The organism is Janthinobacterium sp. NKUCC08_JDC, assembly GCF_019345575.1.
Taxonomy (GTDB): domain Bacteria; phylum Pseudomonadota; class Gammaproteobacteria; order Burkholderiales; family Burkholderiaceae_D; genus Janthinobacterium; species Janthinobacterium aestuarii.
The window spans coordinates 914,075-971,136 of sequence record NZ_JAHKQW010000001.1 but is presented as its reverse complement, the minus strand read 5'-3'; the positions used below and the strand labels follow the sequence as shown (position 1 = coordinate 971,136).

The following is a 57,062-nucleotide window of genomic DNA, read 5'->3' as shown; positions in this document are numbered from 1 at the left end:
CCAGTCGTTGTTGATGCTGACGTGGCCCAGGTTGCCTTTCCAGCTGATTTTCGGCCCGCCTGCCTTGGCCGCGGCCTTTTTACTTTTCCCTTCCTTGCCGTCCGCGTCGCCATCGCGCTGCGTATCGACCAGCAGCACCTTGCCGCTGAACTTCTTCGCCAGGGTACGGACCTGCTTGCGCGGTCCGGCAAAGCCATCCTGTTTTGAGCTGAAGCTGGGCAGCAGCGAATTGTCTTCTTCGTCCAGCACGCCCATGTCGCCGTCGGAAAACAGCACGATACCGTCGAGTTTCTTGCGCTGCGCCATGGCGAACAGGCGCTGCAGCCAGGAACGGTTGGCGACCAGACGGTCTTCGAATTCGCTGTTGCGTCCCGCTTCCGGCAGGAAGTGGTTGTTATTCGCGGGCAGGTTGATGGTGGCAAACAGCACGCCGCCGTATTCCCAGTGGGCGTTTTCCGCATAGCTGCGGAACTTCGCCGTCGATGACAGCCGCGACAGGGTCAGCTTGCGCTGGCCCAGGCTCTGGTCGTCGGCGAAATACACGTCGCGCAAGCGGTTCAGGCGTTCGATGGCATTGACCCTGCCGCGCGAGTTGCGGCAGTTGGCCCAATCGCTGGCCGACAGCGAGACGATCAGCGGCGGGCCGCTGGCGTCGAGCAAGTCCTTGCGCTGGCTGTACAGCTTGTCGCTGCACGATTCGCTGGCCGCCTTGATGCCGGTGGCCACGACGAACGATGCATTGAAGGCGCTCGTGTCGGCGATGGCTTTTTTCAGGGGGCCATCGTCGGGTCCGGCGTTGAAGGAATGGCCCAGCACGGCAAATTCGAAGCCGGCCTGGTCGCTCTGGGCGGCCAGCGCCGCTTGCCATGGCAGGCTGGCAGCCAGCAAGCCGGCGGCCAGCAGGTGGATCGTGCCGCGCCGGAGGGTCATGCGGCGGCCAGCCGTTTCAACTGATACAGCTGCTCGAGCGCATCGCGCGGCGTGAGCGCATCGGGATCGAGGTCGGCGATGGCGTCGAGCAAGGCTTGCTGCGCCGCGTTCAGCGCGGCCAGCGGCGCCGATGCTTCCTCTTCTTCCTCCTGCGCATACGGATCGGCTGTCGGGGCGGCGAACAGGTCGCGCTGCGGCGTGGCGTCGAGCGCTTGCGCTTCCAGGCGTGCCAGGTGTTTGCGCGCGGCCTTGATCACGGGCTGCGGCACGCCCGCCAGTTGCGCCACCTGCAAGCCGTAGCTTTGCGAGGCAGGGCCCGGCTGCACGGCGTGCAGGAAGACGATGCTGTCCTTGTGTTCAACGGCCGACAGATGCACGTTGGCGGCGCTCGGGTGGCTGTCCGGCAATTGCGTCAGCTCAAAGTAATGCGTGGCGAACAGCGTGAAGCTGCGGCTGGTGTCGATCAGATGGCGCGCGATGGCCCATGCCAGCGCCAAGCCGTCGAAGGTCGAGGTGCCGCGGCCGACTTCATCCATCAGCACCAGCGAGTGCTCGGTGGCGCCGTTCAAAATGGCCGCCGATTCCGTCATTTCCACCATGAAGGTCGAGCGTCCGCCCGCCAGGTCGTCGGTGGCGCCGATACGCGTGAAGATGCGGTCGATGGGGCCGATGGTGGCGGACGCGGCCGGCACGTAGCTGCCCACGTAGGCCAGCAGGGTAATCAGGGCCACCTGGCGCATGAAGGTCGATTTACCGCCCATGTTCGGACCGGTAATCAAGAGCAGGCGGCGTTCGTTGACGAAGCGGCAGTCGTTGGCGATGAAGCGTTCGATCTGCTTTTCCACGACGGGGTGGCGGCCTTCGACGATGTTGATGCACGGCTCGTCGACCAGTTGCGGCGCGGCCCAGTTGTGCTGCTGCGCATGTTCCGTCAGCGCGTTCAGGGTGTCGAGCTGGGCCAGGCCCTGCGAGATCGTCTGCAAGGTGCCGATGTGCGGCGCCAGGTCGGCCAGCAGCAGGTCGTACAGCATCTTTTCGCGCACGAGGGCCTTGTCTTGCGCCGACAGGGCCTTGTCTTCGAACACCTTCAATTCCGGCGTGATATAGCGTTCGGCGTTTTTCAGGGTCTGGCGGCGGCGGTAGTCGTCCGGCACCTTGTCTGTCTGGCCGTGCGTGACTTCAATATAGAAGCCGTGCACCTTGTTGTATTCCACGCGCAGGTTGGCGATGCCCGTGCGGGCCCGTTCGCGCGTTTCCAGGTCGAGCAGGAACTGGCCCGCGTTTTCCGACAGCGCGCGCAATTCGTCGAGTTCGGCATCGAAACCGGTGGCAAACACGCCGCCGTCGCGCACCATCGCGGCCGGTTCCTGCGCCACGGCGCGCACCAGCAAGTCCAGGCAGGCGGTCGGTGTCGCCAAGGCCGTGTGGATGGCGGCCAGCAAGCCGGTTTCGCCGCCCTGGCCAGGACCATAGCAACGCACGACGTCGCCGCGCAGGGCCGGCAGTTGCAGCAGGCCGTCGCGCAGGGCGGCCAGGTCGCGCGGACGCGCCGACAGCAGCGCGATACGCGTGGTGATGCGTTCGATATCGGGCACTTGCGCCAGGGTGGCGGCGAGCGGACCGGCCGCTTCGCTTTGCGCCAGCGCGGCGATCGCCTCATGGCGCGCGCGCGCCACCTTCTGGTCGCGCCGCGCATGGTGCAGCCAGTGGCGCAGCATGCGCGAACCCATGGCGGTGCGGCAATGATCGAGCAGGGAGAACAAGGTCGGCGATTCCTGGCCGCGGATGGTTTCCGTCAATTCGAGGTTGCGCCGCGTGGCCGCATCCAGGCCGATGAATTCACTTTCCGTTTCCGTGATCAAAGAGCGCACGTGCTGCAGACCGCGTCCCTGCGTCGATTGCGCATAGCGCAGCAGCGCACCGGCCGCCCCGAACGCGGCGCCGAGGCCATCGGCGCCGAAGCCCGTCAAGGTCGCCACGCCCAATTGATCGAGCAGGGCCTTGTGGCCGCCCACCACGTCGAAATGCCAGTCCGGCACCCGGTTGATGTGCGTGCCCGCATAGTCGTCGAACAGGCTGCCATTGTCGCCACTGAGAATTTCGGCAGGCACGATGCGTTCGAGTTCCTGCTGCAATCGCACGGCCACAGTGGCGCTGTCGCCGGAAAACTCCATCAGTTTCAAGGCACCGCTGGCCAGCGACAGCCAGGCCAGGCCCGTGGTCACCGTCTTGCGCTGCGTGATGCTGCACATGGCCAGCAGCGGGCGCTCGGCCTTCTCTGGCAGCAAGTCCGCATCCGTCAAGGTGCCGGGCGTGACGACGCGCATGACCTTGCGTTCGACGGGGCCCTTGCTGGTAGCCGGGTCGCCGATCTGTTCGCAAATGGCCACCGACTCGCCCAGCTTGACCAGCTTGGCCAGATAGCCGTCCAGCGAATGAAACGGCACGCCGCACATCTTGATTGGATTGCCGCTGGCCACGCCGCGCGCCGTCAGGGTAATCCCCAGCAGGCGCGAGGCTTTTTCCGCGTCCTCGAAAAACAGCTCGTAGAAATCGCCCATGCGGTAGAAGACCAACATCGTCGGGTGGTTCTCCTTGATGCCTAAATATTGCTGCATCATGGGTGTGAGTTTGCTTTTCTGGATTTTTGCAAGCTCTTGATTTGACTGCATATTCATCTGTAAGTCTTTGATTTATTTCGTTGTTCTTGCGAATTCGTTTTCGCTCTATTGCATCAATACACATCACCGCATATCATCACACTTCATGTTTTGGCGTAGCTAAATTGCTGACTTTGTAGAAGTTACGCCAAAAAACCGACTTCAGGTTCGTGTGCTGGGTAAAAGCTACGCCGGACCTACGCTTAATGGGGTGAGTATGCAATTCGATGCAAGAGCGGCAAAGCTGCTCGCGGCTGGCCAACACTTTACCATTTCCGACTGCCCAGGGCTGCGACTTGAGGCTACAAAGTCGAAGAGATCGTGGATATATCGCTATAAAAGCCCGCTTGATGGGCGCATGCGGCAAACCAAGATTGGCGAGTGGCCAGCGATCTCGCTAGCGGCGGCGACGGTTGAGTGGGAGCGCTTGCGTGGCGCGCGCAGTGCCGGCGTCGACCTTGCCGTCGATAAACGCGAGGTGCGAGCGCAGTCGCGCCAAGCCACGGAAGCAGAACGTGAACGCAAGGCAAAAGCGTTGCTGACGGTGCGGCGCGTAGCGGACATGTACGTGGCTGGCCACCTGTCGCGCAATCGTGGCGAAAAGGGCGTCAAGGAAGTGACGCGCATGTTTGAAACAATGCTGGGCGAATTTGGTGACATGCCCGCCGCAGAGGTTTCTCGTTCGGATGCCTTCGACCTTATCGAGAGTTTTGCGCATATTCCCGTCCAGGCTGCCAAGCTCCGAGCGGAGCTGGGATCGGCATGGGATTATGTCCATGACGCAGGCCGCCTGCCCGATACCGTGCCGAACTGGTGGCGCCTGATCATGCGTGGCAAGTTGCGAAGCAAGGGGAGGGTGGTGCAGGGCGTCCAGGCCGGGCCAGTCAAGCGTGTGTTGAGCGCCGAAGAACTAGGCACTTTGATCAAGTGGCTTCCAAATTTTTCCAAGGCGGTGTGTGATGCATTGACACTGTACTTGTGGACTTGCACTCGTGGGTCGGAAATTATGGCCATGGAAGTGACCGAAATCAGCGAGGAGGCTGACGGACTCTGGTGGACGATTCCAAAAGCGAAGACAAAGAATTCATGGCGCGAGCATGCTACAGATCTTCGCGTTCCGCTGGTTGGCCGGGCGGAGGTTGTGGTACGTCGTCGCATGAAGGTAGTAAAAGGAAAGTACCTTTTTGAGTCGTACGGAAAGGTGGGTTATATGGAGCAAAAATCGGTGGGTTGTGCGGTTTGGGTTTCTATGCCGTACAGCGCAACGAAGCCGGACGACCTTAGGCCGCGCCTGCCTGTCACGAATTGGGCTCCGCATGATCTGAGGCGCAGTTGCCGCACGCAGCTAGCAATACTGGGATGTCCGGAAGAGATCGCAGAGGCAGTGCTGGGGCACATGAAGAAAGGTGTGGTTGGTGTTTATAACAGGCACGCTTACGACCAAGAACGTCGTGACTGGCTTTGCCGACTCTCTTCCCATCTGGAAGAGCTTGCACAGAATTAACGGTCAGCATCGCTTGCAGAGTGGCCTGCGCGCTGTTCAGTCAGAATCAAAATCGAGCGCAGTGAAGACAATGTGTTTGAGATAGGATTGGTTGGCTCCTTTACAGACTGCGTATAATTGATGTATGTAATTATAAAACGTATCAAGATGGAGGTCAGGACTATGGCTAACAAGGAATATTTTTCGATGAAGTTGGTCGCGCAGGTTGGACGGGACATGTCTCGCTCTGGTCGTACTATGGGTAGTACTTCTGGTCGAATAGTTGGAAGTGAGAGCTTAGTCTCGCGGCCGGTTTCCGCGTCGACGAAGTCGACTGTTGAGATTCGGAACGCATTCAAAAATGCATCTATTAAATTGAAGGCGGGTTGACCCGAGTGGCGGCTGGTAACTATAACTTTATCTATCGGCAGCTCGTCGATGATGACAATGATATCCTAGGTATCATTGCTTACTCTCTGTACAAACGGCAAAAGATTGAATTCATAGAGAATTTCAAGAAGAAGTACGGCCAGGAGCCGCAAGAGGCTGACTTCAAAAGCTTTAACGAGTTTAGCTCAAGTGACTTGCAACTGAACAGTTACATCAATGAGGCTAGTGCCCTTGCAAAAACTTTCTTGGACTCATCGTTGGCGGAAGAGGCTGCAGTACTTGACAAGCAGTATTCAGATGAGTCAACGGCTAAGATAAAAGCTGCGAAGCCGAGCTTTTGGTTCGGGGTCTGGCAGGGTGTCGTTGCCTCTTTTATTTTCGTCATCCTCGTCGGTATCCTTGTATTCTTTACCTGGAGCTTGAAGCAAGGCCCCCGACAGGCAATCGAAAGTATTTTCGCAGTTACGATTACTGACACGGAAATCGCAGCGGCCAAGTGAGCAACGTACTATGCAGCTTGCAAACTTAGAGCGCTGCCTTTGCCATGTATTACTTACGTCTTCCAGAGTTGCGTGGAGGAAGTATTTCCGATGCAGGCCGTTCTTCCGCCCACTCTTCAACTTCACGTAACAACCATGCTACACGGTTGGCCGAGAGCTGGCGTGGTTTCGGGAACACGCCTTCTCGCACCATCCGTTGGATGGTCGCTGTGGCCAAGGTCACCAAGCTGGCAACGCTGGGCAGATCAACGTAAATCGGTTTCATGATTCTTCTCATTGATAGGGATACCACCAGTACAAGCTGGCCAACGCGCTGACCAGTGATGCTAACGCGGCAGCGATATGCGGTCGGTAGGGCATCGGCTCGGCGTGGCCCTGTCGCTGTTTTGATGGCTTGCCAAGCGATGCATTCACCACTGCCATGTGCGCCGCGATTGCTTTGCCTTCTCGCTGCTCTACCTGGTCGGCGAGGTGCTTCTCCAATCCAAGAAGGCGGCGGCGAAACGCTGCCGACCTGAGTTGCCATTTTTCTTGCATGGTTAGGGCTGGCGGTAACGCCGGGGTATTCGTGCTGGTCTCTTCGATCAGTGCGCCGACGATCTCGGCCGGGCTGTTGGCCCATTTGAATGCCGGCCGATAGGCGGCAATCTCTTGCAGCAACTGGTTGCCAATATTGGCCATGGCCGCCACCTGGTGCTCTTCGCTTGCTTTGAAATTGAGTGCGCCTGCGTTGACCATCAGCCAGGTGTCGCAGTAAGCGGCGGCTGGAGCGTTTGGCCAGGACAGGCGTTCCTGGACTTCGACTGCGTCAATACGTTCCTGGGCGGGCGTGGCCGCGATGTTCTCGCTGTTCATTGTGCTTCCTTCGCGGTAGTTGGTGACGCGGTTGCGGATGTTGCCCAGGGCCATGCTGCAGGCTTCGTTGGGCTTTTGGGCTTCCGTGTGCGTTGTGCTGGCTTCTTGGCTTCTGGTTCTGGCGGCTCGACCGCAACCCCTGCCGGCGGCTCGATTACGGCTACGTCGTCCTGCTGCGCCAAGTTGATTTGATTTGCGAGGTCGTCGGCATCTTCATCGTTGGATTGCTCCGGCGCCACGTGGGCCGCGCCAGGTGCGCTTGTTTCGTCGGCGCGCAGCCAGACTTGACCCGGTGCGTACTGCCAGCCATTTTCATTGGCGGCCCGTTCGAGGGCGTAGAGCAGGTGAGGCCGTTCGGCGATGACGAACTTGGTGAGATCATTCAGGCGCCATGATGCGTGGGAAATGATGGCACTTAGCTGGTGTTCCTGGATGTCCTCAAGCGCTATCGATTCCATTTCCAGCTGCAGGCGTACGGCATCAGGGTCGATGCCCTCATGCCTGGCCATAGCATCTATTGCGGCTTGCTGGTTATCGAAAGCTTCGTCATCCCAGCCATTTGTAATCAGGCTGTCGCCCAGCAGCAGGTCGACCAACAGCAGTTGCACATCGGGCAGGCCTGTCTGATCGATATAGGCGTGGATGCTCTCGGTGCTGGAGGTATCAAACGTATATATGCCTGCGAGAGCCTCGTCTGGAAGATCGCGGTCAATTAGCACCAGTTTGGTAAATTCGCGCAGCGAGGCCAGTGAAAATCCGTTGGCGCCGCGTGCGCGCAGGCGCTTGTAAAGCTCGATGCGGTAGGCTTCTTCCTGCTCGGCTTTTGCCTCATCCGCGCGTGCGATTTCCCGTTGCTTTTCGGCGGCCGCTTGCTTTTCCGGTGTATTGGCAGCGGCCTCCTTTTTTGCTTCTGCGGCGCGGAGTGTCGACATGCGCGCGTCATAGACTTCTTTTGTTTCGCACGCGCCGGCATCTTCCAGGAGTTTCTGGATAGTCGCCTTATCGTAAAAGGGGGTCAACAGACCCTTCTCGTCCTTCACGTACCACGCTGGCTCGGGCAGCAGGCCGCTTTCAAGGAATTTCTCTGTATTGCCTTCATTTTTTGTGCTGGGCGCGTTGCGTTCGAAGACCCACAACGGCGACGCCAGCGCTACAAACTGGCTGCTGCTTCTATATTCATTCTGACGTCTCCTTGTCGCCCCATCCTCGCCTTCGTACACGGGCACGCCGCCTTGTGATGCTGCTGCGATGGCTAATGCATCGTGCGCCTGGCGCTTTTCGGTGTAGCACGCCGGATCTGTGCAGACGTCTGCACTTTTGATGTCGGTGAATACGTCCGGCTGGTTGCCTGTTTTCTTGGGACACTTGGTGCAGGCGCCGGCCAGCGTCACTAGGCTGGCGTCGTTAAGCTTAAACAGCGCGCGGGTCAGGTCGACCATATAGCGGGTCTGGATATGCTGTAACGCCGCGCGGTAGGACATCGGCTCGCCAGTGCGCTGGTCCGGCGCGCTGATCTCGGCCAGCGCCTTGATCTGCAGAGCAGGGACGGGTACGCGTGCGATCAGCAGGGCTGTCGAGGCCGAGATAACGTCATCGAGGAACTTCTCGCGCACTTCGGTCGTCAGCGCGCAAAGTTTCAGGCGGCCATAGATGTAGGAGCGAGATTTTTTGAGCTTGTCGATCAGGCGTTCGGCCGTGTAGCCAGCATTGAGCATCAGCTCCTGGAACCCCTCTGCCTCCTCCATGGGATGCGGGTCTTCTCGCTGCAGGTTCTCCAGCAGCTGGATCTCGCGCGCCTGCAGGTCCGTCAGCTTGCGGATTATGGTCGGCCCGCGTTGCAGCTGGGCGATGTTGCCGGCGCGCCAGCGGCGTTCGCCGGCGACGATCTCGAAATGCTGAGGCGCGTCAGCGGTTGGCGTGACAGGGCGAATTAGGATGGGCTGGACAATTCCGACTTCCTTGATGTTGGCGGCCAGTTGCTCCAGCGCGGTCTGGTTGAACCGTTTGCGGTTGGTGTAGCTCGGGCGGATGTCGGCCCAGTCGGTGATTGCGAGTGCCTGATCGTCGACCAGTTCGTCGACGATGATGCGTTTCTCGCTGCGGGACGGGGCTTTCTTCATGCCTCCGATGGTGGGTATTACGAGGTCGCTACTCATGTGCGGCTCCTGGTTGTGGGCGGGTACGGCCCAGTTAGCGTTTAATGAAATCGAAAGGAGTGCTGCGGCCGACGGCCAGCAGCTCATGGCCGTCGGCCAACTGCGCCACCAGGGCGGCCTTGACCTGGCGTGGAGTCATGGCGCGGCCGTCCGGGTGGGTGAAGCCGCGTAGCTCGTGGAGTGGCCTGGCCAGCACGCTGCGCACATCGATTGCCAGGTGGACGAGAGGGGCGGTCATGCTGGCACCCGTGGCAGTGGCACGCCCAGCCTGAGGCCGACGCCTGTCGGCACGACGATGTTGATCAACCAGATGGTGTGCAGCGGGTTGGGCTGCGCGGTGGCCATGACGGGCGGATCGATGCGGTAGCCTCGTGCACGCATGACGTCGAGCAGGCGCAGCATGTCGATACTGCGGCCGCCGTCGGACGACAGGTCTTTCGGAGCGCATCGAACGGACTTGGCCAGGTGCTGCAGACGCGCCAGTGCGGCGGACGCGGCCAGTGCCTGGCTCAGATGCTGGTCGTGTGCCAGCGGCTTGGTGGCGGTCTTCATTGCGCTGCCTTGAGCGGCTGAACGGATACCAAGCAAGGACCGAAAAGGTCGATCATGTTCATGATCGCGGAGGCAGCGTCTGCAGCGATAGCGGAAAGTGGAAGTCCATCGCAAGGCAGCTGACCAGGCATACGAACCGTGACAGTAAAGGCGTTTGAGTTTTCCATCGGCATCACCCCATCGTTGTGGTTGCTGTTTTTGATGGAGTGGAGTATTACACAGGATGTGTATTCAATCAAACAAAATGTGTATTGTTTGCGTGGTTGTGTATCCGAGCTACTTTATTGCAACCGGCCGACGAGGATAAGTTGCCAAAGTGTAGGCATAAAAAAAACCCGCAATATGCGGGTTTTTGATGAGTAGTTGGTCTAGGTAGTGCTGCTTACTAGATGTGATCGCTTTCCTTGCGGACGACGCGCCCAATTATGATGCAATCACCGCCCCTGCATAATTTTCGGTGGTACTTGCGCTGATCTGGATTGTCTGAGGTGAGCCACCATTCCCCCGCATCCCGAGATAAGCGTTTTACAACTGCTTGGCCTTCATAGTTGAACGCGTACACCGCGCCATCTACCATTTGCGTGTCGGCAGTATTAAGGATCACTAAATCGTCTTCATAGAGGGTGGGCTCCATGCTTTCCCCTTTTACTTTGATCGCAATCAGTCGATCAGTGGCGAAGCCATGGCGCGCAAGCCATCGAGGATCAAGGGCGACGGTACCGCCACTATCGAACTCGGGATCTGCTTGAAAGCCCGTGACCCCGGCAGACAGTCGTAGCTTTACTTTTTTGATATGTGCGTAGGCCGGATCGCCTCGCTCGACTGCCTGGACGCGCGAGGCGCCTGAGGGGATGTCCGCACTATCCAACCCCAAGAGTTGGTCTGTGGTGAGATCAAGGATCTTAGCGACGGACACAGCTTTTCCGCTGGGAACTCCGCGAGTCTTCCAGTTTGTAACCACGCTTGGCGAGAGCTGCAGGGCTTCGCGCAACCATTGCTGATCTTTCCCCAACTGAGCTAGTCGATTTTCTACGACTCCCCAAGGGATATTGGCCTTTTTATTCATAGACACAGAATAGTCAACACTTCACAAGGCGTGTTACACAAATTGTTTGTTGTGAATACACAAAACGTGTATTATCCGTTTCCATGAACCCATTAGATAAAGCAGTTCAGCTGTGTGGCGGCCCATCCGCTCTTGCCAAGGCAATTGGCGTTAGTCCTTCGCGGCTAGGAAATTGGCGCGCACGCGGCGTGCCAATTGAGTGCTGCTTCTCAATTGAAAGGGCAACGGGTGGCCGGGTATCGCGCAAGGATCTGCGCCCATTGGATTGGCAGAGTATCTGGCCGGAACTTGCCCCGATGGAGGCAGGGCACGGAGGCCGTCAGCTGCCATCGCCAACAAACATTCTTGACACCGTACCGGAGCATTCCGTTGTCGGTGTCGATCCGCGAAGCAGGGTGTGAGCAGGATCAATTTTCATATCGCAAGCGTAGCTTGACCGCGTAACAAGAACAACCACCAAGAAGAAGGAAATGTTGTGAAAATTAAAAAATCGTACCTTGCCATGATCAAGGCATTTCCTGGCGGTTGGGATGCAATTGCAGCCGCCTTGGGCATGAGCCGCAACGGACTGGAAAACCGCGTCTATGAACGCAAGGGCCAAGGCGTCGCTGTTGATACGGCCCTGCAGTTGCAGGCATTCTCAAGCACGACTCTGTTTGCCGAAGCTGTAGCGGCATCGAGTGGTGGCACCTTCGTTAAATTACCAGCGGATCTGTCGGACAGTAACGAAGTCATCGCCAAGAAGTTCCGCGAGGTCTATATCCGCCTGGGGCGCTTCGCCGAGCGTTTCGAGGCTGCCATCGATGGCGACGATGAAATCGATGAGAAGGAACGCGCGGAACTCGACGCCATCATGGATGGCATCCATAAATCGCTGTCCGAAATGATGGCGATGAGCATTCGCGTGTATTGCAAGCCGGATGCCGGCCAGGAAGGTGCTGCATGAGTGCGCATTTTGGCCCGCGCGCTGGAACGCGCCCTGATCTTGCCTTTCGTAAGCTGGTCCAGCTGGGCGGCCGTACCGGCTTACAGGGCTGGATGAACGCTATGATGTGGACGCGCCCCATTACCACGTTTGAGCGTGAAATCATCAACTCGTTGATGCGTTGTCATGTGGTGTGCCGTGAGGCTGGTGATTACGTGGTGACGCAAAAAGGCTGGGATTTTGTTGGCCGCTCGACTCAAGCCAAGGTAGCACCGGCAGGCCAAGTCGCAGGGCCGCGCTACGTGCCATCCAAGGCGCCATTGTCCGCCCGCCATATGGCGCGTGCTGGCCTGGTGCGCGAAGGTGCTCTGGACTACGCGCAGATTCCATCCCGCTACGGTAGCCAGCGCGTTGCGCATAAGGCGAAGGTGCGTACCGCGTGACTCTCGACGATTTTGCCGCAGTCAACAGCGCGGCCATTCTTTCCATTGAATCGCTGCTGAACTCCTGGTTCCCGAACGGCGTGCGTGAAGGTATCGAGTTCTGTATTGGTTCTTCCTCCGGCGAAGCCGGCAAATCAATGCGTATCCGGCTCGAAGGCGATAAAGCTGGCGTATGGGCTGATTTTTCCGACGACGGCGTAGCCGGCGCTGATCTCATCTCCCTCTATGCGCATATCCACGGCGTGAAGCAGGGCAAGGCGTGCGCCGATCTGGCCGCGCAGCTGGGCATCACGCTGACGCCATCCGATTTTTCCTCCCCTGGCGCAACGCGCCTTATCGTTTCGGCCAGGCCGAAAAACACCCCCAGTCGCGCGCCCGCGCAAGCGGACAAAGGGGTACAGGCAGTTTCCGAGGCGAAAATAAAGACGCCCTGGACGCCGATTTTGCCCGTCCCGGCCGATGCAGGGCCGTATCCGAAGGCGCACGTGGTGCGCGGCAAGCCCGATACATCTTGGGAATACTGTGACCAGGGCGGCCAGCTGCTGGGCGTGATCTATCGTTTCACCACCTCGGACGGCGGCAAGGAAGTGCTGCCGTGCGTCTTCGCGCAGCACCCTGTCACGAATCACCGTGAGTGGCGATGGATGTCGTTTCCGGTTCCTCGTCCTCTGTACCTGCGCGGCCCGATGCGGCCCGACCTGCCGGTACTGGTGATTGAAGGCGAGAAATGTACCGACCGAGCGCACGACATGCTTGCCGCCGAGCTGGACGCGGTGTCCTGGGTTGGCGGCAGCAAGGCAGTGGACAAAATCGACTGGACGCCGCTGGCCGGCCGCACGGTCATTCTGTGGGCCGATGCCGACGCCAAGCGGTACAAGGAAAAGCACAAGAGGGCCGGCGAGCTGATGCCGGAAGCGGACCAGCCCGGCATGGCGGCGATGATCAAGGTCGCCGGCATCCTGCGCGGCTTGGGCTGCACGGTGTTTTTCGTCGACATTCCCGCACCTGGTGAAGTGGTCGATGGCTGGGACGTGGCTGACCTGATCGATGGCGGCGCTGGCGTCGACGAGGTGATGTCCTGGGTGACGAAGCTGCGCGGCGAAGATGCCGAGCCAGAGCCTGTGGCCGAGCCAGTCGCGGCGCCGGCCAAGGCCGAGGATGACGTGCCTGATTGGATCGACGAGCAAATGGATTCCTTGCCTGCCGATGGATCTACCCCTTTGCCAGCTGGCGCGGGCATGTCGCCTAAGCAGCTGCGGGCGCAATTGATCCAGACGGCAAACGGCGGGGTCAAGGGCTGCAGGGAGAATGTGTACATGGTCATGCAGGGCGATCCGCGCCTGATCGGCCTGGTGGGTCTGGACCTGTTTTCCGGCCTGCAGGTGAAGCGGCGGCCAACGCCATGGCGCAGCGAACCGGGCGAATGGACTGAGGGCGACGATTTCCACCTCGGCGTGTACCTGTCGCAGCACCATAGCCTGCTGCTGGCCGCCATCGGCGACATCGAGCGCGGTGTCGCCCAAGCCGCGCGCGAGCATGCGTTCAACCCTGTCACCGACTACATGGACCGCTGCGGCGCCATGTGGGATGGCGTGCCGCGCGTGGCTTCGGCCTTGTCGCAATACTGGGGCTGCGTCGACAGCGAATACCTGCGCCTGGTGGCTACCATGTTTTTTGTGGGAGTGGTGGTGCGTGCGTATCGCCCAGGGGTGAAGCACGACCATGCGCCCGTTTTCGAGGGTGGCCAGGGCGAGGGCAAATCGACCGCGCTGAAGGTATTGGGCGGCGACTGGTTTGCCGACACGCCTTTCCGCATGGGCGAAAAGGACGGCTACCTGTCGATCCAGGGCGTGCTGCTGTACGAGGTGGCCGAGCTGGAGCAGTTCAACAGGTCAGAGGTCACCGCCATCAAGGCGTTCATGTCGTCGACCGTCGATAGGTTCCGCGAGCCGTACGGCCGCCGCATGAAGAACATGCCGCGCCGCTGCGCCTTCGCGGCGACGACCAACGAGGGCGAGTATTTCAAGGACACGACCGGCAACCGGCGCTTCTGGCCGGTGGCCACCGGCCGCATCGATATGGACGCCTTGATCACGGATCGCGACCAGCTGTTCGGCGAGGCGGTGTCAATGATGAATGCCGGCGTGCTGTGGTATCCCACGCGCGACCAGCAGGACCGTCTGATCTCGCCAGAGCAGGAAAACCGCGAGATACCCGACCCGTGGCATGGCCATATCTATCGCTACCTGGAAGGCCTGGATGCCGAGGGCATACCAAAGTTGAACGGCCGTATTGATCGCGTGACCGTACTGGACTTGCTGACGCGTGGGCTGCACTTCGAGATATCGAAGCTGGGCCCAGCCAAGCTGGAGACCATGCGTATCGGCGCGATCATGCGCAAGCTGGGCTGGAAGAAGGACCGGGAAACATCAGGGGCGCGTGAGCGCTTCTATTCGCGGCCAGTGGTGCCCGCAACGGACGCAACCGGAGTAGCACAGGAGGACGCTGATGCGCTTCCTATTTAACGTCATGGGCGATGTAGCAGCAATCGTCTGCCAGGGATCGTGGGCGCAGCGTGCGCAGGCGGAAAAGGCGGAATTGCAGGCGACACGTTCGGACATTTCGGCCAGGCTGGACCATCCGTCCAACCTCGCTAATTTTAGGTTGGACGGCTGGAACCCGCATGGAATGCGGCACCGCCAACCTCCCAACCTCGCCAACCCGGACGCGCAAGCGCACATGCGTACGCACGCACGTATACGTGCGCGTGTGTGGCCTTTTTCCATAAACCCCTTTCCAGTCAAACCGAGAAATAGGTTGGGTAGGTTGGGAGGTTGGCAAAGCAAGCAAACGTGCGGGTTTCAGCCGTCCAACCTTTTGGCCAACCTTTTTGAGGTCGGACGAAACAGCAGGAGAGCGATATGAGTAAGGGAAGCATGAGGGAGCAGATGCCCATTTCAGCGGCATGGGTCGATGAACTGCGCCGTGTATTTGGGCGTGACCACATTGACCAGCAGATCAGGAGGGGATTGAAGGAGCCAGGGGTGTTTTACGCAGCGGAGGATGGGCATGAGCTTGGATATGCGCCGGGACGCCGGGTTCGGATCGGCAAGGACGCTCGTGGTAATAGCGTCAACCGGGATGACCCGGATGCGCTGCCGGAACCGTATTTGAGGAGGATGGGAGAAGTGGCATGGCAGGCAGCATTGGATCAGCAGGCGATTGAAAACGAGAAAAGGGGCTAGGCGATGGAAGTGAAAGCGGAAGAGGCGGTATTTGAAAACGTGGGGCAGGCGGTGCATGTGTCGTTCCTGATCATGGCCCAGGAGGCAAAGCAAGATGCACCGTTACGGGCAGCACTGATCAAGGCGATGCAGTCGGTGCAGTTGAACGGCCGGCAGCGTTCCTGGCTGGAGCAGCTGCGCGGTGCGGCATCGGGAACAATTAACTTCGGCGGACTGGATGGCAACGAGGTGCGCGCCCAGTGTGCCATGGTGCTGCAGGCGGTAAAGCATCGGCTGCCGAAGACGGAAATGTGGGTGCTGCAGGCGAAGTACGGGCAGACGGACTTTGAGGATGTGGATGGCCGGCGTCGCTTTGCCTTCTCGGTCGAGCGCATCGAGGCCATCAAGGGATTGGCGGATTGGTTCCGGCCAATGTTTCCTGGGCTGAACCCGCATGCAGTCGACTGCATGCTGGGGCGATTGTTCGCCAACCATAAGCAGCTGGATATCACGGTGCGAGACCTGGCCAAGTCATTCGGCGCAAGCCACATGACCTACCAGCGGGCCTCGACAAAGATGCACGGGCATGTGCGGGAGCTTGAGCAGATGGCTTATAGCCGCCTCGCGCCAAGCTTTGTTGCCGATGGCGTGGTCGAGGAGTTTTTGCAATAGCTTGACGTGGCTGTTACAGCGGGTGTATATTTCGGTTATTCTCGCAGCAGTAACGCCTAAAGCCCGCATAAGCGGGCTTTTTTGCGTTTAACGAGACGATTTCTCAACAGCGGAAGAGGTGATCTATCTCGATCCGCTCCATAGCGGGGGATACATTCGTTTCTGGTGCTTGCCCACTTCGGTGGGCTTTTTTATTTGTGTTGATGATAGTGCCCTAGGGCGCACGCATCAACCACAGGGCGGGCGCGTTTCTGGTGGGCGTTTTGTGCAGACGTTTGCACATCGACGCCTCCAGGGTAGCAGCATGCAACGCCTCCATTTCATGAGGTTTCGATGCCAACGATTGAATTGCAAGGTCTATCCCAGTTGATGGCGAGGCTGGACGATGCGGGCAAGCGGCAGATGCCGTTCGCCGTTGCCAAGGCACTGACCCAAACTGCGCGACAAACAGCAGCGGCCGAGTCTGCGCACATCAAGGCGATCTTCGACAGGCCGACGCCTTTCACTCAGCGCGCGGTCGGCGTGACCGCGGCAACCAAGGCAACGCTCAGCACGCGCATCTTCGTGAAAGATATACAGGCGAAGTACCTGATGGAGGAGGCAACTGGCGGGCGGCGTGCCTTCAAGACATTTGAGGAGAAGTTTGCTGATAGCGGTACGCCTCAGATCGCGCTGCCTGGCGCGGGCATGCAGCTCAATCAGTACGGGAACATGAGCAAGGCCAAGATCATGCGAATTGCTAAGGATCTGAATACGAATGCATCGAGCAAGCGATTCTTCAAAGGTACGCCCAAGGGGCAGAAGCTGCCAGCAGGGATCTATGCCCGGACCAACGACAACCGGCACATCACGCCGTTGATCAGATTTGCCACCGATGCGGTGTATAAGAAGCGGTTCGAGTTCAGCGCCATCGCCATGGAAACTATCACGGCGAACCTGGAGGCGAACCTGATCAGCGCATGGGAAGCAGCACTGCGAAGCTGATGCCGCTACCGGCCGGTCTGGTCGCCACGTAGTAGGGCCGTCGAGGCCGAACCGCCCGACGCGGCTCGAAATGCCCCAATCGAGGGGGCGGAGGATTTTCCAGGGTCCTTCCCCGAGCCTACCGCGCATGGGTAAATTCGCGCTCGGTTTGTCCGGCGTCGGAGAATTTTTAAAAGGGTAGTCACACAGGGTAGTCACTCTGGTAGTCACTGCCGCAGTCACTGAGGTAGTCACTATGCTGATGGGATATCGAGAGTACGCCCGTCATCGCGGCGTGAGCCTGGGCGCCGTACAAAAAGCACTGCGTGCTGGCCGAATCAATGCGAACGCGGACAAGAAGATTGATGCCGCTGTTGCGGATCGTGAGTGGGATGTCAACACGGATGCGTCGCGCATTGCGGTCAGCGCCGTTGAAGCCGCCACACCCCTGGCTCAAAAAGAAATTTCTTTTGCTGTGCCGGCGGGGGAAGAGACCGACAAGCCGGTGGCCGAAGAGTTAACCGGCAGCGACAAGAGCGCCAGTGAATACCGCGAGAACAGGTCAAAGCGTGAGTACTATGTGGCGGCCAAGCACCAGCTGGAGTACGAACAGCTGCTCGGGCAATTGATCAACGTCGACGATGCCAAGCGCATCGCCTTCACTTCGTTTCGCGCCATCCGCGATTCCGTACTGAACGTGGCGGCGCGTATCAAGGACCAGCTGGCTGCCGAGACCGATCCGCATGTTTGCGAGGAATTGCTGGACCGCGAACTGTCCGCTGCGCTGGCCAGCGTTGACGTCGGCCAGCTGGTGGCCGAGTCGGAGGATTAGATGGGGGCAACGGACGAATTCCTGCGTGCCATCGGTGAAGCAATTCTGCCCGATAGCAAACAGTCGATCAGCGACTGGGCGCAAGACAACCGCATCCTTCCGCCAGACAGCCCGGAGCCGGGCGCCTGGCGCAACAGCCGCACGCCGTATCTGGTGGGCATCATGGATGCGCTGTCGCCCAGCAGCAAGTACCGCGAGGTGTATCTCAAGAAGGGCCACCAGTTGGGCGGCTCTGCTCTGGGTGAAAATTTCATAGGCCACAGCATCACCAGTGCGGCCGGCAATATCCTCGCCGTGTTCGCCACGGTGGAGGACGCGGAAAAGTGGGAGTTGTCGCGCTTCGAGCCGATGCGCGAATCGACGAAGGCGCTGCGCAGGCGGGTGCTCGATGCTGGCATCAAGGGCGCGGATAACACCAAGCGCCGAAAGAAGTTTCCGGGTGGCTTCATCCAGCTGATCGGTGCAAACCGGCCTGGTGGTTTGAAGTCGTCGACCATGCGCTATGTGCTGCTCGAAGAGATGGACGAGTATGCCGGCGATATCGGCAACCAGGGTAGCCCCGAAGAGCTGGCGCGCAAGCGCACCAGTAACTTTGGCAGGAAGGCACGCATCTTCGGCAACAGCACGCCGACGATCAAGGGCGCCTCGGCGATCGACCGGAACTACGAGCGGGGCGATAAACAGCACTACATGGTGCATTGCCCGGATTGCCGCGCGCCACAGTTTTTCAAGTGGCCGAACATGAAGTGGCCCAAGGGCCAGCCGGGGAAAGTGGCGTACGCCTGCGAGTGCTGCGGCGTCCTGAATACCGAATCGGTCTGGAAGACGAAGGGCTACATCAACGCCCACTGGTTGCCGACTGCGGTGGGCGAACCCGGCGTGGCCAGCTTTCATCTGCCGAGTATGTACGCGCCGCTTGGATGGCGTGCGTGGGACGTGCTTGCCGGTGAATTCGAGGCTGCGGCAAACGACCCTGTCGCCTTGAAGGTGTTCGTCAACAACGAGCTGGCCGAGTGCTGGGAGGATTTGAGTGGGCAGATCAAGGGTGCCGAGATCGCCAAGCGGCGCGAAAACTACGAATTGCGTACCATCCCCGTCGGCTGTCTCGCCCTGGTGATGTCCGTCGACGTGCAAGGCAACCGGCTGGAGTACAAGATACTGGGCTTCGGCAGGGGCAAGCATCATTGGGTGATCGATTACAACATCATCGATGGCGATCCGGCGAAGGACGATGTATGGACGCGTTTGACGGTGATACGCGAACGGCCGATAGAAAACAGCTTCGGCGTCTCGATGCGGGTTCAGGCCTGCGCCATCGACTCCGGTGGTCACCATACGCATGAGGTGTATCACTACGCCAGGCTATACCGGCATGCCGGCGTATTTGCCGTAAAAGGCGCATCGGTCAGCGGCAAGCCGGTGATTGGCCGTCCGTCGATACAAGATGTCAACCACAAGGGCAGGACGATCAAGGGCGGGGTGCAGCTATGGCTGGTGGGTAGCGATACCGCCAAGTCACTGCTGTTCAACTACTTGGCCTCGGACGAAGAGGCCGCGCCGGAAGAACGGTTTATCCATTTTCCGCTGGGTTTGTCGGACGAGTATTTCGAGCAGTTGACTGCCGAGGTGTATGACTCGACCAAGAGGGCCTACCGCAAACTGGGGGGGCGGCGCAATGAGGTTATCGACTTGTTTGTGTATGCCTTCGCGGCGGCGTTTCATCCGCTGCTACGCCTGGACACCATGCGCGACGCTGACTGGACGCAGCTGGAAAGCATGGTCGAACCGGTCATTGGCGACCTGTTCAGGGCTCCGATCCCGGTGGGGGCGCAGGCGGCGGAAGCGCCGGCCGGCATCGAGAACCCGACAGCATCAGTGCAGACGTCTGCACAAAAACCAACGCCCGCTGTGGCCGTCGCGCAGCACCACGACGACGACTGGCTCAGCGGCACCGATAACTGGCTGGAGTAAAAACGATGGCATTTACACTGAAACAACTATCTGCGCTGGAAGCGGCCATCGGCAGCGGCGAGCTGTCGATTGAGTATGACGGCAAGAAGGTTACCTACCGCAATATGGCCGATCTGACGAAGGCCTATGAAATGGTCAAGAACCAACTGATGGCCTCTGGCGCACTGGTGGCGCCTGCGATGTCCAACCGTGGCCCGGCGACTTTGACGGTTTTTTCGCGGGACTGACATGGGTGCGATGACCGATATGAACTGGCTCGACCGTGCCGTCAACTTCATCAGTCCCGGCCATGGCGTGCGGCGCACGCAGGCGCGTATGGCGCTGGAGATGGCGCGGGCCTACGAAGCGGCCAAGGTGGGGCGGCGGGGTGATGGCTGGCGCGCAGGCAGCGGTAGTGCCAACGCAGAGGTACTGCCGGCATTGTCCATAGTGCGCAACCGCGCCCGCGAAGCAGTGCGCAATAACGAGTACGCCAGCGCCGCGCTGAATGCACTGGTGACCAACACGGTCGGCATCGGTATCGTCGGCAAGGCGCCTGACCAGGCGCTTTGGGATGACTGGTGCGAGTACTGCGATGCAGACGGCCAGTTGGATTTCAATGGTCTGATGGAGCTGGCGGCTCGTACACGCTACGAAAGCGGCGAGGTGCTGATCCGCTTTCGCTGGCGCACGCCTGAAGACGGCCTGGTGGTGCCGTTGCAGCTGCAGGTGCTGGAGCCTGATCACCTCGATACGCTCAAGACCGGACCGCTCGATAACGGCAACTATGCCATTGCTGGAGTGGAATACAACGTCATCGGCCAGCGCCTTGCCTACTGGCTGTTTCCCTCACATCCGGGTGAGGTGCTGATCATCGGCGGCAACCGTCTGCAGAGCAAGCGTGTGCCGGCCAGCGAGGTGCTGCACTACTACCGCAAGCGGCGTCCTTCGCAGGTGCGCGGGATGCCGGAATTTGCCGTGTCGCTGATGCGACTTCGTGACCTGGGCGACTATGAGCAGGCCGAGCTGGTGCGCAAGAAAATCGAGGCCTGCTTCGTTGCCTTCGTGCGTACAGATAATGAATCGGCGCGCCTGGGCCAAGTGCAGAGCAATGCCGGTGCGAACGAGAAGGTCGCGCCGGGCATGATCAAGTACCTGAACAACGCCGAGAGCGTCGACTTTGGGGCGCCGGCGGCATTCAGCGGCTATGGCGAATATGCTGCCACGCAGCTGCACGCTATTGCAGTTGGCGCTGGCGTCACCTACGAACAGTTGACGGGCGACTTGTCGCGCGTCAATTACAGCTCGATCCGCGCTGGTCTGGTGGAGTTCCGACAGCGCATCAAGCAGGAGCAGTGGCTGTGCCTGGTGCCGATGGTGCTGAACCCAATTGCGCAGCGTTTCCAGCAGGCTGCCAGGCTAGCCGGTGCGCAGCAGACGCCATCGCGGCGCTTTGTCTGGACTATGCCGAAACTGGAATACGTCGACCCGTACAAGGAAGTGCTGGGTACCAAGGAAGCCATACGCGGCACCCTGCAAAGCCTGTCCGAAGCGATTCGGTCACGCGGCGATGACCCGGAAGCAGTATTTACCGAAATCGCGAAGGAGCGCAAACGCATGACGGAGCTTGGCATCCTGAGCGATTCAGATGCTGCCGTCAGTAGTAAGCTGATCGACGCGGCAACGGCCGCCGCTGTGATGGGCGTCGAGTAGTTCCACCTATGTTGTTTGCAGCCCGCTGGCTTACCCCAGCGGGTTTTTTTTGAGGAAATTATGCCGAATCCGAATGCCGCAACCGAAGTATTGCAAATGCCGATGATGACGCGCCTGGCGCCCATCAATGTGCCGGAAGGTGATACGCGCACCGTAGACCTGGTGTGGACTGCCGGCGCCGGCGTGCGCCGCTATGACTGGTACAACGACCGCTACTACATCGAGGAGCTGAGCCTCGATCCCAAGCACGTGCGCATGGGCCGTTTCGAGTCCGGCCGTGCGCCGCTGTTGAACACCCATTCGCGCTGGGACTTGAGCTCGGTGATGGGCGTGATCCGCAGCGCCACGTTGGCCGGTGACGAAGGCCATGCGACGGTGGAGTTTTCCAAGCGCGCCGACGTCGAGCCCTATTACCAGGATGTGGTCGACAAGATCATCGGCAATGTCTCGGTTGGCTACAACGTGTATGCCTATGACCGCATCCCGCCCATGAAAGACGGCGAGTCGTGGCGTTATGTGGCCATCGACTGGGAGCCGACCGAAGTGTCGCTGGTGCCCATCGGCGCCGACGCCGACTGCGGCGTGCGTAGCGATGATCCGTCCAAGCCGAACACTGGGCCGGCTGTGCGCATGGCCCCTTGTAATTTTTCAACCCGCAGTATTCCAGCATCAACTATCCCGCCGGCAGCCGCCGTCGATCACACCAGAGAGGAAAACACCATGCCAGGTGCAGCAAACAACACGACGTCGGCGCCACCAGCCGGCGGCGATCAAGGCCAGTCGGCAATCAACCAGCGCGCGCTCGATGAGGCGCGTGCCGAGGGCGCGCGCCTGGAATGCGAGCGTCAAAGCGGTATCCGCGAGGCCGTCACCCTGGGCGGCCTGGAGCCGGCCTACGCAGATCAACTGATCGGCAACCGTGACATGACGGCCGAAGGCGCAGGCCTGGCCGTGCTGCGCGAAAAAGCCAAACGCAGTGCTTCTACGCCGACGCGCTCTGGCGCGCATATCCAGACTGTCAGCGACGAGACGGATAACCGCCGTGCCGCGATCACGGACGCCATCGTGCATCGCCTGAACCCAAGCGTTGCGCTGCCTGAGCATGCGCGCCAGTACCGCCATATGTCGCTGCTGCGCATGGCTGAAGAAACGCTCGATCACGCTGGCGTCAACGTGCGCGGCCTGTCGGGCATCGAGATTGCCGGCCGTGCCATGCACACCACGTCCGACTTCCCGGCCATCCTGTCGAACGTACTGAACAAGCGCCTGCGCCAGGCGTATGCGGAAGCCGAGCGCACCTACAAGTTGTGGGCGCGCCGTGCCCCGAATGCGCCAGACTTCAAGAAAATGCAAGTGGTGCAAATGGGCGGCGCACCGGACCTGCTGAAACTCAATGAAGCGGGCGAGTATCAGTACGGCACCATCAACGACGCCGGTGAAACCTACGGCGTGGTGACGTATGGCCGCATCGTGGCGGTATCGCGCCAGACCCTGGTCAACGATGATTTGCGCGCCCTGGACCGCTTGGTTGCCGCTTTCGGCGCTTCGGCCAGCCGCCTGGAAAATCGCCTGGTGTACGCACAGCTCACCGGCAACCCAGCCATGGGCGACGGCAAGCAGCTGTTCAGCGCGGATCATGGCAACCTCGGTGATCCTGGCGCGATTTCGGCGGCGGCGCTGGGTAAGGGCCGCAGCCAGATGCGCCTGCAGAAAGGCCTGGCCGGCGAAGAGCTGAACGTGGTGCCGAACTTCCTGATCGTGCCGACGGCGCAAGAGCAGCTGGCATACCAGTACACCAGCAGCAACTACGTGCCGGCCAAGGCAGGCGACGTGAATGAGTTCCGCGCCGGCGGCCGCACGGCGGTCGAACCGATTGTCGAGCCTCTGCTGGACGGCAATAGCCCGACGGCGTGGTACCTGGCATCGAACAGCGGCGAGATCGATACCGTCGAATACTGTTGGCTCGATGGCGCCGAAGGCGTCTGGATCGAGAACGAAATCGGTTTCGACGTGGACGGCATGAAGGTCAAGGCGCGCTTGGACTTCGCGGCCAAGGTGGTCGACCACCGCGGCCTGTGGAAAAACGCCGGCGCTTAAGCGCTGGTCAAGCGGCGCCATCGCTTCGCGGTGGTGCCCCACTTTACTTTGCAAGGAATCGAGATGAAAAATTTTGTACAGCCAGGCAATACCTTGACGCTGCCGGCGCCCTATGACCTGTTGAGCGGCTCCGGTTTTCAAGTCGGTGCGTTGTTCGCCATTGCCTCCACCGATGCCGCAGCTGGTGCGCAAGTCGAGGGCGTGACGGATGGTGTATTCATGTTGCCGAAGACCGGCGCCCAGGCCTGGGCGATTGGCGCGCGGATCTACTGGGACGATGTCAACAAGCGCTGTGATAGCGATACCGCCAAGGGTGACCTCATTGGCGTGGCCACGCTGGTGGCGGCAAACCCGTCGACGGTCGGCTACGTCCGCCTGAACGGCGGCGCGGTCAGCGCATAAGCGAGGCCTACCGTGTCATTTCATGCGGAGCGTTTCTGGAGCGCATTCCAAGGTGTGGGCATGCTTGACGAGGCCAGCTATCAGCCGCCAGTTGGCGACCTGGTAGTGTTCTCGGGCGGTTTCAAGCGGCCCGACCAGGTAGTGCTCGACGGCATGGTGCATACCACCGACTACAGCATTGAGTACCTGGCCAGCGCCGTGGAGCTGAAGCGTGGCTTCATGATCACTGTCGCTGGCGGGCAGTACAAGGTGCGGCAGACGCCGATGGCAAACGGCGGTGGTGAATTCGTCACTGCGTTGCTGGAAAAGGTGGCCCCATGACCTTGCGCGAAATTTTCATCCAGGAGCTCATGGCATTGCTGGCGGCGGCACCATTGTTTCCGGCTCAGGTCGAAAGGTCACTCTCGGTAGCATTCAGCCGCGAGGAAAGCCCCGTGTTGGTAATTCATCGCGGCGACGAAGGCGTTGATGGCGACTTGGCCGACGAAGTGATCCGCGAGTGTCAAATCCTCGTCAGCGTTATCACGCGCAGCGATGTGCCCGACCAGCAGGCGGACAGCGTGATGGAGGTCGCGCACCCGCTGCTGATGTCCTATAAGGCAGACGCTTTGCTGGGAATATGGGAGGAGGGCACGAAAGCCCCCATGTTTGCCAACACAGACGGCCAGGCTTGCATGCTGACGACGCAGTACCGTGTGCAGTATCGAACTGACCGGCTAAGCCTGAGCGCTTAACCAGTCATCCCTGTTTTGGGCCGCCGATTGGCGGCTTTTTTTTTGAGGAGTTACTTATGGCAACAGGTGGTATTTCGGCACAGGGTAGTGACCTGGCCATCAATACGGGGACTGCGCTTGCACCCGTCTGGACCAAGATCAAGGGCGTCATTTCCTACAACGGCCTCGATGGCGCGGCGTCCGATATCGACGTTACCGACCTCGACAGCGAGGCAATGGAATACATCAGCGGCCTGGTCGACAACGGCAAATTCAGCATGGAAGCAAAATCGCTTCATGGCGACCCTGGCCAAATGGCATTGCGCGCCGCGCACGTCAGCGGCGAACGGACCAGCCTGCAGCTGACCTTTCCAGATGATGTGGTGGCAACCTTCGACATCCTGGTCAAATCAATGCCTGTTGCCGGTGCCGTCAACGCCGTTCTGAAGGGCACCATCGATACCAAGGTAACTGGCAAGGTGGTGTGGTCATGAGCGGCTTGTTGAGCAAATCGGCGATCCTGGGCGCGGCCGACCTGAAACATGAAGACCTGCCAGTACCAGCCTGGGGCGGTACGGTGCGTATTCGCGCCATGACGGGTATGGAGCGAGATGCCTTCCGGACTTCTATTGCCTCCGAAGCGGGCGTGCCGGTAGGGCGCTTCTCGGCGGCTCTGCTGGCGGCCACCATCGTCGATGAGTTCGGCGTGCGGCTGTTCACAGTGGGCGACATCGAGGCGCTGCAGGCGAAGTCGGCGGCGTCGCTCGATGGCCCTGCCGAGGTAGCCATGCGCTTGAACGGCCTGGGTTCCAAGTCGGGGCCGGATGCCGCAAAAAACTCCGGGAGCGACCAGAGCGGCGATTCTGGTTCCGCCTCGCCAAAGAGCTAGGCAAGTCGGTGCGCCAGGCCCAGCTGGAGATATCTTCAGCTGAGTTTACCGAGTGGATGGCCTACTACGAGCTTGAACCGTTTGGCGACCTGGTAGCCGATCAACGGCACGGAGTGGCCAGCGCTTTGCTGGCAAATATCAACCGCAACAGCAATACACGGCGTGAGCCTTACTTGTCGTCAGATTTCATTCACTGGGGCAAAGTTGGCGGTTCGTCGGACGAGGCCGAGCCTGTCTTGCTCGCAGACCCAGTGGCACACGGACAACTGATGCGAGCCGCACTTTTTGGCAAGCGCCCATCATCATAGAAAGGTAAATTATGGCTACTATGGGTTCGCTCGTTGTTGTACTTGAGGCGAACATTGCTCGTTTCCAGGCCAATATGGCTCAGGCCCGGCAGGATACCGGCGCGGCCATGGAAGGCATGCAGGGCGCAGCCGACTTGGTGGTAGGTGCGCTGGCAGCGGTTGGTATAGCGTTGTCGGTGGACGCGCTGGTGGGAGCGGCCAATGAGGCGATCGATGCGCTGGCCGCTCTCGATGATATGGCGCAGAAAACCGGGTCCTCGGTCGAGAACCTGTCGCGCCTGCAGCAGCTCGCTTCGGCCACCGGCGCCGATTTTGGCGCGGTGGATGGCGCGCTGGTGAAATTATCCAAAGGGCTGGTGAGTGTCGACGACGAAGGCAGCAAGGTGCGCAAGGCGCTGACAGCGCTTGGCATGTCGACCAAGGACCTGAAGAATCAGGACCCTTCAGCCACGTTCATCGAGATCTCGAAACGCCTGCAGAACTACGGTGACGGTGCTGGCAAGGTGGCGTTGATCAATGATGCGCTCGGCAAATCTGGCGCGGATCTGCTTCCCTATATGAACGACGTGAGCGATCATCTGGACCGCTTCAAAGGGGTGAGCGCCGATGCCGCAGCAGCGGCTGCCAATTATCAAGACCAGTTAGGTTTTTTGCGGACGAAACATCAGGCACTTGTCACTCAGATTGTGAGCGATGCACTGCCGGCAATGACCGATTTTGTCGAGGCATTTGCTGACCTGAAATCGGGTGCTGAGGATCTGTATGGAGTGGACGTTGCTACATGGAGTGATGACCTTGCCGTCGGCTTGGCGCGGGTGGTGGACGTAGCTGTTTTAATACCCCGCATTTTGCAGACGGCAGCAGGCAGCTTCAAGTCGGTCTATTCGGACATCAAGGTAGTCGCGTCGGCCGCCAAAAACCTTAACCTTAATGGCGTCATTATCAATGGCGTCCAGGGCAAGTCATCTTGGGATGAGTTTCAGAAAGACCTTGATGAGCGAAACAAGATCGTCGAGGCCGCCAATCAGGATCTGGACGATCTTTGGAACAAGCCGGCCAATCTAATGGAACAATCAGTACTTGGCCGGATTGCCAAGCGCAAAGAAACGGGTGCAAAACCTAAAGTTCAGGAGCCTCAAGAGCCTCAGAATGTCCTGAATTACGCCGGTGAAAAGGAGCTGGAGGCAGCTGCTGCGCGCGCTAAGAAGTTGCTCGACATGCGCTTAAAAGATCTGGAAGAGGGACTAGCTAAACAGCAAAGCGCGCTGGAGTTCGGCAATAAGTACATCGCGGAACTGCGCAGCCAGGATCTGATCGATCTCGATACCTACAACGATTACCAGCAAAAGGCGCTGGAATCCGGTCTGGCCATTACGCTCAGGGCATATGACGCCGAGATCGCAGCGCTGCGGGCGCACCAGGCGCGCACGTCCAAGGAGTCGGAGCGCGAAGACGACCAGCAGGCGATTATCAACCTGCAGGCGAAAAAGGCGAAGGCGCAGCAGGATGCCGACCAGGACGCGGCGATGTTGAAGCTGGGGCTGTCGAAGGCGCAAAGTGACCTGAACCAGGTAATGAAGGACTGGAACCTGCAGCAGAGCCAATCCATCGGCCAGATGCAGTTCGAGAATACGCTGTACGGCAAGTCGGCCCTGGAGAGCGCCAAGCTGACGGCGCAGCGCCGCATCGAGCTCGATATTGAAGAGAAGATCCGGCAGGCTCGCGAGAAGGGCACCATCAGCGATGAAAGCATCGATCTGTTTCGTCAGGACGGCAAGAACCAAGTGACGCAGGTCAACAAGGCGGCGACGCAGTCGGTAGCCCAGCAGATAGGGGAATCATTGCGTACACCAGAGCAGGTGGAAAACGAGCAGTACGCCAACCGCCTGAAGGACCTGCAGGCGTTTCGTGATGCTGAGTTGGAAAACACGATGGAAGGCAACCGGCTGATCGAGGAGGAAAACGAGCGGCACGAGCTGGCCATGTTGGAAATGAAATCATCGTATCAAATGCAGTCGCTGGGCGCAGCCGGCAATGCGGCTGATCAGCTATATGGCCTGATGCAGCAGGCTGGCAAGGAGCAGTCGGCTTTGGGCAAGGCAGCATTCCTGGCCAGCAAGGCGATTGCCGTGGCCGAGATCCTGCTCAACACCGAAGTGGCAGCGGCCAAGGCAGGCGCCCAGCTGGGCATCTTCGGCATCCCCATGGCGACGATGATTCGTGTAACTGGCTATGCTAGTGCCGGCATGGTGGCAGGCATGGCCATTGCCGGCATGCGCGAGAAGGGCGGTCCGGTCTGGAGCGGTGGCGCCTTCATCGTTGGCGAAAAAGGTCCTGAGATTTTCCAGCCGTCATCGCACGGCACCATCATCCCGAATAACAAGCTCGGCAGTGGCAGCGCAAGTGATGTGAAGTGGACGGTGGTCAACACCGGCTCACCGCTGCGCATCAAGGAAACGCAGCGCGTGTCCGAGGATGAATGGGCCTTGATCGTGGAGGATGCCGTCAGCTCGGTGGCGGCGCAGATGGCCGACCCGAACAGTAAGGTAAGCCGTGGCATGGGTCGAAACTTCAATACGCAAAGGAGCCGAGGCTGATGCCGACACTACCAACAGGATTGACGCCCACGGTCGCCGCATATTCGCACGGTGGCCCCGGTGGCGTGATGCGCACCGAGGTCTCAGGCGGTGCCGCGCGCTATGCCTTGGATTACGGCCGGGGGCCACAACAATTTAACGTGACGCTGATACTGGATAAGTTGAAGTTTTCTGTCTGGACAGCGTTCTTTCACCACATCATTTTGAAGGGCGCGATCACCTTCGACATGCCGCTCGATAGCGGTTTTGGGGCCGAGGCACATGCCGTCAATATCTTGCCGGGGACGTACTCGGCCAGCCGTACTGGTGGTACCGCCATGGTGGTCGCTTTTGTCGTTGAGGCCGAGAGCAAGGTCTACGACATGACTGCAGTGGATGCTGCAGCGCTGATCGATGTCTACTCGACCTATGGTGACGACTCGAACAAGCTGCTTGACCGCCTGGCCCAGTTCGCTAACGTCGACACCAACGTATTGGATTTCTGATGAGTATAGACATAGGGAGCCGCTTGCGGCGCTTCCTGGCATCGGCGCCGCAGGCAGTCTGGCCTATCCAGACGATACAGATCAGTCACCCGGCCATGAGCCGGGCTTTTTATTTGTGGCGTGAGCCTTACGCCGGCCAGGTGACCACTGAGGACGGTAGCGTCGTCACCATGCAGCCCTGCAATATTGAGACCAAGCTTGCCGGCAGCCAGGGGCACCTCGATCAGAAGTTCGATATTCGCCTGGGGCTGATCGAGGCGGCCGAACAGGATCAGTTCCAGGCCGAGATGGACCGCGTGCCGCTGGCCACGACAGAAAAGGTGCGCGTGGTGTACCGCGAGTACCTGAGCGACAACCTGAGCGAGCCGCAGGCGGTTGCCGTGCTGCAGGCCGAGAGCATCACCTACATGCTGGGCGCGGCCGGCATCAGCGCCGTCTCGCCGAGGCTGAACGTGACCCGCACCGGCGAGCTGTATGTGCCGCGCGAAATTCCCATGCTGAGAGGATTTTTATGAACGTCAATGATTACCTGGGGCGCCAGTACGATGCGCCGCCATGTTGGCAACTGGTGGCCGATGTGTATGCCAGCGAACTGCAGCAGACGGTGACCGATTACCGCACCATCAACAGCTCGATCCGGGCGATTGCCAGCGCGTTTCGCATCGCCCTGCATAAATCCCCGGCAGGATTCGCCCAGATCGACGTACCAGGCAATTTCTGCATCGTGCTGATGGGTAAGTCCCAGTCCATGGGGCTGCACCACTGTGGGGTGTTTTACGAGGGCAGGGTGCTGCATGCCATGGCCGACGGCAACCGCTACGAGGAGTTATCGGTGATCGGTGACGCCTATCCCCTGATTGAGTACTGGGCCAAGAAATGACGCGCATCCGCTTGTTTGAATCCCCGTTCGCGCCGGTGGCGCCGCTGCTGTTCGAGGCTGAGAGCCTGGCGCACTGGCTGCTGGACCATTATGGCGATGCGCCGCGCGTGACCGTGCAGATCTTCGCCGGCGAGCCGTCGAGCGCGACGGAGATCAGCCACGATGCCGAGGCGATCCTGGCCAGCGATTGCGCTGAGTATGTGGTGCTGCAGTCGCCCGGCATTCCGGCCGCGTGGATACCGTACGTGATCGCGGCGGTCATGGCGGTGGCTGCTATGGTGCTGATGCCAAAGCCGGTCATGCCCGGCAACGTCAACCGTACGCAGCAAAGCCCGAATAACTCGCTGGGCCAGCGGGAGAACAAGGTAAGGCTGTTGGAGCGAGTGGAGGACATCTATGGCACGGTGCTGTCGATTCCGTCGTTGATGATGCCGACCTATACCAAGTACATCGGCCATCGCAAATTCGAGTATGGTTACTACTGCGTGGGGCGCGGCTATTACGACATTGATGAGGTGCAGGATGGCGACACGCTGATTGCCGACATCCGAGGCGCCAGCGCAGCGTTTTACGCCCCATTCACCTCGCCCAACAGCGGGGAGCCGGTGCTACAGATTGGCGATCCGATCATCGACAATATCCTTTCGGCACGGCGCGCGGTCGAGGTGGATGGCATCACACTTAAAGCTTTGAATCAGGTGCAGCTTCCGGTATCTGGCATCTACACGTTTGACCATGGCAATCGCCTGACGCAGCTGAACAAGGAGCCTAACTTCAATGCGGTGGCAGCATTGGGCGATGTATTGACAATCAGCGGCGCGGCGAAGGTCGTGACGACCTTGGGCAGTGCAAGTTTTACGGCCGCCACGAAAACGCTGCGCGATTCAGCTGGCGCGGCGCTGTTCTCCGCCATCGCCGTGGGCGATGTAGTAACGGTGGGCGGTACCGCGTCCAACAATGGCCCGCGTACAGTGACGGCAAAACCTAACGCGGCGACACTGGTTGTGGCCGGGGCAGTGGTCGACGAAGAATCGACCACTGCCAGTTTTGCGGCGGCGCGCGACTATAGCGGCAGCTACGAGATCGGCGCCATTAACGACGGCTATGTCGAACTGCTGGGTGTAGCCTGGCCGGCCGACTACACTGCCAGTGGCGTGCGCGTGCAGCTGGCCGACGTCAGCGATTTTACGGACTGGGTGACGCTGCCAGGCAAGGATCGCACCGAGGTCTGGTGCAATGTCGTGGCGCCGACTGGCATGTTCCGCGACGATGGTGGCAAGACGGCTACAACGGTGACGTTTGCCATCGAGATCGAGAAACTGACAGCAGCCCTGGTGCCCACCGGAACCGTGGAAGTCGTTTCGGGCAGCTTGGCTGGTGCGGTGCAAGACGAGCGCGCCGAAACCATCGAGCGGCGCACGGCCTGGACTGGGCCAGCCAGGGTGCGCATGCGGCGCGTGAGCCAATATGACTATGCGTTCAAGGGCACCATCGTCGACGAGATCAAGTGGCAGGACGTGTATGCCGTTTCGCCGGTCGACAGGGCTGAGTTCGGCAACAAGACCACAGTGCATACGGTGACCCAGGCAACCGCGCGCGCCACCACGATGAAGACGCGGCAGCTGAACTGCCTGGCTTCGCGCTGCTTGCCTGTCTATGACGGTGCGGCGTTCTCTGGTGCCTTCGATGCGGACGGGCGCCACGTGGCCGGCAGCATCGCCGCCACCTCGCGCCTGGTCGACATCATTGCGGCAGTGGCGGTCGACCCGCTGATCGGCCGGCGCGACCTGGCCAGCGAGGTGGACATGCGGCAGATTTGGGCTGTGCAGCAGCAGCTCGATGCATGGCGCCCGGATGTGGGACAGTTCAATTTCACCTTTGACTCGGACAACACCAGTTTCGAGGAAACGGTGATCATGATCGCCAATGCAGGCTTTTGCATCGCCTACCGGCAGAACGGCAAGATCCGCCTGGCGCTCGACCGTGCCCAGTCTGCCAGCACAGCGTTGTTCACCCACCGGAACAAGAAGCCGAGGTCGGAAACGATCACCAGGGCATTCGCCAACGATGCCGACTATGACGGCGTCGAGTTCGTGTATGTCGACCCGGACTCGCTGCAGTCGGAAACGATCACTCTACCGCTCGATGGCAGCCACACCAAGGTCAAGAAATTCGAGATTCCCGGTATTCGTAGCTTCGCCCAGGCCTGGCTGCGGGCCAACCGCGAGTATCACAAGCTGCTTGGCCAGCGCATCACCATCGAAACCAGTACCACCAGCGATGCGCGGGCCCTGCTGCCGAACTCCCGCGTCGACATTGTCGACAACACGCGATTTAAATCGTATGACGGAGAGGTTGTGGGGCAGGCCGGCCTGGAGCTGACTCTGAGTCAGGACGTAGTCTTTGCGCCAGGCCTGCCGCACAGCATCGTGCTAATGCGGCGCGATGGCAGCTTGGAAAGCATGGGATGTCGGGCCGGCAGTGCGGCCAACAGGGTGGTGCTTCAGGCGCTGCCCAATGAAGCGGTGGTGACGGCGTATGGCCGGGATGGCATCCGCACCATCTACAGCTTCGCGGCCGACAGTGCGCGCGGGGCCATGGCTTATCTGGTCCAAGAGATTGACTTGTCAGATGCGCAGTATCCGACCATACGAGCAATAAATTATTCGGACGATTATTACGCGATGGATTATGAGAGTGTTCCTGAGCGCGACGATGTCGTTAATTAAGTTTTCTAAACAAGGCGCCTTTTGGCGGATATTAGTGATAAGGAATTTTAAATGAGCGCCCTTACTATTGGAAGTTTGGAGAATGCAAGTGCGGACCTGCAGCATGTGGAGAGGGTAGCGACATCGCCGGATTTAGAGGCCACTGACCGTATGGGGCGCAGAAAGAAGACATTGGCTGGGGCCATTTATACCATTCAAAGCATCGTTAGCCGTGGTGCTTGGCTCGCAGGCAGCAGCTACGTGATGAAGAATGTAGTGAAGGTTGGTAGTACTTGGTACATCTGCGTCACTGACCATTTGGCCAGCAATGAATTCATTCAAGATTCAATTTTTTGGCGCGTTTATCAAGGTGTGGTTGCTGGTGACTTGGCCGCGTCCGATGGCGCAAAGTACATCGGAAATGAGGGGAATACCATTGATCGGCAGATCGATTTATATGACTTTAATGCAGAGAGTGTTCATGATTTCATACTATCTGGTCTTTACCCATCCAATTTTTTTCTTCTCGGAGATAGCAAGACTGCTGGGGTAGGTGTTAGCGTATTGGCGCAGCAATTCTCCTGGTTGTTGTCGCGGTCGTTGATTAACCATCAGGCGCGTGGATTCGGTGCGGCTTCTGGATTTGGCTACGCGTCCAGATTGGATATGGAAAACGCCGTGAAGGAACCAGGCATAACCGCCCAAGGTACCTTGGTGAATGCCGGATTTGTCAGCTCCAGACTGTCATTGGGGGTTGGCCAATCAATCAGAATTACACAGCGAGAAATTGCTTTTGTTGGGCTGATTGTCGATGCCGATGCAAGTGCTGGAGCATCTCTTCAAGTTTCCATGAATGGACTTCCTGTTGGCCCTGCACTGTCGGTATCTGGTTCCGGCATACGGTATGTGCGTACACAGCTTTTGAAAACCTGTTCAATTGATGATGTTTTAACTTTGACGGCATCAGGATCGTCTATTCAGGTGTGTGGAATCATTGCCCAAAGATATTCAGAAAAGGGTTGTAATGTAATGGTGGCCGGAAAATCTGGGACTGCCTATCAGGACTTTAATTCAGGTTCAGCACTTGCGGAAATCGTCGCGCACTGCAATATTTATGGTGGAGGTAGACCCACCCTTTTCGCAATCGCACTCGGTACGAATTTGCTTTATAGCTCACTCAAAGCCTTGTCGCCCAATGATGCTGTGCTGGAGTTGGGCAGGCTAGTTGATGGAATTCGCGCAGGAGTTCAGCTAGCTAAGTTCTTGATCGAAATCCCGGAGCGCGCTGATGAATCTGCATGGCCTATCATCATTGCAGGCTATACCTATACAGACTATGTCAACGCGATTGTCGATTTCTGTGAGATGCGCGGCTTTGCGATGGTTCGTGGCGATCGTTCATTGAACAGTACAGGTCGCTACTACGCCGATAAAGTTCATCCAAATGCAGATGGGTCTCGCATCCGAGCTCGCAGCTTCTGCCAAGCCCTCGGCGTAAAATATGACCCATATTTCAAGGGTGCTGCATCGGATGATCTGGCATACCAAGCCATTTTCCCTCGCGGGATCAATTATTTTATCGCCAAACCAGCATTTACTGCCCCATGGAATAATTTTTCCAACTCGGTCCCGCTCGGTCCGTCCTGTCAGTACTATCTGAATACGCTCATTTTTTCAGGGCTTATAGCTCCCTTTGGCGCTACTGGCCGGACAATCTGTAAATTTGATATTCCTGCTCTTGCAGCAGATCGGTACTTTGCGGCCTCTTCAAATGGTGGAATGATCCGTTTGATTTTGACCAAGGATGGCTTTCTAAAATTGGCCGATGGTGAGGTCATTCCCTCGACATATATCTCGTTGGACAACGTGTCGTTACTGGTGTTCGGGGGATAACAAAATTTTATCCAAAGCTCACAATCTTTAGTGGCCTGCTTAAAATTGCAGGCCATTTTTTTTAATCATTCGGGACGAAAAAAAATGCCAGAACCCGCTTCTTCGACCGTAGGCATTGCTATTGCCGCCGGGACCATAACACTGACAGGCTCGATAATCGGCGTGCAGTACGACGCGCTGCTGGCTGGCTTATTCGGTGGTCTTGTATCCCTCTCTTACCTTCCCCCTATGTCCGGCCCCAAAATTGCCGGCAGTGTTATTGGCTCATCTCTGGTTGGCGGCTGGTTTGCGCCTGTCGCAGCGGTAGCCGCAGTGAATTACTTCCCATGGCTTGCCAGCGCTGGCGAAGCTATCCGGCTGTCGACGGCTGCTGGCCTGGGGTTGGGCGCACAAGTCATGATTCCCGTGGCCTTTGCCTGGCTGCGCAAGAAAGGAGATCCGCAATGATGTTCCTTGATATGGTTGCCGCAGGCATCGTGCTGCTGCGTGGCCTGTTTGTGGCATTGAATGCCATGTGCCCGAAAACCCGTTTGTTCATGCGCCTTACGTGGATATTACTGACTGTTGGAGCCGCTGCCGTTCTGCTGTTGGGGCGGGCGCCTGCCTGGCCCGAGGTGTTATTCCATTGGGGGGTGGCAGCGCTAGTTTGCGCAGATCGCCGCTCTATTTTTTTGAAAGGCTTGCCATGCAATTGATCCAAACATGCAAATTGATGGGGCGGGGTGGTTTATGCGCGCAGTGACTCTGTTTCAACTCCAGGAAATCATGCCTAATGCCCGCTCGAAAGCGGGTATTTTTTTACCTGCACTCAATGCGGCAATGCAGGAGTTCGGTATCACTACGCATGTGCGTCAAGCCTCGTTCCTGTCCCAGCTGGCGCATGAATCCGGACAACTGGTGTACCTGCGCGAACTGTGGGGGCCAACGCCGTCGCAATTGCGCTATGAGCGCGATTTCACGGCTGCTTGGCCGCCACGGGGGCGCACCGACCGCAACCAGTTGCCATTCGATCTGGGCAACTCCGAGGCCGGTGACGGTGGTCGTTATCGCGGCCGTGGTCTGATCCAAGTGACAGGCCGCACCAACTACACTGCCTGCGGCAATGCTCTTGGGCTGGATCTGCTGGCCAAGCCCGAGTTGCTCGAGCAGACCGTCAACGCCTGCCGCTCGGCCGGCTGGTTCTGGCAGACGCATGGCTTGAATGTTCTAGCCGATGCGGGCGACCAGGAGAAGGTGACTCGGCGCATCAACGGCGGTACGAATGGGCTGGCCGACCGCCTGGCGCTCTTCGTGGTTGCAAAGCGGGTACTGGCGTGAGCGCCCTGGGCACGTTGGCGGCCGGTGCCGTCAGCGGCAGCTGGAAGGCAACAGCCATGTTGCTGGCCGCCGGGTTGCTGGTCGTGGCCAGCTCAACCGGCACAGGCTGGTGGCTGGCCGCCGGCGACCGTGACGCCGCGCGCGCTACGCTGGTGCAGGAGCAGGGCATCAGTGCGCAGCTGCGGAGCGCGATTGCCGAGCAGAACCTCGCCGTCGAGGGAATGGCTGCCGCCACGCTGGCAGCCCAAGAGCGCGGGGCAGCGGCGCAGGCTGCTGTCGTCGCCAAGGGTAAGAAGTATGACGCGGCCCTGTCTCAGGTCGCTAGCGCGAGCGCCAATAACTGTGACGAGGCTATGCCCGCCGTCAGGCTGCTGCTGGAGAGCGTGCGATGAAATGCGGGCTTGTATTGCTGCTGGCCGGTTGTGCCAGCGCGCCGACGACGGTGCCGTTGGTCGAAGTTCCCGTATTTACACCATGTGTAAAGTCGGTGCCGCAGCGCCCCGTCTACGAATTCGATCAGCTGGCGCCGTCGTCCACGGACGGTGGCATTATCCTGGCGCTGGCGAGAGATTGGCCAAGAAGCAAAAAATATGAGGGAGAATTGGAGGCGATCATTGAGGGATGTAGATGAGATTAATCTTATAAAAAGTGATATTCTTGGTCCTCACTATTTTGAGGACATCATGAATATTTCCATCTCGGCTGTAGACCCAAAACTAGAAGCAGAGCAAAGGTTGCGAAGAGTCGTGTTGGAGTCGTATCTTCGGAAGTGCCAGGAACTATTTTCAACAGGTATTTTTAGACAGCATGAGTCACCTTTGTTTCAGTCTGCAGTTGTTCATCTATTGGTTCTTTTGAAAGAGCTTACTTCGATGGTGGCGAATGAAGGTAATAGGGTGACATTTCAAGAGGATATTCTTCCTTCAAATGAAGTAAAAGATGTTACTCATTTAATTGCAGTTTGTCGAAACGCGGCATGCCATATTTTAAGTAAGGAAAATTATATTGCAGGAGATATTTATTCTACCGCCAATACTATTATTGGATATGCGCCTAATGTATGGGAATGTGGCGGCGTTTTGAGAGGGTGTGACTTTGCTGATGATATTGCTTTTTTTTACGGTGAATATAGAATATATTTAAGAAGGCATCTTCTTCGGGTTGTGAACGAGATTTCGCGTAATTACCCGCGATTTCATCATCGGCCAAATCCTATTTCTATCATTTAGGATGTTTTGTAAATAGGTTTTTGAGTATTTTTTTTGAATTATGATTTGTATTTTGTCATGCGAAAGAGCGCTGATTGCCGCTGCATCAACAGCGGCAATCAGGCCCAGTGCTCGCCAGGCCAATGGGCCAAGTAGGCTCGTGCTACCTCTGGAAGGTAATTCGACTCTAACATTAGGAGGTTCACATTTTGGCTTTACCCATCGTCCCCTGGATTGGCGGCAAACGACGCCTGGCCGACCGCATCATTCCGCAATTCCCACCGCACACCTGCTACGTCGAAGTCTTTGCCGGCGGCGCCGCGTTGTACTTCATGCGGCCGCCGGCCGAGGTCGAGGTGCTGAACGACGTCAACGGTGAGCTGATCAACCTCTACCGCGTTGTCAAGAATCACCTGGAAGAATTCGTGCGGCAGTTCAAGTGGGCGCTTTCGAGCCGTGAGGTTTTCAAGTGGCTGCAGGACACGCCGCCGCATACCCTGACGGACCTGCAGCGCGCGGCCCGCTTCTTCTACCTGCAGCAGCATGCCTTCGGCGGTAAGGTCGACGGCCAGACGTGGGGCACGGCCACGACCGCGCCCCCGCTTAACCTGCTGCGCATCGAGGAGAACTTGTCGGCCGCGCACCTGCGCCTGTCTGGTGCCTACATCGAGAACCTGGACTGGTACAAATGCATGGAGCGCTACGACCGGCCGCATACGCTGTTTTACCTGGACCCGCCGTACTGGGAGACGGCCGGCTATGGCGTGGAATTTGAATTTGCTCAGTACGAGAAGATGGCTGAGTTGATGGCCAGGCTGAAAGGCAAGGCAATCTTGAGCTTAAACGACCACCCTGATATCCGGCGCGTGTTTGCACGCTTCCAGATGGATACGACCGGCATCCAGTATAACGTGGGCGGAGGTGGCAGGGCGGTCGAGCGGAAGGAGTTGATTATTTATAGTTGGGACAAACAGATGGAGCCGGCTGGGCTGTTTTAAGCAGCAGTGAACGAAAGACTGCGACGTTCGCGCTCGGCCTGCTCTTGAGCGCTTGCGCAAGCCTGCCACTTGCGCAAGTGGACCTGCCGACACGGCCGGTGCCGACAGCCCAGAAGGCGGTGTTGCCGCCGATTCCGTCGGCTGACTACTCCTTCAATGCAGCCCGCGCTACCCACCGGCTATAATTCCCCAACGACCGACGCTAGGCTGAAAATTGACGGCCAAAATGACGGGGAAATTCGACGGCGCTGTCGACTATATGTTTACTCCGATATACAACTAAGGGTTAAAACAAAAATGAGAATTAAGAGACTATTTTTACTGCTGGCCTTTCTTCTATTTGTTGCAATAATCGTTATGATTTTTCGTGGTGAATTTTCAACTTGTGAAGTGGTTGCGAAGAAACCGTTGACAAATCAAACAAAAGTATTAATTCAATATTTTGGGGATTCAACGGTATTTGGTGCCAATCCAAGAAAATTAAATTGCCAAGTTTCGACAAGCGCTCCAGGCGCCATGGCTGAAAAATTTGAGAAAAAATATGGGCAGACTGTACTTGTTTGGAATGAGGGTATTGGCGGTACAAAAGCTGACTATTACTTGAGCGGCGAGCATGGGTCATGGCAAGAAATTATGAGAAAATCAGCTGCAAAAATTGTTATCGTGAATTGGGGTATGAATGACGCATGGTTCGATCCTGGGGTAAGCGTCGAGACCTACAAGGGGCAATTAACTGCTTTAGCTGACGCTGCGAAATCGAATGGGAAAACAATAATTTTTGAAACCCCTAATCCTATTTCGGTAGATAAAAAACCGTTCGGTGACCAAGCAAAAGCAGATAGACTGGAAGTTTTGGTTGATGCAATGAGGCAGGTGGCAGCAGAGAAAAAAAGCCCCTTGATTGATCAGTATAAGTACGTGAAATCCATCAGTGATTGGAAAGATTTAATACCAGATGGGGTCCACCCGAAACCTGAGTTGTATCGATTGAAGGGGGAGTATTCCGCAATGACTATTGCATCTATTGTGGAAGCTCACTTAGCAAATAAATCGACTTTGGCACTGCGCATTGAGCACTAGTCCGAACAGGATATTTGACTTTGTACCGCTGGAATTCAATGCATAAATATCTAGCACGCCGCAATTTTTTTTGCCATGCATTCTTGATGCAGATCAGCAGCAAGATGTTACGCGAGATCGCCACTTGCGATCATCGAAACATGGGCATCATGCATAACACCACCTGCCGCCAGCGCTGGCTATCTTTCTCCTCTCTGAATTCATGCGTTGCTGGATGTCAGCCTGCTGCACTGCGCCAGGCTGAAGAGGCAACCATGCCTCAGTGCTATGAATGAACAGCGCCGTAACTGATGGTCTTCGCATCGACCGCGCGCCACCGCATACCTTGACTGACCTGCAGCGCGCAGCCCGTTTCTTCTACCTGCAGCAGCATGCCTTCGGCGGCAAGGTCGACGGGCAGAGCTGGGCACGGCTACCACCGCACCGCCGCTTAACCTGCTGCGCATCGAGGAGAACTTGTCGGCCGCACATCTGCGCCTGTCCGGCGCCTACATCGAAAATCTGGACTGGTACAAGTGCATGGAGCGCTACGACCGGCCACACACGCTGTTTTACCTGGACCCGCCGTACTGGGAGACAGCCGGCTATGGCGTGGAGTTTGAATTCGTCCAATACGAAAAGATGGCCGAACTGATGGCCAGGTTGAAGGGCAAGGCCATCTTGAACCTGAATGACCACCCGGACATCCGGCGCGTCTTCGCACGCTTCCAGATGGACACAACCGGTATCCATTTCAACGTGGGTGGCGGTGGCCGGGCCGTGGAGCGGAAGGAGTTGATTATTTATAGCTGGGACAGGGCATCGGAGCCGGTTGGATTGTTTTAATCAGTGATTGGCGAGTGTAGACGTCTGCACTCGCCTGGCTCTGAACATGATGCCATTGGAATATTGTTGATTTTTGTTTACTTTACATCGTGCGAGCTTTATATATACTGTATGTATGTACAGTAATATTAAACAGGTGCGGCGCCGTGGCGTTCGCAAAGCGGAGAGGGATCTCGCCAACGAGCCAGGTGTTTTCGGCGAGCTTACCTTGTTTCGCATTGATGGCTATCTAGTCTTGCAAGTCCATGCGCCTGGTGGTTTTGCTGATGGGCAAGACCTCTATCCGTGTTTGCATGAGGCGGTTTGTACTGGGATGCGCGATTGCTTTTTGGTATGGCGAGGTTGGCAGCGCGAAGGCAACCAAGAAGACAAAAATGGCCCGACCTACTTGCAGGAATGGCGTGTGGAAGTAATTGCCATGCGGCCACCGCAGGAGGCCATGCCCCTTACTGCTGCGAAGGCAGGGGGTGGTTGATCATGAGTAGATTCCGGGCGCCCTTGAGCTTAGATCAATTGAAGGCAATCCAGGGTCGCAACGACTCGGCCGACGTGCTCGCGCTTCTGTGGGAGGTGCGTCGCCTGCGCGAGATCGCAGCGGCGGCGGACGAGTTGGAGCGCAGCTTGGGGGCACGCGTAGGCATGCCAGGGCTGATCCGTGCTTCTCTGCGCGTTCAGTTAGATGGCGAGCCGTGCTTTGTCGCAATGCCACCATCCGCATGAGCAGATGGCAGCTCAGCGGACAGGGCACAATTTCCCGGCCGATGCCCATCCTGCCACGCGCTGCGCTTGGTCGATCAAAACGATAAGCTGGCAGCCGGCCATGTCGCTTCCATAATTCAATTGTAGGTAATCCCCCTGGCGCTGATAGCTGGTGGGTGTGCCGTAGCGAGCGGCAAGAGAGAAGGTGCTCTGGCCTACTTGAAGCATTTTAGCCGCCGCTTCAGGCCTTGGTGAGCTGCAAGACAAAACTGAAAGAGCGACCAAATATTTTAGCAAGAAATTCATGATCATCGCCTCATAAACGCCGTCTGGAGTGGAGTTTAGGATGCCATGCGTAAAAGAGATGGGGGCTGCGCCGGCGCATATTGAGTCAAGGATGTGTGCAGGCGCGTTGGAAATTTGTCAAAGCCGTTGGAAAATGCAAAAAAAGGGTCACAAGCCGAAGCATGTAACCCTTTGATTTTCCTACTTATTCTGTGGGGTGGCTGATGGGGCTCGAACCCACGACAACAGGAATCACAATCCTAGATGCTGTTTAGTCTGGTGTTGCCAGCCAGTGGTTGAGGAGGTACTTCTCGATATTGTCATGGCTATGCAAGTTTGATGGTACAAAACCATCTTTAATCAAGCGTTCAACTTTAAGCGCCACTTCTTTCTTCCCGCTGCTGTTTTGGTTCGCAAAACGATTGCAAAAGTACAGTACTTCGTACCATTCAGACCTGTTCAACAGCGAGCGATCTGGTTCGTTTCTTTTTGATGGGTCATCGCCTGCAGATACTGACTTGGGGTAATCATATTGCAGGTCGCTTTTCTTGAGTGGGCTAACGCGGTGATCAACTGCCATGAGTATTCTCCGGTGATAACTGCTTCCAAACGGCTGTTCAGCTCAACAGTACGGGAAAGCATTTTGAGGCGACTTGAGATAAAAACAAGTGAAGGAGCGTAAATAAATGGCGTAGCTTTCAGCGTACCTTTTGAAAATCAGCGAAATTCTTCATAGCGGAAATACGCTGCTGCATCATGGGAGTGAGCTTTTCAGCCGAATTTTTCTTTGCCGCGGCGGCGTTGATTTCTTTTGGGACGGTGGTCATGTGTTCTTTGTCGTTGGTCCGGCGGCAGGGAAACGCATGCCTGCCGGGCTGTGTGTGGTGCTGTGTGCAGTCAAGGCCGCGCCATGTGGCGGAGCTTGGGTTCAAGGCCGTCATTTTACCGCTTTCGGCGGGCAGGGCGGGGTATTGCGTGCGTATGGAAAAAAGCCACGTCGATGGAATTGACGTGGCTTGGCGCATTTCGCCCGCTGGCGAGGCGCAGTGGATGGCATCGGCAGGCCAGGACGTGCAGTGATGGTTACTTTGCATTGCATTGCCGATATAGTCGGCAATACCACTCTCTACATGGTAGTGCTGCCACCCACCGAGCTTTCCGGGTCGAAGGAAAAGACGCGTAGTTCCGGTTGAACGTCTTCGCCGCGCATGATGCGTACCGTCATGACGAAGGACAATTCCCAGCGTCCAGAGGTATGACCTACGTCCAAATTGTGTTTCCATTCCTGACGGATGCGGTGCAGTGGCATCTGGTCTGGCTCACCCAGCAGTTGCTGGATTTCGAAGTCCAGAGGCAAATGATAGGTTGCACCTACTGCCTGGAGGAATGGTGATGGCGGTGAATAAATGGTCGGCACTTTCGGGCCGATTTGCGTCAGTTGCGGCACGGTGACGATGCAGCAGTCGATGATCTGGAATGAGGTGAAGCCGCTATCCTTGGAGCCGCAGCAAGTAACGTCGAGATAGACATGCTGACCTTTCTGGAAGTGCACGCCGCCCATGTAGGGGCCATGGCGAGGATCGGCTGTGCCGTCGCAGGAGGTGAAATTGTAGTCAAGCTGATTGGTAATCTGGTCTGCATCAAAATGCACGGATAACTTCATCCAAGGGCTTACAGGCGTCATTTTTTACTGTCTCTTTCCAGGTTGATGAGAAGTTGTTGGTAGCGGGCATCTCGCCGCAGGTTCAACAGATCGGGGGCTGATTCGATCAGATTGAGAGGGTAGCCAAGCTTGCTGGCTTGTAAAAGTGAAGCCAATGCGTCACTGCGATTGCCAATTAGTTCGTGCGTGAGGGCTGCACGGAATTGCACGTCGGCCGCTCGCGGTGCCAGATTCAGCGCTTGTCGCATGCTAGCCAGCGCTGCCTGTTTTTCTCCTACATAAGCCAAATAGAGTGCCATGCGGGAATTGACGGTGCCATCGTTTGGCATGCGTTGAAGTATTGGCCGCAGCAGGGTAATGGCGCGTAGATAGGACTGTTTTGATGCCTGAATCTGCGCTGGTATCCAACGCTGTGCATCAGCTAGGTTAGCCCACAACATATACATGTTGGGACTACCCTTGGTTTCAGAGACGGCATTTTCAAACGCTTGTACTGCGCCAAGATAGTCCCCCTTCGCAAACAGTGATGTGCCGAGGTTCGTATACAGTTCCCAATACGGGCTGATCTGCAACCCTTGCTGCAGTACTTGCAGTGCTTCGTCGTTGCGATTTTGTCGTAACAGCGCGGCGTTCAAGTAGGCGTAAGTGCCGGGTGATTGCGGATCCATACTTATGCTTTTGCGGAATGCTTTTTCAGCACCAATGTAGTCGCCTTGCTTGTAACGCATGATTCCAAGTTGGGCGACAAATACATGCTCACTTGGATAAGTGGCGATGGCTTGATCTAATATTTTTTTCGCCGAATCGAACTGATGACCAACTATAAATAGGCGGGCCTTGCCATACAAGGCTAGCAAATTATTCGGTTCCAAGTTCAGCGCAGTATTGATTGCGTGCTGTGCTTCGTCACGCTTTCCGTGTAGCTCATGTACTGCTGCCTGTGCTACATGGGCGAGGGCCAATTGGTCGTCTGCCACTAGTGCCTGTCGTGCGCTGACATCGGCCCGTTGCAGCCAGGTGTCATCGCGGCCATCACTGATATAGCGGAGGCTTGCTGCCAGCGACAGGCCGGCCGCTGCAGCCGCATTATGAGGATTGTGTTGCAGCACTGTCGAGAAGTGCGCAAAGGCCTGCTTCTGGCTGCTATCGCGGTCAAACGTACGTAAGGCATCCATGCCAGCCTTCATGGACGCAATTTCCGAGTACGCCGGCGCGCCTGTAGTGCCGCGCAACCTAGCCACCAAATCAGGCCCTTGCAAGACACTCAAGCCTAGTAATAAGAATGCTCCTGCCGCCAGCATGGTACGCTTGACGGGCACCTGCAGCCGGATAGCGATCGAAGCCGGCGGCTTGGCAGGCTGAGCGGGTTTGCTGTCGGCGTCGAGGGCGGTCGCTGTTGCCGCAGATATTTGCTGCCCACCTAGCGCCTCGCGCACAGCGCGCATGGTGCGCGGCCGTTCGGCCGGGTCGTGCGCCGTCATCGCGCGCACGAGGGCGTTGATGGTGGGCGGCACTGTTTCCGGCAGGTCGGGCCACGGTTCCGTCGCCTGCATGTGGGCGGCGGCCAGGGCCAGGCCGTTCAGGTGGGCGAAGTGGCGCTGGCCAGCCAGCATTTCGTACAGCATGGCGCCCAAGGCATACACGTCGCCGCGCGTGTCGGGCAGGCGGCCCATCAGGCGCTCGGGCGCCATGTAGGCAATGGTGCCTTGCAGGTCGCACAGCGTGGTCGTTTGCGTTGCTTGCGGGTCGATGTGGCGGGCCAGGCCGAAGTCGAGGATGCGCACTTGACCGTCCGCTTCCAGCATCAGGTTCGACGGTTTCAGGTCGCCATGCACGAGGTCCATGGCGTGCGCCTCGTCCATGGCGTCAGCGATCTGGTAGGCGATGTCGAGTGCCGTTTGCAAGTCTGCCTTGCCGCTGTGCATGAACTGGCCCAGGGTCTGGCCTTCGACCAGTTCCATGACGATGGACTGGCCCGTGCCCTGGCCTTCGATGGCGAAAATGCGCACGAAGGCCGCATGCTTGAGCGAGGCGGCCAGGCGCGCTTCATTGATCAGTTTTTCCGGGTGCAGCACGTCGGCCTGCGGTTTCAGGCGTTTCAGCGCCACGCTGCGGCACAGCTTGGCATCCCACGCTTCGAATACATGGCCGAAACCGCCTTCGCCCAGCAAGCGGCGCACTTCATAGTGCCCGCTGATCGTGTCGTCTTGCAGAGGGGGCTGACGCAGGGAGTCGAGCAGTTCCATATACCTTGGCTTCAGAGTGCATCAACATGGGCGTCAAGCATCGAAAAGGGGTAATGCGATGATTGAATGCCCAAGATGATTGATTTTGAGTAACTTCCTGATTTAAAACGATTGTTTAAAATAAGTCAATTAATATTGACAAGGAGTGAACAGAAACTGCTGGCAGTCGCCTTTGCGCGTTTCTGCCGCAGGCATGCGCGGCTACGCCACGCAAGCATCGATGGCCGCGCCCAGCTTGTCGACAATCTCATCGACGTGGCTGGCGTCGATGATGTAGGGCGGCGCCAGCAGGATGTGGTCGCCGTGCAGGCCGTCGATGGTGCCGCCCATGGGATAGCACATCAGTCCGGCTTGCATGGCTTGCGCCTTGATGCGCGCGTGCAGGCGGCGGGCCGGGTCGAACGGCTGTTTGGTATTGCGGTCCCGCACCAGTTCCAGTCCCAGGAACAGGCCGCGGCCGCGGATGTCGCCCACATGCGCGTGGCTATCGAAACGCTGGCGCAGCCGCTCTTGCAGCAAGCCGCCCATGGCGCGCACGTTGGCCAGTAAATCGCGCTCCTCGATCTGCCGCTGCACGGCTAGGGCGGCGGCGCAGGCTGTGGCGTGGCCGATATACGTGTGGCCGTGCTGGAAGAAGCCCGTGCCCGCGCGGATGGTGTCGCGGATATCTGTCGATACCATGACGGCGCCGATGGGCTGGTAGCCGGCGCCCAGGCCCTTGGCGATGCAGATCAGGTCGGCGCTGATGCCTTCCTGCTCGCAGGCGAACAGGCTGCCCGTGCGGCCCATGCCGCACATGACTTCGTCGAGGATCAGCAGAATGCCGTGGCGCTGGCAGATCTCGCGCATGCGCGCAAAATAGCCGGCCACGGCGGGCAGGGCGCCGGCCGTGGCGCCGACGACGGGTTCGGCGATGAAGGCCATGACGTTGTCCGCGCCGAGTGCGGCGATATGGTCTTCCAGCTCCTGGCCCAGGCGCGCCACGTAGTCGCCATCCGTTTCATGCGCCTGCTGGTCGCGCCAGGCGTAGCACGGGGAAACGTGGGTGACGCCGATCAGCAGCGGTTCGAACTGCTGGCGGCGCCAGGCGTTGCCGCCCGTGGCCAGCGCGCCCAGGGTGTTGCCGTGGTAGCTCTGGCGGCGTGCGATGACGTGGCGGCGCTGCGGCTGGCCCCGCTCGACGAAATACTGGCGCGCCATCTTGAGCGCGCTTTCCACCGCCTCCGAACCGCCCGAGACGAAATACACGCTGTCGATGCCGGCTGGTGCCCGGGCGACGAGGAAATCGGCCAGCTGCTCCATCGGCTCGCTGGTAAAAAACGAGCTGTGCGCGTACGCCAGCGTGGCAATCTGCCGCTGCACGGCGGCAATGACGGCCGCATCCGAATGACCGAGGCAGGAGACGGCCGCGCCGCCGCAGGCGTCCAGGTAGCGCTTGCCATCGGCATCGATCAGGTAGGGGCCGTCGCCGCCCACTGCGACGGGATAGCTGGCGGTCAGGCTGCGGTGGAAGACATGGCTCATGGCATCGCTTTCTTATCGACAAGTGGGATGGCCGATTATAGGAGGCGTTGCGCCGCAATGCAACGAATGATGTATTTGTTTTTAATTTACATCGTTTGATGTTTTGGCATAGGCCCCCAGCGTTCGCAGCTGGTTTTCCGCCGCGCCGATGGCCGTGACGGCATCGGGCCCCGCGCGCGCCACCAGCAGTTCCACCAGGCTTTCCACGGCCGCGACGCCGGCCACGATGGAGGGGAAGAACGAGGGGCTGTTGACGGCGATGACGATGCTGGCATCGGCCTGAAGGGCCAGCGGCGACATGGCGCTGTCGCTGATGGCGATCACCTGGCAGCCGCCCTGGCGCGCCGCCTGCGCCACCAGCAGCGCTTCGCTCGAGTACGGCGCGAAGCTGACGACGACGACGGCTTCGCCCGCCTGCAGGGCGCGCAAGTCCATTTCCAGGGTGCCGCCCTGGCCGCTCAGCAGCTGCACGCTGGGGCGCAGCAGCCGGTACAGATAATGCAGGGTGTAGGCGATCGGGTGGGCGGCGCGAAAGCCGGCCACGTGCACGCGGGGCGCCGTCTGCAGCAGGTTGGCGGCCGCATCCAGGGCGGCGTGGTTGGCGCTTTCCGTGGCGGCCAGGTTGCGCTGCTGCACCATGAACACTTCGGTGACCAGATTGCCCTCCTTGCCGGCCAGCGCGCCGGCTTTTTCCGCATAGCCGGCCGGTCCCGCGCGCAGGCGTTCGACAAAGATGGCTTTCAGCTCGGGCCAGCCGGCAAAGCCCAGCTGCTGCGCTAGGCGCACGAGGGCAGCCGATTGTACCTGCGCGCGCGCGGCGATGCTGCGCATCGACGAGACGGCCACTTCGTCCGGATGGTCAGCCAGGTAGCGGGCGCCGGCCTGGAATTGCGGGCTCAGTTCCGCATGGCGCGCCTTGATCAGGTCCATCAGTGCCGCATAGGAATCGTGGGGTGTCGCTGCCTGCATCGCCGTGCCTCATTGAATAGGTTGCGGCGATGGTACAGGATTCGTCAGCGGGCCGGTAGCGGCGCGCCATGCGCCAGGGCGGCCGTGCGCGGGCGCAGCCGGGCAAACAGGTGCGGCCCGGCAGGTTTGCGGTGCGGTCCCGTCGTCAGCACGCGCAAGGCCGTGGGCAGCGGCACGTCGTGGCAGTGCAAAAACAGGGCGGCGGCGCCCGTGCCGGCCATTTCCTGCAAGGCCAGCGCATGTTCGACCAGCGCCGCCGTGCGCATGTCGAGCCGCACCGGGATGTCAGGTTGAAATAACTGTGTATCGACGTGCCGTGCATCGCGCATGCTGTCCCCGCCGGGTTCGATGGTCAGACTGCCAGCATAAAAGCGCCCCGGCGCCGCCACTTTGCGTTAAATCAATTCCTGTGTCGGATAGATTCCACAAGGCAAAAAAAACGCCAACCGTCACCGGCTGGCGCTGAAACTCCTCAAGGAAGAAGACATGTATTCCAACAACGTTTCGACGCCTGACAAAACCATCGCGAGCGGCAGTGATTTGTGGCCGAGAAGCGCAGCGGCACTGTAGTGCCGTGAGCATCGCCGGCCGCAAAGCGCGCCGCGCAGCCGGTTTGGTCAGGTGTCCATCACAAGCTCCAGCGGACGGAGAGTCCCACGACCTTGTCATAGCGCCGCACGTCGCGCACATAGTCCGGCGTGTCGTGGTAGTCGCGGTAGGTCGAGTCGAGCAGGTTGTTCGCGTCCAGGGTCACCGTGGTGTTCGGATTGAGCTTGTACGAGATCGACGCGTCCAGGGTCTTGGTGGGCGCCACGGTCAGGTGGATGCCCTTGCCGCGGTAGTTGTAGTCGTCGACGTATTTGTCGCGCCAGCTGTAGGCCAGGCGTGCCGACCACGGTCCCTGCTCGTACAGGCCGACGATATTGGCCGACCACTTCGACATGCCCGTGAATGGATGCACGCTGCCATTCAATTCTTCCAGCTCGCCCGTCATGTAGGTGGCGTTCGCCTGCAGGCCCAGGCCGCTCATCCAGCCGGGCAGCTTGTCGTAGAACTGCTGGTACGCCATTTCCAGGCCTTGCAGATGGCCCTTCGAGGTGTTGCGCGGGCGCGTGATGTCGTACTCGATGCCGCCATACGTTTCCTTGGCCGAACCGGACAGGATGTAGTTCTTGAAGTTGTGGCGGAACACGGTGGCCGTGACGGAACCCGTCTGCGCGAAATACCATTCCAGCGCCACGTCGAGGTTCTTGCCTTCCACGGGTTTGAGGTCGGGATTGCCGCCGCTGCCCGTCGGACGCACCATCTCCAGGCTCTGGCCCAGGCTCACGCCGGGGTTGAAATCGGCGAAGTTCGGGCGCTGTACTGCCTTGCCTGCCGTCATGCGGGCGACCAGGTCCTGGCGCAGCATGGCTTTCAGTGTCATGCTGGGCAGCACGTCCGTATCCGAGGTTTTTACGCGCACGGGCGTGATGATGCCGTTTTGCGAGGAATTGCCCTGCAAGTCCTGCTTGGTCTGCACCACGCGCACGCCTAAGGTGCCGTCGACCGGTACCTGCGCCAGGTCAAAGCCGATGCGCGCCTTGCCGTAGACGGCATTGGTTTTTTCCACATCCTTGTAGTGGGTCATCGGATCGTCGGGGCTGCGTTCGCTGCTGCCCGTAAACAACTGGCGCAGCGCGGACGTGTTGTTGAGCATGAAGTCGCGGCACGGCGTGAGCCAGCTTTGCAGGCCGAAGTTGCCCGTGTTGTCGTGCGAGGCGCACGCCAGGCCGGGGATCGCGTCCGCCGTCATGACCGACGCCAGCCCGCCCTGGCCATTTTTTTCGCGGATCGATTCGGCCTTGCGCTTGGCCAGGCGCACGCCGCCCGAAAATTCGCGGAAGAAGCCCGTGCTGTCCATGTCGTAGGTGACGTCGCCGCGCCAGTCGGTCGAGCTGCCTTCGTCGTGGCTGTGATTGTCGTAGAAGCCGAGCAAGGTGTAGTTCTTCGGATCCAGCATGTTGTAGCCGGGGTAGCTGATCTGCGCTCCGCCGTTCACGTTCGTGCTGCCGATCACGCTGGTCGGATGGGCGAGGAAGTCGAGGATGGGGAATTCGCGCTCAAAGTTGCTGACCGTGCGCGCCAGCTCCGTCGTGGCGCGCAGCTGCGGCGTGATGTCCCAGCGCGCGCCGATGGCGCCTTGCGATCCGATCGAGCGGTCACGCCGCGCCTGGGTCGAGCCCAGCGTGAACGGCGACCATGGGCCGTCGATCTTGCCCACCGTGGCCGCCTGATTGGTGCCGGGGATCAGGGTGATGTCCGGGTTCTGGCCCCACGGCAGCGAGCCGACGAAGAACTGGCTGTCGAAAGCGTGCTTGATCAGGGTCGACATGCCTTCCGCATACACTTCCACCTGCGAGTTCGGGCGCCACTGGAAGGCGGCGTTGGCCGCGTAGCGCTTGCGGTCGCCCACGGTCGGGATCATGCCGACGGAATCGGGACCCGTGATGTTGCCCGCTTCCGGGCGCTTGACGGGTTCGGCGTTCCAGATCGTCTCGTCATAGTATCTGCCGCGCTGGTAGGACAGGCCGAGCAGGGCGCCGAATTCGCCGTATTGGGTCTTCCAGCGGTTCGAGACCATACCGCTGACGTTCGGGTCCGTCGAGCCGGACTTGTCGCGGTGTTCGGCGCGCACGTTGCCCGATGCCGTAAAGCCCTTGAAGTCGAACGGGCGGTTGGTGCGCACGTCGATCACGCCGGCCGTGCCGCCTTCGACCATGTCGGCGCCCTGCGATTTATAGACGTCCACGCGCTGCAGCATGGCCGTCGGAATATCGGCCAGGTACAGGCTGCGGCCCACGGAGGTGAACATTTCGCGGCCGTTGAGCAGGGTCACCACGCCAGGCAAGCCGCGGATGATGACGGTGCCGGCTTCGCCGCCTTCGCGGCGGACCTGCACGCCCGTCACGCGGCCGAGGATTTCGGCCACGTTCTTGTCGGGGAATTTGCCGATTTCATCGGCGACGATGGAGTCGACCACCTGGTCGCTGTTTTTCTTGATCGTCTGCGCGCTCTGTGCCGCCCTGCGCACGCCCGTGACGGCGACGACGGCGATGCCGCCATTGTCGGCTGGCGCCGCTGCTGCTGCCGTTTCTGCCGCTGGTGTTTCCACGGCGGGCGCCTGCTGCGCCCAGACGGAGGCGCTGCTCAGCAGGCCTGCGCCGGCCAGGGCGGCCACCGTCGCCTTCAAGGTCAAGCGTGTATTTTGTCGGGGCGTGCAGGTGCCCGTTGCCATCAATTGCATCATCTTGTCTCCACCTGTATTTTAGTTATGTTGAGAACGCTGCGGCAGTCGCCGCCAGAGCTGGAACTGGCTCAGGAAGCATGGTAGGGGCGAATGACTTTGCGCCACAAATGACTTCTTTTGCGATGTCCATATCAATTCCGGTATCCCTGCCGCATTCATGCACCTGCCGGCCTTGCCCGCTCTCCACACGTGGCGAAAATAGTTTTGTATTTTTTGCCGGTGGCGGCGTTGAGGTAGCGATGCAGCGGCACCAGATGGGGCGTCGCCATCCCACTCAATGAAAGGAAGCACCATGTTGGCATCCACTATCACCGAACCGTTGCTGCGGCACTTGCAAGCGGACGGATATCAGGCGCAGATCGACAGCGATGGCGATATCGTCTTCCGTTTCGAAGGCATGGGCTATGTCCTGTGCTTTGACGCCGATGACGCGCAATTTGGGAAACTGCTGTTGCCGAATGTGTGGACCATCGATACGCCGGAAGAGTTGCTGCGCGTGCGTGCCGCGCTCGATGAAGTCAACCGCCGCATCAAGCTGGTGAAAGGCCATGTGCAGCGCGGTCAGGTATGGTTCTGCATCGAGATGCTGCTGCTCGAGCATCAGCACTGGACGCATTTCCTCGCGCGTGCCACCCGCGCCATCGCGCATGCGGCGACGCTGTTTGCCAGCGAGATGCGGGCCGGCGCGCTGGCCGCGCAGGCGATCGGGAAAGCCGGCGCCGACTGAGGTGCAGGGATGAAAAAGGGCGGCCCGCAGGCCGCCCTCGTATGCCGTCAGGCTGCGCTTAGGCTTCGGCGACGCGCTTGGCGATGTGCGCCAGCGCTTCTTCCACCTGGTCGATCAGGATCAGGCACAGATCGCCTTCGCCGAGGCGCGCCAGGGCCTTGTCGATGGCGACGAATTCGCCGTTGATTTCATCGATATGGCTGGTGCGCTTGGCGCCGTTCAAACCCTGGCGCAGCAATGCCACGACTTCGCCGTCGGCGCGGCCGCGCTGGCATTGATCCTGGTACAGCAGCACGTCGTCGAAGGCGGCGCCGAGGATTTCCGTCTGCTGGCGGATGTCTTCGTCGCGGCGGTCGCCGGCGCCGCTGATGACCACCGAGCGGCGCTTGGCCGGCATGCTTTCCACGGCCTGCACCAGCGCCAGGATGGCGTCCGGATTGTGGCCGTAGTCGGCGATCAGGGTGGCGCCCTTGTAGTCGAACACGTTGAAGCGGCCTGGCGCATTGTCGGCTTCATTGGCAAAGGTTTTCAGGCCCAGCGCGATGGTTTTCCAGTCCAGGCCCACGGCCCAGGCGGCGGCCAGCGACGCCATGACGTTGTCGACCTGGAAGCCGATGGCGCCGTTGCGCGTGATTGGCACCTGCGACAGGGGGATTTCGTGGCGCTCCTTGCCTTGCGCCGCGACCAGCTTGCCGTCCTCCACGTACACGACGCGGTTGCCCTGCGCGCGGTGCGTGGCCATCACGGGGTGCGTCTTGTCGGCGGCGAAGAAGGTCACCGTGCCGCTGCAATTCTTGGCCATGCGGGCCACGGCCGGATCGGTGGCGTTCAACACGGCCACGCCACTGTCGGCCACGTTCTGCACGATCACGCGCTTCAGGACCGCGAGGTCTTCCACGGTGGTGATGTAGTTCAGGCCCAGGTGGTCGCCCGCGCCGATGTTGGTCACCACGGCAACCTGGCAGCGGTCGAAGGCCAGGCCTTCGCGCAGCATGCCGCCGCGCGCCGTTTCAAATACGGCCGCGTCCACGTCCGGGTGCAGCAGCACGTTGCGCGCGCTGCGCGGGCCGCTGCAGTCGCCGCTGTCGATCTGGCGTCCTTCGATGTACACGCCATCGGTATTGGTCATGCCCGTGCGCAGGCCGGAAGCCGTCAGCAGGTGGGCGATCAGGCGCACGGTGGTGGTCTTGCCGTTGGTGCCGGTAACGGCAACGACGGGAATGCGGCCATCGTCGCCCTCGGCGAACATGGCGGCGATGATGGCTTCGCCCACGGGACGCGGCTTGCCGAACGATGGCGCCAGGTGCATGCGCAGGCCCGGGGCGGCGTTCACTTCGACGATGCCGGCGTTCTGCTCTTCCAGCGGTTTCAAAATGCTGTCGGAGACGACGTCCACGCCGCAGATATCGAGGCCTACCATGTGCGCGGCTGCGACGGCGCGTGCCGCCACTTCCGGGTGCACGTCGACGGTGACGTCGGTGGCCGAGCCGCCCGTCGACAGGTTGGCGTTATTGCGCAGGATGACGCGCTTACCGACCGGCGGCACGGAGTCGGCCACATAGCCCTGCTTGGCCAGGCTGGCCAGGGCGATGTCGTCGAAGCGGATCTTCGTCAGCGAGGTGGCATGGCCGCTGCCGCGGCGCGGGTCCAGGTTGACCTGGTCGACCAGTTCGCGCACCGTATGCTGGCCGTCGCCCACCACTTGCGGCGGGTCGCGGCGGGCCGCCGCCACCATCTTGTTGCCGATGACGAGCAAGCGGAAATCGTGGCCCGGCAGATAGCGTTCGACGAGGATATCGTCGCGGAATTCCTGCGCCGCGAGGAAGCCGGCCGTCAGCTGTTCCCGCGTGGTGACGTTGACGGTGACGCCCTTGCCCTGATTGCCATCCTTCGGTTTCACGACGACAGGCAGGCCGATCTCGCAGGCGGCGGCCCAGGCATCGTCCGCATCGACGGCGACGCGGCCTTGCGGCACGGGCACGCCGGCCGAGTCCAGCAGCTTCTTGGTCAGTTCCTTGTCTTGCGCGATGGCTTCGGCGATGGCGCTGGTGCCGTCCATTTCGGCGGCCTGGATCTTGCGCTGCTTGCTGCCCCAGCCGAACGTCACGAGGCTGCCTTCGGTCAGGCGGCGGAACGGGATGTTGCGCGCCACGGCGGCGTTGACGATGGCGCCCGTCGATGGACCGAGGCGCACGTCTTCATCGAGTTCCTGCAACTGGTGCAGGGCGCCGGCCAGGTCGAATGGCGCATCGTCGAGCGCGGCCTGGCACAGCTGCTGCGCCAGTTCCAGCGCCAGGCGGCCGACGGCTTCTTCCGAATATTCGACGACGACCTGGAAGATGCCCGTTTCCAGTGTCGGCGTGGTGCGGCTGAAGGTGACGGGGCAGCCAGCTTGCGCCTGCAGGCCCAGCGCCGCCAGTTCCAGCACCTGCGCCATCGGCGCGGCGTTGTAGTTGCCCAGCGGTTGCAGCGGGCTCAGTTGCGGGAAGAGGGCGCGCAGGCGGGCTTCGAAGCCAGGCAGCTGGGCGATGTCGAGTTCCTGCGTGGTGCAGGAAACAATGGCTTCCACGGCGGTGTCGTGGCTCCAGAGGTTAGGGCCACGCAAGGCCCGTACGCGAGATACTTCCATAATTAAACCGTAATCCTGTTGTGTTCTTGTGGGCCCGGCCGTCCTGGCCGGGCTTGAGTGCTGCTTTGCCTTAGTTGCCGATGCAGCCAGGGGCCGCGTCAAACGTGCGCAATCCTGCGCAAATCAGGTCGACGGGCAGGTTCAGGGCCCAGGCGGCGGCCGCGACGGCCAGCACGCTGTCGACATTGCCGGCCGTGGCCGGTTTCAGCAAGTCCAGGCACAGCAGGACCGTTTCGATGCCGCCTTCGGCCAGCACGATGTGGTTGCCGCGCACGAACACGGCGCGCTGGCCGGCGGCCAGTTGCGCCGCGATGGCTGGCAAGCCGCCATCCTGCGCATACAGGGTGACCGTGCCGTCGCACAGTTCGGCCAGTTCCAGCACGTGCGCGTTGGCGGCGTTGAGCACGGCGACGCCCGTCGGCACCACCACGTCGACCTGGCTGCGCACGGCCTTGTACAGGCCCGCTTCGTCCAGCACGTCGAAATCCTTGACGCTATCGAGGCTGCCCATGTCCGTGACGACGCCGATCTGGCACTTGTCGTAGGCCAGGCCTTCGGCCAGGATCATGCGCGGATTGCTCTCGAACAGGGCCGTCTGCACGGTGCGGTTGAGCAGCAAACGCTGGCCCGCGTCCCAGTTCACGCAATCGCTGCTGACGACACGGCGCTGGTCCAGGTACATGCCTTCGCTGCAGACGGCGCCCGTGTGCAGGCCCGACAGGTTGAGCAGCTTGCACAGCATGCGCACGATCAGGCTGGCGCCGCGCGTGCCCGTCACGCCGATCAGCGGAATGCGGCCCGTTTCCTCCGGCGTGAACAGGTGGTCGACGATGGCCGCACCGACAGGGCGGGGCTGGCCCACGCCCGGCTTGATGTGCGCCAGCAAGCCAGGGCTGGCATTGACTTCGATGATGGCGCCGCGCTGCTCTTCCAGCGGACGCGTGATGTCGGTGGTGACCAGGTCGATGCCGGCGATATCGAGGCCGACCACGCGCGCGGCCAGCAGGGCCGCATGCACGACGGACGGATGCACGTCATCCGTGACGTCGATGGCCACGTTGCCGTTCGGCTGGATCAGCACTTTCTGGCCGGCCTGCGGCACGGACAGGGCGGTCATGCCCTGGCGCTGCAGTTCCAGCACGATTTCACCCGATTCGTGCGGCTTGACCGTGCCCAATGGGAAATCTTCGCCTTCGCCGCGGCGCGGGTCGGTATTGATCTGCGTGTTCACCAGTTCCAGCACGGTGGAGAGGCCGTCGCCGTCGACCCACAGCGATTCGCCCTTGGCGGCCGCGATCAGCTTGTTGCCGACGACGAGCAGACGGTGTTCGTCGCCCGTGATGAAGCTTTCCACCAGCACGGCCGAGCTGTCGCCCTTGCGCGCGGCCAGCTCGTAGGCGGCCTTCACGTCGCTTTCCGTCATCAGGTTCAGCGAGACGCCGCGGCCATGGTTGCCGTCATACGGCTTGACGACGACGGGCACGCCGATGTCCTGCGCTTCTTCCCAGGCCGCTTCGGCGCTGCGCACCAGGCTGCCTTCAGGGACGCGCACGCCGCACGATTTGAGCAGGAATTTGGTCAGATCCTTGTCGCTGGCGATGCCTTCGGCGATCGCGCTGGTGCGGTCCGTTTCGGCCGTCCAGATGCGGCGCTGCGCGGCGCCGTGGCCCAGTTGCACCAGGTTGCCGTCGTTCAGGCGCAGCGAAGGGATGCGGCGCTCGGTGGCCGCATCGACGATGCTGGCCGTGCTCGGACCCAGGCAGCGCGAGTCGACCATGTCGCGCAGGGGCGCCAGCGCCGCTTCCAGGTCATAGGCTTCATCGTTGATGGCGGCCATCAGCAGTGTGCGCGCGGCGGCCAGGGCGGCGCGGCCCACGTGCTCTTCGCGCGTGCGGAAGGCCATCTTGTAGACGCCGCGCTGGCTGGTCGAGCGCGTCTGGCCGAAGCCCGTGCGCATGCCTGCCAGGTTTTGCAGCTCCAGCACCACGTGCTCGAGGATGTGGGCCGACCACGTGCCTTCGCGCAGGCGCTCGAAAAAGCCGCCCCGTTCGCCCACGCCGCAGCGGTGCTCGATCATGCCGGGCAGCCACGCCACCAGGCGCTCGTACAGGCCGGGCAGGGTATTGGATGGATAGTCTTCCAGTTCGCCGATGTCGACCCAGGCTTCAATCACCGGGCGGTAAGTCCAGATGTTGGGGCCGCGCAAGTGGGTGACGCGGGCAAATTCGATGTTCTTCTTCTTGATCATGTAAGTGGTTTCTTGATAACAAGCCAGGCGTCTGGGCGCCAGATACTTTATGTTGGCTCTACAGAGTCTTTTCAGGCTCGTGCTTGGTTCTTTATCCCGGGTATGCGCAGTGTGCCACTTTTAGCGGCCTCTTGTCGCGTTTGCTGCCCTTATTCTGCTGGTGTTGTCATTCTAATTGTTACTAATTGTTGCCATACTTGTTATAAAGATACCGACTCTGCTTAAAGCTGGAGCATTTGCGCAACAGCGGGCTGTTGTATACTTGCTCCCGTACGACGGACGCTGATTTTTTTGCGCCGTTTTGCCATCATTCCTTACCGGCAGGCATCCATTCGATACAATACAGGAAATTGCCACTGGTGCATCCACCTCGCCATCGCGCAGTACACAAACATTGATCGGGCGTCTGCCCCATCCCCCAAATCCCGCCCTGAAGGGCTTGGCCTCGAGCCGGAGTATGCTTTACGATGACAACTGAACTGAGTGTTCCTGCAACAACTATTCCCCTCACATCGCTGCCGGAACACTGGCTGGCGGAAGTGGAGAGCAACCTTTCTCCAGGGGAGAACGTTTTAAGTAGCGTTGAGGTTGACCTCGATGCGCGATTACGTTTCACAAAAGGCATAATAGTTGTCACCGAGAAGCGTTTGCTGGCCCGTTCGCCGGGCGATACCACCTGGAAAAGTTGGTCTTTCCGCCACGGATTGCGCCTGACGCACCACGACCACGCTGGCGTCGGCCACCTGGAACTGTTCGACGACCACGGCCGCCTGGCGTCGTGGCGTTTTACCCTGGGCCAGAACCTGCATGCGATCCGCGTGCTGGAACAGTTCGTCGAGCGCCTCGACAGCCACCTGACGGGCCAGCCCGTGCTGGAAGCGGAGCAGGAAGTGTGCCCCAGCTGCAAGGCGCCTTTGGAGCCGGAACAGGAAGAATGCCCGATCTGCGCCAAGGTGCTGCACACGCCGCCATCGACCTGGACCCTGTTCCGCCTGTGGCGCTTCGCCCATCCCTACCGTGGCCAGCTGGCCCTGGGCTTCATGCTGATGCTGCTGAGTACGGCCGCTCA

The 57,062-nt window shown here is 59.6% G+C and carries 55 protein-coding genes and 1 pseudogene (2 of these 56 running past the window's edge); 37 read left to right on the top strand and 19 right to left on the bottom strand.

The features are described from left to right. Both KO538_RS04475 and mutS read right to left on the bottom strand, forming a co-directional pair. Nucleotides 1-930 carry the 5' portion of a hypothetical protein gene (locus tag KO538_RS04475; protein ID WP_219327583.1) on the bottom strand. The gene continues 108 nt to the left of window position 1, outside the view, so the window shows 930 of its 1,038 coding nt (coding positions 1-930); it begins with the start codon at nt 928-930; the stop codon falls past the left edge of the window. Beyond that, nucleotides 927-3,551, bottom strand: coding sequence for a DNA mismatch repair protein MutS (gene mutS, locus KO538_RS04470; protein ID WP_257620153.1), 2,625 nt, complete (start codon nt 3,549-3,551; stop codon nt 927-929). Before mutS ends, KO538_RS04475 begins: the two co-directional genes overlap by 4 nt. 256 nt (nt 3,552-3,807) lie before the next feature. On the opposite strand from mutS, the gene KO538_RS04465 reads away from it, so the two are divergent. Both KO538_RS04465 and KO538_RS04460 read left to right on the top strand, forming a co-directional pair. Further along, the gene (locus KO538_RS04465) at nt 3,808-5,094 is read left to right on the top strand and encodes an integrase family protein (RefSeq protein ID WP_219327581.1); all 1,287 of its coding nucleotides are present in this window, start codon (nt 3,808-3,810) and stop codon (nt 5,092-5,094) included. A gap of 365 nt (nt 5,095-5,459) precedes the next feature. Next, nucleotides 5,460-5,963 (top strand): hypothetical protein, encoded by a 504-nt coding sequence (locus KO538_RS04460; RefSeq protein ID WP_219327580.1) that lies wholly within the window; start codon nt 5,460-5,462, stop codon nt 5,961-5,963. 49 nt (nt 5,964-6,012) lie between these two features. On the opposite strand, the gene KO538_RS04455 is transcribed toward KO538_RS04460, so the two are convergent. The 6 genes from KO538_RS04455 to KO538_RS04430 form a co-directional block, all read right to left on the bottom strand. After that, nucleotides 6,013-6,228: an AlpA family transcriptional regulator gene (locus KO538_RS04455; protein ID WP_219327579.1), complete on the bottom strand. Its 216-nt coding sequence runs from the start codon at nt 6,226-6,228 to the stop codon at nt 6,013-6,015. 8 nt (nt 6,229-6,236) lie between these two features. Next, nucleotides 6,237-6,818, bottom strand: coding sequence for a hypothetical protein (locus KO538_RS04450; RefSeq protein ID WP_219327578.1), 582 nt, complete (start codon nt 6,816-6,818; stop codon nt 6,237-6,239). Then, entirely contained in the window at nt 6,815-8,974 is a 2,160-nt protein-coding gene (locus tag KO538_RS04445) for a ParB/RepB/Spo0J family partition protein (RefSeq protein WP_219327577.1), read from the bottom strand. Before KO538_RS04445 ends, KO538_RS04450 begins: the two co-directional genes overlap by 4 nt. Before the next feature lie 34 nt (nt 8,975-9,008). Then, nucleotides 9,009-9,212, bottom strand: coding sequence for a hypothetical protein (locus KO538_RS04440; protein ID WP_219327576.1), 204 nt, complete (start codon nt 9,210-9,212; stop codon nt 9,009-9,011). Further along, nucleotides 9,209-9,526, bottom strand: a complete 318-nt coding sequence (locus tag KO538_RS04435) for a hypothetical protein (protein ID WP_219327575.1) — start codon at nt 9,524-9,526, stop codon at nt 9,209-9,211. Before KO538_RS04435 ends, KO538_RS04440 begins: the two co-directional genes overlap by 4 nt. Before the next feature lie 385 nt (nt 9,527-9,911). Continuing rightward, on the bottom strand, nt 9,912-10,592 hold the full coding sequence (locus KO538_RS04430; RefSeq protein WP_219327574.1) for a S24 family peptidase: 681 nt from the start codon (nt 10,590-10,592) through the stop codon (nt 9,912-9,914). Nucleotides 10,593-10,675: 83 nt separating this feature from the next. On the opposite strand from KO538_RS04430, the gene KO538_RS04425 reads away from it, so the two are divergent. The 33 genes and pseudogenes from KO538_RS04425 to KO538_RS04265 all read left to right on the top strand — a co-directional run bounded on the left by KO538_RS04425 (nt 10,676) and on the right by KO538_RS04265 (nt 40,189). Next, nucleotides 10,676-10,993: a YdaS family helix-turn-helix protein gene (locus KO538_RS04425; RefSeq protein WP_219327573.1), complete on the top strand. Its 318-nt coding sequence runs from the start codon at nt 10,676-10,678 to the stop codon at nt 10,991-10,993. A gap of 74 nt (nt 10,994-11,067) precedes the next feature. After that, nucleotides 11,068-11,538, top strand: coding sequence for a YmfL family putative regulatory protein (locus tag KO538_RS04420; RefSeq protein ID WP_219327572.1), 471 nt, complete (start codon nt 11,068-11,070; stop codon nt 11,536-11,538). Then, nucleotides 11,535-11,960 (top strand): hypothetical protein, encoded by a 426-nt coding sequence (locus KO538_RS04415; protein ID WP_219327571.1) that lies wholly within the window; start codon nt 11,535-11,537, stop codon nt 11,958-11,960. The genes KO538_RS04420 and KO538_RS04415 overlap by 4 nt, the downstream gene beginning before the upstream one ends. Next, nucleotides 11,957-14,485: a VapE domain-containing protein gene (locus tag KO538_RS29620; protein WP_219327570.1), complete on the top strand. Its 2,529-nt coding sequence runs from the start codon at nt 11,957-11,959 to the stop codon at nt 14,483-14,485. Before KO538_RS04415 ends, KO538_RS29620 begins: the two co-directional genes overlap by 4 nt. A 396-nt stretch (nt 14,486-14,881) precedes the next feature. Next, a complete protein-coding gene (locus tag KO538_RS04405) occupies nt 14,882-15,205 on the top strand; it encodes a hypothetical protein (RefSeq protein ID WP_219327569.1) in 324 nt (107 codons plus the stop codon). Between the two features lie 3 nt (nt 15,206-15,208). Next, nucleotides 15,209-15,856 (top strand): hypothetical protein, encoded by a 648-nt coding sequence (locus KO538_RS04400; RefSeq protein ID WP_219327568.1) that lies wholly within the window; start codon nt 15,209-15,211, stop codon nt 15,854-15,856. A gap of 333 nt (nt 15,857-16,189) precedes the next feature. Further along, complete coding sequence (locus tag KO538_RS04395) at nt 16,190-16,840, top strand: hypothetical protein (RefSeq protein ID WP_219327567.1); 651 nt, start codon at nt 16,190-16,192, stop codon at nt 16,838-16,840. 235 nt (nt 16,841-17,075) lie between these two features. Beyond that, nucleotides 17,076-17,651 carry a hypothetical protein gene (locus tag KO538_RS04390; RefSeq protein ID WP_219327566.1) on the top strand — a complete coding sequence of 192 codons (576 nt, stop codon included), beginning with the start codon at nt 17,076-17,078 and terminating at the stop codon, nt 17,649-17,651. Further along, complete coding sequence (locus tag KO538_RS04385; RefSeq protein ID WP_219327565.1) at nt 17,652-19,622, top strand: phage terminase large subunit family protein; 1,971 nt, start codon at nt 17,652-17,654, stop codon at nt 19,620-19,622. Between the two features lie 5 nt (nt 19,623-19,627). Beyond that, nucleotides 19,628-19,849, top strand: coding sequence for a phage head-tail joining protein (locus KO538_RS04380; protein WP_219327564.1), 222 nt, complete (start codon nt 19,628-19,630; stop codon nt 19,847-19,849). Nucleotide 19,850: 1 nt separating this feature from the next. Then, complete coding sequence (locus tag KO538_RS04375; protein WP_219327563.1) at nt 19,851-21,314, top strand: phage portal protein; 1,464 nt, start codon at nt 19,851-19,853, stop codon at nt 21,312-21,314. Between the two features lie 60 nt (nt 21,315-21,374). Continuing rightward, nucleotides 21,375-23,411, top strand: coding sequence for a prohead protease/major capsid protein fusion protein (locus KO538_RS04370; RefSeq protein ID WP_219327562.1), 2,037 nt, complete (start codon nt 21,375-21,377; stop codon nt 23,409-23,411). Between the two features lie 63 nt (nt 23,412-23,474). Continuing rightward, entirely contained in the window at nt 23,475-23,813 is a 339-nt protein-coding gene (locus tag KO538_RS04365; protein ID WP_219327561.1) for a DUF2190 family protein, read from the top strand. 12 nt (nt 23,814-23,825) lie between these two features. Next, a complete protein-coding gene (locus KO538_RS04360; protein WP_219327560.1) occupies nt 23,826-24,134 on the top strand; it encodes a hypothetical protein in 309 nt (102 codons plus the stop codon). Further along, nucleotides 24,131-24,547, top strand: a complete 417-nt coding sequence (locus KO538_RS04355) for a hypothetical protein (RefSeq protein WP_219327559.1) — start codon at nt 24,131-24,133, stop codon at nt 24,545-24,547. Before KO538_RS04360 ends, KO538_RS04355 begins: the two co-directional genes overlap by 4 nt. Before the next feature lie 56 nt (nt 24,548-24,603). Beyond that, a complete protein-coding gene (locus KO538_RS04350) occupies nt 24,604-25,020 on the top strand; it encodes a phage tail tube protein (protein WP_219327558.1) in 417 nt (138 codons plus the stop codon). Next, nucleotides 25,017-25,415 carry a hypothetical protein gene (locus KO538_RS04345; protein ID WP_219327557.1) on the top strand — a complete coding sequence of 133 codons (399 nt, stop codon included), beginning with the start codon at nt 25,017-25,019 and terminating at the stop codon, nt 25,413-25,415. The genes KO538_RS04350 and KO538_RS04345 overlap by 4 nt, the downstream gene beginning before the upstream one ends. 328 nt (nt 25,416-25,743) lie before the next feature. Further along, nucleotides 25,744-28,320, top strand: a complete 2,577-nt coding sequence (locus tag KO538_RS04340) for a hypothetical protein (RefSeq protein WP_219327556.1) — start codon at nt 25,744-25,746, stop codon at nt 28,318-28,320. Continuing rightward, on the top strand, nt 28,320-28,805 hold the full coding sequence (locus tag KO538_RS04335) for a hypothetical protein (RefSeq protein WP_219327555.1): 486 nt from the start codon (nt 28,320-28,322) through the stop codon (nt 28,803-28,805). Before KO538_RS04340 ends, KO538_RS04335 begins: the two co-directional genes overlap by 1 nt. Next, nucleotides 28,805-29,320, top strand: a complete 516-nt coding sequence (locus tag KO538_RS04330) for a hypothetical protein (RefSeq protein WP_219327554.1) — start codon at nt 28,805-28,807, stop codon at nt 29,318-29,320. Before KO538_RS04335 ends, KO538_RS04330 begins: the two co-directional genes overlap by 1 nt. Continuing rightward, nucleotides 29,317-29,685 (top strand): hypothetical protein, encoded by a 369-nt coding sequence (locus KO538_RS04325; RefSeq protein ID WP_219327553.1) that lies wholly within the window; start codon nt 29,317-29,319, stop codon nt 29,683-29,685. Before KO538_RS04330 ends, KO538_RS04325 begins: the two co-directional genes overlap by 4 nt. Further along, nucleotides 29,682-32,414 carry a host specificity factor TipJ family phage tail protein gene (locus KO538_RS04320; RefSeq protein ID WP_219327552.1) on the top strand — a complete coding sequence of 911 codons (2,733 nt, stop codon included), beginning with the start codon at nt 29,682-29,684 and terminating at the stop codon, nt 32,412-32,414. The genes KO538_RS04325 and KO538_RS04320 overlap by 4 nt, the downstream gene beginning before the upstream one ends. A gap of 51 nt (nt 32,415-32,465) precedes the next feature. After that, nucleotides 32,466-34,286: an SGNH/GDSL hydrolase family protein gene (locus tag KO538_RS04315; RefSeq protein ID WP_219327551.1), complete on the top strand. Its 1,821-nt coding sequence runs from the start codon at nt 32,466-32,468 to the stop codon at nt 34,284-34,286. An 84-nt stretch (nt 34,287-34,370) separates the two neighbouring features. Continuing rightward, a complete protein-coding gene (locus tag KO538_RS04310; protein ID WP_152615262.1) occupies nt 34,371-34,733 on the top strand; it encodes a restriction endonuclease in 363 nt (120 codons plus the stop codon). Beyond that, nucleotides 34,730-34,981 (top strand): hypothetical protein, encoded by a 252-nt coding sequence (locus KO538_RS04305; RefSeq protein ID WP_219327550.1) that lies wholly within the window; start codon nt 34,730-34,732, stop codon nt 34,979-34,981. The genes KO538_RS04310 and KO538_RS04305 overlap by 4 nt, the downstream gene beginning before the upstream one ends. A gap of 70 nt (nt 34,982-35,051) precedes the next feature. Beyond that, nucleotides 35,052-35,603: a glycoside hydrolase family 19 protein gene (locus KO538_RS04300; protein ID WP_257620151.1), complete on the top strand. Its 552-nt coding sequence runs from the start codon at nt 35,052-35,054 to the stop codon at nt 35,601-35,603. Continuing rightward, on the top strand, nt 35,600-35,995 hold the full coding sequence (locus KO538_RS04295) for a hypothetical protein (protein WP_219327548.1): 396 nt from the start codon (nt 35,600-35,602) through the stop codon (nt 35,993-35,995). Before KO538_RS04300 ends, KO538_RS04295 begins: the two co-directional genes overlap by 4 nt. Nucleotides 35,996-36,286: 291 nt before the next feature. Continuing rightward, nucleotides 36,287-36,832, top strand: a complete 546-nt coding sequence (locus tag KO538_RS04290) for a hypothetical protein (protein ID WP_219327547.1) — start codon at nt 36,287-36,289, stop codon at nt 36,830-36,832. 188 nt (nt 36,833-37,020) lie between these two features. After that, nucleotides 37,021-37,809, top strand: coding sequence for a DNA adenine methylase (locus KO538_RS04285; RefSeq protein ID WP_219327546.1), 789 nt, complete (start codon nt 37,021-37,023; stop codon nt 37,807-37,809). A 297-nt stretch (nt 37,810-38,106) separates the two neighbouring features. Next, nucleotides 38,107-38,889 carry an SGNH/GDSL hydrolase family protein gene (locus KO538_RS04280; RefSeq protein ID WP_219327545.1) on the top strand — a complete coding sequence of 261 codons (783 nt, stop codon included), beginning with the start codon at nt 38,107-38,109 and terminating at the stop codon, nt 38,887-38,889. A 38-nt stretch (nt 38,890-38,927) separates the two neighbouring features. Beyond that, nucleotides 38,928-39,164: a hypothetical protein gene (locus KO538_RS04275; RefSeq protein WP_219327544.1), complete on the top strand. Its 237-nt coding sequence runs from the start codon at nt 38,928-38,930 to the stop codon at nt 39,162-39,164. A gap of 41 nt (nt 39,165-39,205) precedes the next feature. Then, nucleotides 39,206-39,714, top strand: a pseudogene (locus tag KO538_RS04270) (DNA adenine methylase); the annotation flags it as partial. Nucleotides 39,715-39,829: 115 nt separating this feature from the next. Next, complete coding sequence (locus tag KO538_RS04265) at nt 39,830-40,189, top strand: hypothetical protein (protein WP_219327543.1); 360 nt, start codon at nt 39,830-39,832, stop codon at nt 40,187-40,189. Between the two features lie 257 nt (nt 40,190-40,446). Here KO538_RS04265 and KO538_RS04260 read toward each other — a convergent pair whose 3' ends face one another. The 9 genes from KO538_RS04260 to KO538_RS04220 form a co-directional block, all read right to left on the bottom strand. Next, nucleotides 40,447-40,719, bottom strand: a complete 273-nt coding sequence (locus KO538_RS04260) for a hypothetical protein (protein ID WP_219327542.1) — start codon at nt 40,717-40,719, stop codon at nt 40,447-40,449. 250 nt (nt 40,720-40,969) lie between these two features. After that, nucleotides 40,970-41,278, bottom strand: a complete 309-nt coding sequence (locus KO538_RS04255; RefSeq protein ID WP_219327541.1) for a hypothetical protein — start codon at nt 41,276-41,278, stop codon at nt 40,970-40,972. A 118-nt stretch (nt 41,279-41,396) separates the two neighbouring features. Beyond that, nucleotides 41,397-41,792 carry a hypothetical protein gene (locus KO538_RS04250; RefSeq protein WP_219327540.1) on the bottom strand — a complete coding sequence of 132 codons (396 nt, stop codon included), beginning with the start codon at nt 41,790-41,792 and terminating at the stop codon, nt 41,397-41,399. A 32-nt stretch (nt 41,793-41,824) separates the two neighbouring features. Then, nucleotides 41,825-42,382 (bottom strand): hypothetical protein, encoded by a 558-nt coding sequence (locus KO538_RS04245; RefSeq protein ID WP_139143402.1) that lies wholly within the window; start codon nt 42,380-42,382, stop codon nt 41,825-41,827. Further along, on the bottom strand, nt 42,379-44,607 hold the full coding sequence (locus KO538_RS04240) for a serine/threonine-protein kinase (protein ID WP_219327539.1): 2,229 nt from the start codon (nt 44,605-44,607) through the stop codon (nt 42,379-42,381). Before KO538_RS04240 ends, KO538_RS04245 begins: the two co-directional genes overlap by 4 nt. 201 nt (nt 44,608-44,808) lie before the next feature. Continuing rightward, on the bottom strand, nt 44,809-46,131 hold the full coding sequence (locus KO538_RS04235; RefSeq protein ID WP_219327538.1) for an aspartate aminotransferase family protein: 1,323 nt from the start codon (nt 46,129-46,131) through the stop codon (nt 44,809-44,811). 81 nt (nt 46,132-46,212) lie between these two features. Then, nucleotides 46,213-47,100, bottom strand: a complete 888-nt coding sequence (locus KO538_RS04230) for a MurR/RpiR family transcriptional regulator (protein ID WP_219327537.1) — start codon at nt 47,098-47,100, stop codon at nt 46,213-46,215. A gap of 44 nt (nt 47,101-47,144) precedes the next feature. Continuing rightward, nucleotides 47,145-47,429 carry a hypothetical protein gene (locus KO538_RS04225; RefSeq protein WP_219327536.1) on the bottom strand — a complete coding sequence of 95 codons (285 nt, stop codon included), beginning with the start codon at nt 47,427-47,429 and terminating at the stop codon, nt 47,145-47,147. A gap of 299 nt (nt 47,430-47,728) precedes the next feature. Then, entirely contained in the window at nt 47,729-50,389 is a 2,661-nt protein-coding gene (locus KO538_RS04220; protein ID WP_257620149.1) for a TonB-dependent receptor, read from the bottom strand. Between the two features lie 292 nt (nt 50,390-50,681). Here KO538_RS04220 and KO538_RS04215 point away from each other — a divergent pair, with 292 nt between their 5' ends. Continuing rightward, nucleotides 50,682-51,116 carry a hypothetical protein gene (locus tag KO538_RS04215; RefSeq protein WP_219327535.1) on the top strand — a complete coding sequence of 145 codons (435 nt, stop codon included), beginning with the start codon at nt 50,682-50,684 and terminating at the stop codon, nt 51,114-51,116. 58 nt (nt 51,117-51,174) lie between these two features. On the opposite strand, the gene cphA (KO538_RS04210) is transcribed toward KO538_RS04215, so the two are convergent. Beyond that, nucleotides 51,175-53,745, bottom strand: a complete 2,571-nt coding sequence (gene cphA, locus KO538_RS04210; RefSeq protein ID WP_219327534.1) for a cyanophycin synthetase — start codon at nt 53,743-53,745, stop codon at nt 51,175-51,177. Between the two features lie 70 nt (nt 53,746-53,815). Continuing rightward, the gene (gene cphA, locus KO538_RS04205; protein ID WP_219327533.1) at nt 53,816-55,993 is read right to left on the bottom strand and encodes a cyanophycin synthetase; all 2,178 of its coding nucleotides are present in this window, start codon (nt 55,991-55,993) and stop codon (nt 53,816-53,818) included. Nucleotides 55,994-56,460: 467 nt separating this feature from the next. Between cphA (KO538_RS04205) and KO538_RS04200 the strand changes: the two genes are divergently transcribed. Next, a protein-coding gene (locus tag KO538_RS04200; protein ID WP_080698525.1) for an ABC transporter ATP-binding protein crosses the window boundary here: on the top strand, nt 56,461-57,062 show its 5' portion. It continues 1,669 nt past the right edge of the window; the window shows 602 of its 2,271 coding nt (coding positions 1-602); it begins with the start codon at nt 56,461-56,463; the stop codon falls past the right edge of the window.

Excerpts from the sequence above, each read along its gene's own strand:
- mutS (WP_257620153.1), bottom strand. The coding sequence starts at position 3,551 with ATGATGCAGCAATATTTAGGCATCAAGGAGAACCACCCGACGATGTTG.
- KO538_RS04465 (WP_219327581.1), top strand. The coding sequence starts at position 3,808 with ATGCAATTCGATGCAAGAGCGGCAAAGCTGCTCGCGGCTGGCCAACAC.
- KO538_RS04455 (WP_219327579.1), bottom strand. The coding sequence starts at position 6,228 with ATGAAACCGATTTACGTTGATCTGCCCAGCGTTGCCAGCTTGGTGACC.
- KO538_RS04450 (WP_219327578.1), bottom strand. The coding sequence starts at position 6,818 with ATGAACAGCGAGAACATCGCGGCCACGCCCGCCCAGGAACGTATTGAC.
- KO538_RS04445 (WP_219327577.1), bottom strand. The coding sequence starts at position 8,974 with ATGAGTAGCGACCTCGTAATACCCACCATCGGAGGCATGAAGAAAGCC.
- KO538_RS04440 (WP_219327576.1), bottom strand. The coding sequence starts at position 9,212 with ATGACCGCCCCTCTCGTCCACCTGGCAATCGATGTGCGCAGCGTGCTG.
- KO538_RS04435 (WP_219327575.1), bottom strand. The coding sequence starts at position 9,526 with ATGAAGACCGCCACCAAGCCGCTGGCACACGACCAGCATCTGAGCCAG.
- KO538_RS04430 (WP_219327574.1), bottom strand. The coding sequence starts at position 10,592 with ATGAATAAAAAGGCCAATATCCCTTGGGGAGTCGTAGAAAATCGACTA.
- KO538_RS04425 (WP_219327573.1), top strand. The coding sequence starts at position 10,676 with ATGAACCCATTAGATAAAGCAGTTCAGCTGTGTGGCGGCCCATCCGCT.
- KO538_RS04415 (WP_219327571.1), top strand. The coding sequence starts at position 11,535 with ATGAGTGCGCATTTTGGCCCGCGCGCTGGAACGCGCCCTGATCTTGCC.
- KO538_RS04405 (WP_219327569.1), top strand. The coding sequence starts at position 14,882 with ATGAGTAAGGGAAGCATGAGGGAGCAGATGCCCATTTCAGCGGCATGG.
- KO538_RS04400 (WP_219327568.1), top strand. The coding sequence starts at position 15,209 with ATGGAAGTGAAAGCGGAAGAGGCGGTATTTGAAAACGTGGGGCAGGCG.
- KO538_RS04395 (WP_219327567.1), top strand. The coding sequence starts at position 16,190 with ATGCCAACGATTGAATTGCAAGGTCTATCCCAGTTGATGGCGAGGCTG.
- KO538_RS04390 (WP_219327566.1), top strand. The coding sequence starts at position 17,076 with ATGCTGATGGGATATCGAGAGTACGCCCGTCATCGCGGCGTGAGCCTG.
- KO538_RS04385 (WP_219327565.1), top strand. The coding sequence starts at position 17,652 with ATGGGGGCAACGGACGAATTCCTGCGTGCCATCGGTGAAGCAATTCTG.
- KO538_RS04380 (WP_219327564.1), top strand. The coding sequence starts at position 19,628 with ATGGCATTTACACTGAAACAACTATCTGCGCTGGAAGCGGCCATCGGC.
- KO538_RS04375 (WP_219327563.1), top strand. The coding sequence starts at position 19,851 with ATGGGTGCGATGACCGATATGAACTGGCTCGACCGTGCCGTCAACTTC.
- KO538_RS04370 (WP_219327562.1), top strand. The coding sequence starts at position 21,375 with ATGCCGAATCCGAATGCCGCAACCGAAGTATTGCAAATGCCGATGATG.
- KO538_RS04365 (WP_219327561.1), top strand. The coding sequence starts at position 23,475 with ATGAAAAATTTTGTACAGCCAGGCAATACCTTGACGCTGCCGGCGCCC.
- KO538_RS04355 (WP_219327559.1), top strand. The coding sequence starts at position 24,131 with ATGACCTTGCGCGAAATTTTCATCCAGGAGCTCATGGCATTGCTGGCG.
- KO538_RS04350 (WP_219327558.1), top strand. The coding sequence starts at position 24,604 with ATGGCAACAGGTGGTATTTCGGCACAGGGTAGTGACCTGGCCATCAAT.
- KO538_RS04345 (WP_219327557.1), top strand. The coding sequence starts at position 25,017 with ATGAGCGGCTTGTTGAGCAAATCGGCGATCCTGGGCGCGGCCGACCTG.
- KO538_RS04340 (WP_219327556.1), top strand. The coding sequence starts at position 25,744 with ATGGGTTCGCTCGTTGTTGTACTTGAGGCGAACATTGCTCGTTTCCAG.
- KO538_RS04335 (WP_219327555.1), top strand. The coding sequence starts at position 28,320 with ATGCCGACACTACCAACAGGATTGACGCCCACGGTCGCCGCATATTCG.
- KO538_RS04330 (WP_219327554.1), top strand. The coding sequence starts at position 28,805 with ATGAGTATAGACATAGGGAGCCGCTTGCGGCGCTTCCTGGCATCGGCG.
- KO538_RS04325 (WP_219327553.1), top strand. The coding sequence starts at position 29,317 with ATGAACGTCAATGATTACCTGGGGCGCCAGTACGATGCGCCGCCATGT.
- KO538_RS04320 (WP_219327552.1), top strand. The coding sequence starts at position 29,682 with ATGACGCGCATCCGCTTGTTTGAATCCCCGTTCGCGCCGGTGGCGCCG.
- KO538_RS04315 (WP_219327551.1), top strand. The coding sequence starts at position 32,466 with ATGAGCGCCCTTACTATTGGAAGTTTGGAGAATGCAAGTGCGGACCTG.
- KO538_RS04310 (WP_152615262.1), top strand. The coding sequence starts at position 34,371 with ATGCCAGAACCCGCTTCTTCGACCGTAGGCATTGCTATTGCCGCCGGG.
- KO538_RS04305 (WP_219327550.1), top strand. The coding sequence starts at position 34,730 with ATGATGTTCCTTGATATGGTTGCCGCAGGCATCGTGCTGCTGCGTGGC.
- KO538_RS04300 (WP_257620151.1), top strand. The coding sequence starts at position 35,052 with ATGCCTAATGCCCGCTCGAAAGCGGGTATTTTTTTACCTGCACTCAAT.
- KO538_RS04290 (WP_219327547.1), top strand. The coding sequence starts at position 36,287 with ATGAATATTTCCATCTCGGCTGTAGACCCAAAACTAGAAGCAGAGCAA.
- KO538_RS04280 (WP_219327545.1), top strand. The coding sequence starts at position 38,107 with ATGAGAATTAAGAGACTATTTTTACTGCTGGCCTTTCTTCTATTTGTT.
- KO538_RS04275 (WP_219327544.1), top strand. The coding sequence starts at position 38,928 with ATGCATAAATATCTAGCACGCCGCAATTTTTTTTGCCATGCATTCTTG.
- KO538_RS04265 (WP_219327543.1), top strand. The coding sequence starts at position 39,830 with ATGTACAGTAATATTAAACAGGTGCGGCGCCGTGGCGTTCGCAAAGCG.
- KO538_RS04260 (WP_219327542.1), bottom strand. The coding sequence starts at position 40,719 with ATGAATTTCTTGCTAAAATATTTGGTCGCTCTTTCAGTTTTGTCTTGC.
- KO538_RS04255 (WP_219327541.1), bottom strand. The coding sequence starts at position 41,278 with ATGGCAGTTGATCACCGCGTTAGCCCACTCAAGAAAAGCGACCTGCAA.
- KO538_RS04250 (WP_219327540.1), bottom strand. The coding sequence starts at position 41,792 with ATGCAAAGTAACCATCACTGCACGTCCTGGCCTGCCGATGCCATCCAC.
- KO538_RS04245 (WP_139143402.1), bottom strand. The coding sequence starts at position 42,382 with ATGACGCCTGTAAGCCCTTGGATGAAGTTATCCGTGCATTTTGATGCA.
- KO538_RS04240 (WP_219327539.1), bottom strand. The coding sequence starts at position 44,607 with ATGGAACTGCTCGACTCCCTGCGTCAGCCCCCTCTGCAAGACGACACG.
- KO538_RS04235 (WP_219327538.1), bottom strand. The coding sequence starts at position 46,131 with ATGAGCCATGTCTTCCACCGCAGCCTGACCGCCAGCTATCCCGTCGCA.
- KO538_RS04230 (WP_219327537.1), bottom strand. The coding sequence starts at position 47,100 with ATGCAGGCAGCGACACCCCACGATTCCTATGCGGCACTGATGGACCTG.
- KO538_RS04225 (WP_219327536.1), bottom strand. The coding sequence starts at position 47,429 with ATGCGCGATGCACGGCACGTCGATACACAGTTATTTCAACCTGACATC.
- KO538_RS04220 (WP_257620149.1), bottom strand. The coding sequence starts at position 50,389 with ATGATGCAATTGATGGCAACGGGCACCTGCACGCCCCGACAAAATACA.
- KO538_RS04215 (WP_219327535.1), top strand. The coding sequence starts at position 50,682 with ATGTTGGCATCCACTATCACCGAACCGTTGCTGCGGCACTTGCAAGCG.
- cphA (WP_219327534.1), bottom strand. The coding sequence starts at position 53,745 with ATGGAAGTATCTCGCGTACGGGCCTTGCGTGGCCCTAACCTCTGGAGC.
- cphA (WP_219327533.1), bottom strand. The coding sequence starts at position 55,993 with ATGATCAAGAAGAAGAACATCGAATTTGCCCGCGTCACCCACTTGCGC.